Source organism: Streptomyces sp. AC558_RSS880 (assembly GCF_019049255.1).
Lineage (GTDB): Bacteria > Actinomycetota > Actinomycetes > Streptomycetales > Streptomycetaceae > Streptomyces.
The window spans coordinates 337,478-392,404 of record NZ_JAGMUJ010000150.1 but is presented as its reverse complement, the minus strand read 5'-3'; the positions used below and the strand labels follow the sequence as shown (position 1 = coordinate 392,404).

Sequence of the window (54,927 nt, the reverse complement as noted above, 5' to 3'; positions counted from 1 at the left end):
CGAACTCCCCGAGGGCCCGGGCCCAGGCCAGTACGGCACCGGCCGCGATGCCGGGGGCGATCAGCGGCAGCGTGACGCGGCGGAACGCGGTGAAGCGGGAGGCGCCCAGGGTGGCGGCCGCCTCCTCGTAGCGCGGGTCGGCGGCCCGCAGCGTGCCCTCGACGCTGATGACGAGGAACGGCATCGCCACGAACGTCTCGGCGAGGACGACGCCCGTGGTGGTGAAGGGCAGGGTGACGCCGAACCAGGCGTCCAGCCACTGGCCGACGACGCCGTTGCGGCCCAGGGCGAGCAGCAGGGCGACACCGCCCACCACCGGGGGCAGCACCAGCGGGAGCGTCACCAGGGCGCGGACCAGGCCGCGGCCGGGGAAGTCCGTACGGGCCAGCAGCCAGGCCAGCGGAACGCCGACGACCAGGCTCAGCGCGGTCGCCGTCGTGGCGCACAGCAGCGACAGCCGCAGCGCCTCCCACACCTCGGGGCTGGCCAGCTGCTCGGGGAGGTCCCGCCAGGGGGCGCGCAGGAGGAGGGCGAGGAGGGGCACCAGGAGGAACGCCAGGCCCAGGAGGGCGGGCGCGAGGAGGGCGAGGGGGACACCGCGGACGGGGGCGCGGGGGCGTGCCTTCCGAGGGGTTTCCCGGCCGGTGGTCATGGCTTCAGGAACCCCGCCCCACCCAGCACCTGCTGACCCTCCGGCGACTTGACCAGCTCCACGAACTCCTTCGCCGCCGAGGGGTTCGGGGCGTTCTCGAGCCGGGCGATCGGATAGTCGTTGACGGCCTCGGCGGACTCCGGGAATTCCACGCCCTCCACCTTGGCACCGGCCGCCTTCACATCCGTGCGGTACACGACGGCGGCGTCGGCCTCCTTCAGCTCGACCTTCGTCAGGGCGCTCTTGACGTCCTGCTCGTACGAGACCGGCTCCAGCTCTACGCCGCCGGAGGTGAGGGCGGTCCGCGCGGCGGCTCCGCAGGGCACCGTCTCGTCGCACAGCACGACCTTGAGGCCGGATGCGGTCAGATCCTCGAGGGAGTCGATCGCGTGCGGGTTGCCCGGCGCGGTGGCGATCTCCAGCCGGTTGCGGACGAACGTGCTCGGGCTGCCCGTCGTGAGCCCCTCGTCCGCCACGAGCTTCATCGTCCCGGTGCTGGCCGCCGCGAAGACGTCGGCCGGTGCGCCGTTGCTGATGCCGGCCGCCAGACCGTCGCTGCCGCCGAAGCTGAAGGCGACCTCGGTCCCCGGGTGCTCCTTCTCGAAGCGCTCGCCCAGCGTCGTGAAGCTCTCCTTCAGCGAGGCGGCCGCGAAGACGGTGACCGTGCCGGTGACGCCCTGCCCGCCGGACTCCGCGGACGAGTCCGAGCCGGACGCGGAGCAGGCGCTCAGCGCCAGTAGGGCGGCGGCTGTCCCGGCGCCGGTGATCCGACGGGTCCGATGCGGACGGGTCATCTCGGAGCACTCCCTCTGGGACCAGGGAAGAGCCCGCAGAGCCCTCCCGATGCACCGATCATACTGGCGCATCTGCCAGGTGTTCACTCCCTGCCTCCTTGCATGAGCCAGGAAAAGCTGCCGGAGGTGGCGCATGTGCGTTCGCTCGGGTGTGCCGCCGTCGTCAGGTGCGGTCGATATGGACGTTCGTCGACTTCACGCGGGCCGTGGCCTCCATGCCGACCTCCAGCCCCAGTTCCTCGACGGCCTCCCGGGTGAGCAGCGACACGAGGCGGTGCGGGCCGGCCTGGATCTCGACCTGGGCGGCGACGTCGCCGAGCTTGATCGCGGTGACGATGCCGGGGAAGGCGTTGCGGGCGGAGGTGTACGGGGTGCCCTCCTCGACGGCGCCGGCCCTGGCGAGTTCGACGGAGAACGCCGCCAGGTCCCGTCCGTCGACGAGCCGGCGTCCGCCGTCGTCGCGGTGGGTGGTGATACGCCCCGCGTCCGCCCAGCGGCGGGCGGTGTCCGGGCTCACGCCGAGCAGCCTCGCTGCCTGGCCGATCGTGTAGGACTGCATGCCGGTCACGATAGGTGGTGCCGCAGGTGCGTCAGCCCCGCTCGGCGGGAGCCGCCGTGCTCGCGCGGGCGACGAGGTCCGTACCCAGTTCCACGCGGGGGGAGTCCGGCTGTTCGCCGCGGGTGAGACGGAGCACCGTACGGACGGCGAGTTTGCCCATGTCGGCCAGGGGCTGGCGGACGGTGGTCAGCGGCGGCGCCGACCAGCGGACCTCCGGAAGGTCGTCGAAGCCGACCACGCTCATGTCCTCCGGGACCCTGAGCCCCCGGCCGCGCAGCGCCTCGATCGCCCCCAGCGCCATCTGGTCGCTGGCCGCGAACACCGCGGTCGGCGGCTCCGGCAGGTCCAGCAGGACGTTGCAGCCCGCGAAGCCGGCCTCCGGGCGGAAGTCGCCGGGGACGATCAGCGACGCGTCGAGCGCGATGCCGGAGCCCTCGAGCGCCGCCCGGTAGCCGTCGAGCCGCGCGCGTGAGCAGAGCAGGCGCGACGGCCCGGCGATCATGCCGATCCTGCGGTGCCCCAGGGCCAGCAGGTGTTCGGTCGCGGCCATGCCGCCCGACCAGTTGGCGGCGCCGATGGTCGGCACGTCCGCGGGGGGAGAGCCGGCCGGGTCCACGACCACCAGCGGGACGCCCAGTATCTGCAACTCCTCGTGCAGTGTGTTCATCGCGGAGGTCACGAGGATGACGCCGTCGGACGCGCGCGCCCGCAGGTTGCGCATCCACTCCCGGGCGTCGCCGGAACGCCCGTGGATCGCCGACACCACCGTGCCCGCCCCGGCCGCGTGGGCGGCCTCCTCGACACCGCGGATGATCTCCACCGCCCAAGGGCTGCCGAGGTCGTTGAAGACCAGGTCGAGCAGGACCGCACGCGAGGTGGAGGCGTTGGGGCGCTTGCGGTAGCCGTGGCGGCGCAGCAGGTCCTCGACCCGGGCGCGGGTCCCCGGGGAGACGTCGGAGCGGCCGTTGACCACGCGGGAGACGGTCGGCACGGAGACGCCGGCCTGCCGGGCGATCTCGGTGATCGTGACTCTGCCCCCGGTGCCGGCCCCCTGTGCTGCCACTTGCCCCACCTCCGTGACGAAACCCGCGGAACTTCCAGGAGTCTTCCGGAAAGCGGGTGCCCGTGGGAAGGCGTCGCGGGGCGGACTCTTGCCGGGGGACCGGCCGGTCACCCTTTCCACGCGCCGGACTACCGTGAGTGATCCGTCCCGGACACGCGTCGGGGCCGGCGCGCGGGAGGTTCCGCGTCCGGCCCCTGGTGTCCCCGGGCGGGCCCCGTTCCGCCCGGTCGTGCTCAGGCGGTGGTCAGGCTGGCGCCCCGGGGACGCTGCGGGGCGATGACACTGCCGTCGGGCAGGAGTTCACCGGTGTCCTCGAAGAACACGACACCGTTGCACAGCAGGCTCCAGCCCTGCTCCGGGTGGTGCGCCACGAGACGGGCGGATTCCCGGTCGGCGGAGTCGGCTGAGGGGCACGGTGGCTGGTGCTGGCACATGGATGGGATCTCTCGCTCTGTGGTGACCTGTGAGTCGGCTGTCGTTTCAGTTCCGCGGCGTGAAGCTTCGCTCATGGCCGCCCCCCCGTTGTGATAGGTCGGTCGGAAACCAGTGTTGCCCCATGGACGAGGATCCGCAGGGATTTCGCGGCACCGCTCCTCACAGGTTGATGACGCGTCACCCGTGCGGACGGTTCATCTCAACTGCACTGTCAATTCGGGTGGTTCGCCGTGGTCGGATGGGGCTAGTCCTCTGGGAACGGCACGTACCCCGCCGCGTCGGGGGTTCCGGGCGGCGGGGTACGCGGTGTCTTCTCAGGCGGGTGAGCCGAGCAGGCGGGTCGGTGCCACCCGGTGGGTCAGGACCGGGAGCAGGTCGGCGAACCGGTGCGGGCGGTGGGCCGCGATGCCGGGCGGTGCCGGGGCGAGCGGGACGAGCAGATCGCCGGCGGCCGGGTGGCCGGTGGCGCCGTCCGCCGTGGGATCGCCGTGCAGCCAGAGCGCCAGCATGTAGAGCCCCGGCACCGAGAGCAGCCGGGGCTGGTACGGCTGCGTCATGGCCTCGGCCTGGCGCAGCGCGAGCTCGGTGGAGGTGATGTAGGGGCCCTCGAAGAAGCGGGAGAACGTCCAGCCGTCGGCGGTGAGCACGGTGTCCGCGGCGGCGACCGCGCGGTCACCGGTGCGGATCAGGAAACGCCAGCCGGCCAGCCGGGTCGCGGTTCCCCCGTCGGGGGCGGTCCGGTCCAGGACGTGCACGGGGAGGGGCAGCTCGGCTGAGGTGGGTCCCTGGGCGACGAGCAGAGAGGGAGTTCGGGCTTCGCGGACCGCGGTCGGAGAGGAGAGCGCGGTCAGGACGGAACGCAGTGCGGGCGCGGGAGCCGGGGGGACATGCAGCGGCATGGTGGGTCGCCTCTCATCATTCGAAGGCACAGTGGCGCGAGGGCGGGGCGTGGCGGGGCGGACGGCGCTGTCAGCTCGCGAAGGTCAGAGAGGCAGGGGCCGGGACTCGAGTCCGGGAGACGGGGCGAGGAGTGCCGCACGCCACCTCCCGGCTGGATCACTCGAACCGTGGGCGCCAACCTTCTGCCTTGTGCGCAAAGTTTATACGACACGTGTTCAGACTGTGTTTCCACTAGCTGTTTTCGACCGGCGGAACAAGGGTACTTCTGGCCGGTGAAACGCGAAAAACATCCCGATTTCAGGCAGGGTGCACGCCGATGACCTCGGAAAATGACCGCGAAGCGGTCGGCCAATTCTCGTCGGCGTTTTTCACGAGTTCGCAACAGGCCCGCAAGTCGCCTTCTGTGCCATGCCCCGTGAATGTGCCACTGGTCACCGTCGACCAGACTAGCGGTCGACGGTGCCGTCCGGGGCGTTATCGATCGCATCGACGGGGCATCCTTGCCTGTGACCGGGACCCCGGCGGACGATCTTCGGTCCGCCCGTGCGAGAAGGGACGCTTCGATGGGGGAGAAGGTCGTGGCAGGTCAGTTCGACCTCTCCGATCGCCAGCGCTACCGCGAGAAGCTCCGCAGCTGCCTGACGGGCTTGGAGCGACTCCTGGCGGAGAAGCGGTTCGACCGCCCCAAGAACCTCATGGGGCTGGAGATCGAATTGAATCTCGCGGGCGCCGACGGCATGCCGAAAATGTTGAATGCACAAGTCCTCGAAAGGATCGCCAGCAGGGACTTCCAAACAGAACTCGCCATGTTCAATCTGGAAGTGAACATCACCCCTCACCGATTGGGCGGGCGGGTATTCGACCGGCTCGACGAGGAACTGCGCACTTCGCTCGCGTACGCCGACCGGAAAGCCGGTGAGGTGGACGCGGGGATCGTGATGATCGGCATCCTGCCGACGCTGGACCGGGACGACCTGGTCTCCTCGAATCTTTCCGACGTCGATCGCTACGCATTGCTCAACGAACAGATCGTGGCCGCGCGCGGTGAGGACTTCACACTCGACATCGACGGCGTCGAGCGCCTCAGCTGCACCTCCAAGTCCATCGCCCCCGAGGCCGCCTGTACCTCGGTGCAACTGCACCTCCAGGTCACCCCGGAGCGCTTCGCCAGTGTGTGGAACGCGGCCCAGGCCGTCGCCGCCGCCCAGGTCGCCGTCGGCGCCAACTCGCCGTTCCTGTTCGGCCGCGAACTGTGGCGCGAGTCCCGGCCCCCGCTGTTCCAGCAGTCCACCGACACGCGCCCGCCCGAGCTCCAGGCCCAGGGCGTGCGGCCGCGCACCTGGTTCGGGGAGCGGTGGGTGACGTCGGCCTTCGACCTGTTCGAGGAGAACCTGCGCTACTACCCGGCCCTGCTGCCCATCTGCGACGACGAGGACCCGCTCGAGGTGCTGGACCGGGGCGGCGTCCCCTCACTCGCGGAACTCGTCCTGCACAACGGCACCGTCTACCGCTGGAACCGCCCCGTCTACGGCATCGCCGACGGCGTCCCCCACCTGCGCGTGGAGAACCGCGTACTGCCCGCCGGCCCCACCGTCACCGACGTCATCGCCAACGCGGCCTTCTACTACGGCGTGGTCCGTGCCCTCGCCGAGGACAGCCGGCCGGTGTGGACCCGGCTGCCGTTCGAGGCGGCGGCCGCCAACTTCGACGCCGCCTGCGAGCACGGCATCGACGCCCGCCTCACCTGGCCCCGGCGCGGCCGCCTCGGTGGGCTGGGCGAGGTGGACGCGGTCACCCTCGTACGGGACGAACTGCTGCCGCTCGCCGAGGCCGGGCTGGACGCGTGGGGGATCGAGCCCGCCGACCGCGATCTGTACCTCGGGGTGATCGAGGAGCGGTGCCGGCGAAGGGTGAACGGCGCGACCTGGCAGGCCGCGACCTTCCACCGGGCCCTGGACCTGGGCCTCGGCCGGGAGGCCGCCCTGGCCGCCACCACCCTCCGCTACCGGGAGCTGACGCAGCAGGGCGATCCGGTGCACAGCTGGCCGGTGGGACTGCCGGAACCGGTGCCGACGGGCTGACCCCCCCACGGACCACCCCCGCACGGCCTCCACGAATCACCCCCGTACGACCCCCGGGCCGAGCGCACAGCCGCTGCCCTCATACTGATCGGACCCGATCGGTGATGTGGAGGCAGGTGTGCAGGCGGAGGCCGGCCCGGGGGCCGATTCGTATTCCGAGCGGAGGCCCTCGCGGACGACGCTCCGCGACGAGACGCTTCTCGTGCTCGCGCTCTCGCTCGGCGCGAGCGGAGTGTCGGCCCTGATCAGCTTCGTCGGCTCGGTCACCGAACCGGGCGGCCTGAAGGACCAGGCGGCCACCCTCAACGCCTCGGCCGCGCCGGGCCGCCCCTGGCTGGACCTCGCCTGGCAGCTCTTCGGGATCACCACGGCGCTCGTGCCGGTGGCGCTCGTCGCGCACCTCCTGCTGCGCGAGGGCGCGGGGCCGCGCACCCTCGGCTTCGACCGCACCCGCCCCTGGTCCGACCTCGGCCGCGGAGCGGCGGTCGCGGCGGGCATCGGCAGCAGCGGCATCGCCTTCTACCTGGCCATGCGCGGCCTCGGCTTCAACCTCACCGTGGTGCCGGAGGCGCTGCCCGAGGTGTGGTGGAAGTACCCCGTGCTGATCCTCTCGGCGATGCAGAACTCGATCCTCGAGGAGGTCGTCGTCGTCGGCTATCTGCTGCGCCGGCTGGACCAGCTGGGCTGGTCCCCGGGCGCCTCGCTGGCGGCCAGTTCGGTGCTGCGCGGCTCGTACCACCTCTACCAGGGCATCGGCGGCTTCATCGGGAACATGGTGATGGGCGTGGTGTTCGTGTACCTCTACCGGCGCTGGGGGCGCGTCGGTCCGCTGGTGGCCGCGCACACGCTGCTCGACGTCGGGGCGTTCGTGGGGTACGCGCTGCTGGCCGGCAAGGTGGACTGGCTGCCGACGGCGTGAGGCAGCGGCGAAGGGGCGTACGGAGCGGCCGTACGCCCCTTCGCCGTACCGGGTTCAGACCAGCAGGTCCCCCTCGATGACCGTCACGGCCCGTCCGCTCAGCAGGGTGCGCTCACCGCGCACCTCGGTGCGGACGCGGCCGGAGCGCGGCGAGGCCTGGAGGCCGGTGAGGACGGAGCGGCCGAGGCGCTCGGACCAGTAGGGGGCCAGAGCGGTGTGCGCGCTGCCGGTGACCGGGTCCTCGTCGATGCCGACGTTCGGGAAGAAGCAGCGGGAGACGAAGTCGTAGCCGAGGGCGGGGTTCTCCGCGCGGGCGGTGGCGATGACGCCGCGCTCGGAGTGGGCGGCCAGGGCCTTGAGGTCGGGCCGCAGGGCGTGGACGGTCCGCTCGTCGGAGACCTCGACGAGCAGGTCCCCGATGTCCGGGCCGGTGTCGAACGCCGTGAGCGGCCGGGCGCCCAGCGCCTCGGCGACGCCCTCGGGAACGTCGACCGCGGTGAGCGGAGCGGTGGGGAAGTCCAGGGTGACGGAGCCGTCCTCGCCGGGCGTGGCGATGAGGACGCCGCTGTGGGTGGCGAAGCGCACCGGGCCCCGGTGCACGCCGGTGGTGTGCAGGACGTGCGCGGTGGCCAGTGTCGCGTGGCCGCACATCGCGACCTCGGTGGCGGGGGTGAACCAGCGCAGCGCCCAGTCGGCCTCGCCGCCCGCGGGGAGCGGGTGGGCGAAGGCCGTCTCGGCGTGATTGACCTCCAGGGCGACGCTCTGCAGCCAGGGGTCGTCCGGGAATGCGTCAAGCAGCAGCACTCCGGCGGGGTTGCCGGCGAAGGGCCGGTCGGTGAAGGCGTCGACGATTCGAATCCGCATGCCCTGACGGTAAGGGCTGTGCGAAACCCCAGGCCAAGGCCAATCCGCGGATGCCGGCCCGATCGCCGCGGGCACCGGCCCGGCCGAGTGGTTGCCGAACGAACTGTTCCGATATATCGTTGAAGCATCGCGACAGATCAACGATGGAATGGAGTGGTGGCGATGCATGCCCATGGTTACGAGCACGGACACGGTCACGGCGGCCCACGTGGCGGCCGGGGCGACTTCGAGCGGCTGCGGGCGGCCTTCGGGCCCTTCGGTCCGGGGGGCCCGGGTGGTCCCGGCGGACCCTTCGGCCCGGGCTTCGGGCACGGCGGCCCCTGGGGCGGGCGAGGGCGCGGCGGACCGAGGGGAAGGGCGCGGCGCGGTGACGTGCGGGCCTCGATCCTGGCCCTGCTGAAGGACCGTCCGATGCACGGCTACGAGATGATCCAGGAGATCGCCGAGCGCAGCGGCGGGGCGTGGAAGCCCAGTCCCGGCTCGGTGTACCCCACCCTCCAGCTGCTGGAGGACGAGGGGCTGATCGCCAGCGAGTCCGAGGGCGGCAAGAAGCTGTTCTCGCTCACCGACGCCGGCCGCTCGGCGGCCGGGGAAGGCCCCGAGGCTCCCTGGGAGGAGGCCTCGCGCGGGGTCGACTGGGAGGCGCTGAGCGAGATCCGGCAGGCCGGCTTCGGCCTGATGGAGGCCTTCGGGCAGGTCTGGAAGACGGGCAGCAAGGAGCAGCGGGAGAAGGCTCTCGCCGTCATCAACGAGGCCCGCAAGAAGCTGTACCTCATCCTCGCCGACGAGGACTGACGGGATCGGTGGGGGCCGGCGGGGGCGTGGCGCAAACCGGCGCGCGCCCCTCGGGCGGAAACACCCTGATCTCCTTCGCAAGGAGGAGATTCCGGCCCGGGGCGTCCACTTCCCGTGGGACCCCAAGATGCTTCCCGCCGGGGATGTCCCGGGCCCGCGGGGCTGATGGGGTGGGGACGTGCAACCCCGTATCCCCCGGCAACAGGCCCAGGAGCTCCAGGAGCAGGGCATCCACCGCGCGGAGAACGATGCCAGGCTCGGCGCCGAGCTGGCAGCGGTGGTGGCCGGTGCCCGGCGCAGAGCGGTCCGGGACGGGGACCGGCAGATCGACACCGCCCACCTGCTGCATTCGCTCCTGGAGTCCGACACCGAGGTGAGAGCCGCCTTCGGTGAGGGCCCGCGGATCGCCCGGCTGCTCGGCTACCTGGTCCAGCGCAGCATCGGCTACGGCCTGCGCTGGCAGGGCGCGGTCGAGGACTCCGGCGGCGTCCCCGTGGTGACCGAGGCCGCGGGCCTCTCGCCGCTGGCCGCGAGCTGCATGGAGTACGCCCACGAGCGCGCCGCCCGCCACGGCCGCGGCCCGGCGTGCGGTACGGACCTGCTCGCGGCGATCGTCGTGGACCCGCAGGCGCGCGCCGTCGAGGTCCTCGAACGCGCCGGAATCGACCCCCGTGAACTCTTCGCCCGGCTCGAGGTGCCGTCCAGCCGGTGAGACAGGTGCCATGAAGGGTGACGCTCCTGTCGGGGCCTGTCATCATGTGCCGGTGCCTACCTCTGTCAGTACCCCGGGCGACCACCGAAAGGGCGTCGGACTCGGCCTCGCGCTGTTGTCCGCGCTGGCCTTCGGGGGTTCCGGTGTGGCGGCCAAGCCGCTGATCGAGGCGGGTCTCGACCCGCTCCACGTCGTGTGGCTGCGGGTGGCGGGCGCGGCGCTCGTCATGCTGCCGCTGGCGGTGCGCCACCGGGGACTCCTGCGCAGCAGGCCCGGACTGCTCGCCGGGTTCGGCCTGTTCGCCGTGGCCGGCGTCCAGGCCTGCTACTTCGCCGCCCTCTCCCGCATCCCCGTCGGGGTCGCGCTGCTGGTCGAGTACCTGGCGCCCGCGCTCGTGCTCGGCTGGGTGCGGTTCGTGCAGCGGCGGCCGGTGACCCGTGCCGCCGCGGTCGGCGTGGTCCTGGCGGTGGGCGGGCTCGCCTGTGTCGTGGAGGTGTGGGCGGGCCTCGGCTTCGACGCGCTCGGTCTGCTGCTCGCGCTCGGCGCGGCCTGCTGCCAGGTCGGCTACTTCGTCCTGTCCGACCGGGGCAGCGACGGCGAGGAGGCCCCCGACCCGCTCGGTGTGATCGCCTACGGGCTGCTGATCGGCGCCGCCGTCCTGACCGTAGTCGCCCGCCCCTGGTCCATGGAGTGGTCCGTGCTCACCGGCAGCGCGCAGATGGACGGCACCCCGGTCGCCGCCTTCGTGCTGCTGGCCTGGATCGTCCTCGTCGCCACGGTGGCCGCGTACGTCACCGGGGTGGTGTCGGTGCGCCGGCTCTCGCCGCAGGTCGCCGGTGTCGTGGCCTGTCTGGAGGCGGTCATCGCCACCGTCCTCGCCTGGGTCCTGCTCGGCGAGCACCTGTCGGCGCCGCAGATCGTGGGCGGCGCGGTGGTCCTGGCGGGCGCTTTCATCGCCCAGTCCTCGGCCCCGGCGAAGGGCTCCGAGAAGCCCGTGGCGGGCGGCGGGCCCGAACGGGAGTTGTCCACACCGGGAACGGCCGCTTAAGGTGCTGGTCATGCACGCACGCGCACGTGTTCTTCCGCCTCCGGTCGTCTGAGGCGGGCCCTCCGGTACATCCGCCCGGCTGGTCGCCGGGCGTGACGGTGCTGCCCGCAGACGGAGTCCGCGGATCCCGCCGCCCCGGCCCCGGCCGGGACTGATCCGGGGTCCCTTCCCGAACTTCCGCGCCCACGCCGACGCGCGTGGCGCGCGCATCCGCGGAGAGAACACGTGTCGAACGCCGTCTCCGGCCTGCCCGTAGGGCGAGGCCTCCTCTATCTGATCGTCGCCGGTGCCGCCTGGGGCACCGCGGGCGCCGCCGCGTCACTGGTCTACCGGACCAGTGACATGGGTCCCGTCGCCCTGTCCTTCTGGCGCTGCGCGGCCGGCCTGGTGCTGCTGCTCGCCGCCCGGCCGCTGTCGCGGCGCGCCCGCACCGCCGCCCCCGAACCGCTCGGCCGGCGGGTGCTGCGGGCCGGAGCCACCGGCATCGGACTCGCGGTCTTCCAGACCTCCTACTTCGCGGCCGTCTCCGCCACGGGACTCGCGGTGGCCACCGTCATCACCCTCGGCGCCGGACCCGTACTGATCGCGCTCGGCGCGCGACTGACCCTGGGGGAGCGCCTCGGGCGCGGTGGACTGGCCGCCGTCGTGGGCGCGCTCGCCGGACTCGTCGTGCTCGTCCTCGGCGGCGGGGGCGCGACCGTGGACCCGTGGGGGGTGCTGCTCGCCCTGCTGTCCGCGGCCGGGTACTCGGCGATGACGCTGCTCACCCGTTGGTGGGGACGTGACGGCGGTACGGACTCCTCCGGTACGACCGTCGGGGCGTTCGCCGTCACCAGCCTGGTGCTGCTGCCGTTCGCCGCGGCCGAGGGACTGGTGCCGCACACCGACGCCCCTGGTGCGCTGCTGTGCCTGCTGGCGTACGTCGCCTCCGTGCCGACGGCGCTCGCGTACGGCCTCTACTTCGCCGGCGCGGCCGTCGTACGGTCGGCCACCGTCTCCGTGATCATGCTGCTGGAGCCGGTGAGCGCGGCGGTGCTCGCGGTCGCCCTGCTCGGTGAGCGGCTCACGACGGCCACCCTGGCCGGCACCCTGCTGCTGCTCGGCTCGGTCGTGGGCCTCGCGGTCGGCGAGGCGCGGGGCGCGCGGGCCCGTGGGGAGGAGCCGGACACGGTGCCGGTGTGACGGCCGGGGGCCCTTCCGCGCGGGAGGGCCCCCGGCCCGGAGGTCAGGCCGGCTGCCGGCGCAGGACGTGCGCGCGTGCCTCCGCGTCACGCGCGCCGTCCCGGTCCGCCAGCCCGGCCGCGATGCGCTCCCGTACCGCCTCGGACCGCTTGCCCGCGTACTTGAACTTCGCCCGTACGCCCGTCACTTCGAGCCGGAGACCGCGGATCCCGGACAGCAGCCTGCCGTACGGGGCCTCGCCCGCCGCCGCCCGCGCGGAGCCGCCCTCCGGCTGGAAGTGGCCCACCTGGCGGTTGAGGAGCGCGGCCTTTCGCGCCGGATCGTCCACGACATGGGCGCGGCAGCGCAGTTGGACGGACGCGTAGAGGCTCGTCGGGACACCGTGCTCGGGCGGGGTACCGGGCTCGGCCTGCCAGGGGCCGGGGACGTACGCGTAGTCGTCGACCACGCTCAGCAGGACCTCCGGATTCGCCTCGACGGCGTGCCAGAGCGGGTTGGGCCGGGCCAGATGGGTGACCGCCTCGCCGCGCTCGGCGTCGTACGCGAAGTGCAGCGGCTGGACGTACGGCGGTTCGCCCGGAAGGCCGTTGACCGCGAGCTGGCCGAAGTCGTGCGTGGCCAGCCACCGCTGCCACTCGTCGTCGCCGCGGGGCGCGTCCCAGGGGTGGATCAGCATCACCGGGCCGCCAGGTAGCCGGGCAGCTCGGTGCCGGGGGCCAGGTCCGGGTCGGCGAGCGGGGTGTCGTAGCCCTTGCGCAGCGGGACGACGCCGGCCCAGTGGGGCAGGTCGAGGTCCTCGGGCTCGTCGTTGACGCCGCCGGTGCGGAGCTTGGCGGAGACCTCGTTCAGGTCGAGGCGGATCACCGCCGTGGCGGCCAGTTCCTTCTTGTTGGCCGGCCGGGAGTCGGCGGCGCGGCCCGGTACGACATGGTCGACCAGGGCGTCGAGGGCCCGCCGCTTCTCCTCGGGATCGGTCACGTCGTACGCCAGGCCGTGCACCACCACGGAGCGGTAGTTGATCGAGTGGTGGAAGGCCGAGCGGGCCAGCACCAGCCCGTCGACGTGGGTGACGGTCAGGCAGACCGGGAGCCCGTGGTCCGCCCGGCCCGCCGCGCGCAGCGGGCGCGAGCCGGTCGAACCGTGCACGTAGAGACGCTCGCCGACCCGGCCGTACAGCGTGGGCAGCACCACCGGCGCGCCGTCCCGGACGAAGCCGAGGTGGCAGACGTAGCCCTCGTCGAGTATCGCGTGCACCAGCTCCTTGTCGTACGCGGCACGGTCGGGGGAGCGGGTGGGAACGGTGCGCTCGGTGGGCGGGTAAGTGGCGGCGGGCTGCTGCTGCCGGGTCCCCTGCATGGCCTTCTCCATTGCACTAGTGCATAATTTGGTTTGTGCTAGGAGAGTATCGGATCAGTGGGCGGGGTGCGGCGGAGATTTCCGCGAGCATCGAGCGCGCGGTGGGGGACGGGGCGTTGCGGCCGGGTGAACCGCTGCCGCCCATGCGGGAGTTGGCGGAGCGGCTCGGGGTGAACCCGAACACCGTCGCCGCCGCGTACCGGACCCTGCGCGAGCGCGGGGTCATCGAGACCGCGGGCCGGCGGGGGAGCCGGGTGCGGTCCAAGCCGGCCACCACCGCGCGTGAACTCATCCGGGTGGAGGTCCCGCCGGGCGTGCGCAACCTGTCCGAGGGCAACCCGGACCCCGCGCTGCTGCCCGCGCTGGCCGGGGTGTTCGCGGCGGCGGCCGGGGAGGGCGACCGGGAGCCGGTGCTGTACGGGCACGCGCCCGTGGAGCCCGAGCTGGCGCGGCTGGCGCGGGCCGGGCTGGACGCCGACGGCGTTCCGGACGGGCCCGTCGCCGTCACCTCGGGCGCGCTGGACGCGATGGAGCGGGTGCTCGTGGCACACCTCAGACCCGGGGACGCGGTCGCGGTGGAGGATCCGGGGTGGGGGAGCCTGCTGGACCTGGTCCCGGCGCTGGGACTGCGGACCGTCCCCGTGGGGGTCGACGACGAGGGCCCTTCGCCCGATGACGTACGGAAGGCGCTGGCGGGCGGGGCACGGGCCCTGATCGTGACGGACCGGGCGCAGAACCCGACCGGCGCCGCGCTGAGCGCCGCACGCGCGCGTGCCCTGCGCCCGGTGCTCGCCGACCACCCGGAGGCGCTGCTCGTCGAGGACGACCACGGGCACCACATCGTCGACCTGCCGCTGCACGCCTTGGCGGGGACGACCCGCAGCTGGGCCTTCGTGCGCTCGGTGGCCAAGGCGTACGGCCCCGACCTGCGGCTCGCGGTGCTCACCGGGGACGCGGTCACCCTCGACCGGGTGCGCGGACGGCAGCGGCTCGGGCCGGGCTGGGTCAGCAGGATCGTCCAGCGCGCGGTGGTGCGGCTGTGGAGCGAGGGCGCGGTGGACCCGGCGGTCGTGGCCACGCGGTACGGGCGGCGCCGGGACGCGCTGATCGGGGAGCTGGCCCGGCGCGGGATCGCGGCGCACGGGCGCAGCGGCATGAACGTGTGGGTACCGGTCCCCGACGAGACCGGCGCGGTCGCCCGGCTCCTGCACGCGGGCTGGGCGGTGGCGCCCGGCGCCCGCTTCCGGATGAGCGCGGCACCGGGCGTCCGGGTCACGGTCTCGACGCTCGGCGAGGAAGAGATCGGGCCGCTGGCCGAGGCGATCGCCGAGGCGATCGGTCCGGCCGGGGGGCCGGTGCGGACGTATGTGTGAGGCGGGGGCGGGTGTCCGGGTGAGGAAGGTGCGGCGGTTCATGTGAGTGCCCGGGGTGAGGGCTGGGCGGGGGTGTTGCGCAGCCCGGCGTCTGCGGGGTGCCGCCGCGCCCACCCGTGCCGCCCTGGGGGTACCTCCCAGGCCTTTGAGGCACTGGGGGAGGCACGACTGCCCGCAGCTGTGTGGGTCGCTGTCGGGGTTACGCCGGGCGCTTGGGCCTCGCCTGGGTGAGGGCCGCGCCCGCCAGGACGATCGCCGCGCCCACCGGTGTCGACCAGGTCAGGGTCTCGCCGAGGAGGACGATGCCGGCCGCGGCGGCGATCACCGGGACGAAGTAGGTGACCATCTGGCCGGTCGTCGGGCCGACCTCGGCGACCAGGCCGTACTGGATGAGCACGGCCAGCCCCGTGCCCAGCATGCCCAGCGCGGCGATCGCCAGCAGCGGGCCGACGGCGAAGCGGGTCGGCAGTGTGGTGAACAGCGGGGTGACGACGGCCAGCTGGACCGTGGCCAGCAGCAGCTGGCCGCCGGTCAGGGACAGGTTCGAGTGGCTGCTGCCCGCCAGGGTGCGGCGGACGTAGATCCAGCCGATGGGGTAGCTCAGCGAGGCCAGCAGGGCCAGCGTCGTGCCGCGGGCGTCCAGGCCCTCGAAGCCCTGCCAGGCGCCCAGCACGGTCAGCACCCCGAGGAAGCCGAGGCCGAGCCCCGCCACCCGCACCCGGGTCGGCCGGTCCTCGGAGAGCGCTACCAGCGACAGGGCCATGCCCCACAGCGGCGAGGTCGCGTTGCAGATGCCGGCCAGCGTGGACGGGATGGTCAGCTCCGCGAAGGCGAACAGCGAGAACGGCAGGGCGTTCAGCAGGAACCCGGCGACCGCGAGATGACCCCAGGTACGCGCACCGCGCGGCAGCCCCTCCCGCCGCACCACCATCGCCACCGCCAGGACGGCGGTACCGAAGGCCAGCCGGCCGAAGGTGACCTGGAAGGGGGCGTAGCCCTGGGTGCCGACCTTGATGAGGAGGAAGCTGAACCCCCAGATCAGGGAGAGCGCACCGAAACGCAGCCGCCAGTTCAGGCGGGGGCGGGTGCGTTCCGGGGCGGGGCCGGCCGGGGCCGGCGTGGTGGTGGTCGCGGTGACGCTGCTCATGGACGCAACGATGCGGGACGTCCATCTCGTAGCACAATCGAGATTTCGCACGCGGTATCTCGTAGCATCGCTTACATGTTGAACCTGGAGCGCCTGCGCACCCTCGACGCCCTCGCCCGGCACGGCTCGGTCAGCGGCGCGGCCGAAGGGCTGCACATCACGACCTCGGCCGTCTCGCAGCAGATGTCCAAGCTGGAGCGCGAGGTCGGTCAGCGACTGCTGGCCAAGAACGGGCGCGGAGTCCGGCTCACGGACGCGGGCCGGCTGCTCGCCGAGCACGCGGCGCGCATCCTCTCCCAGGTCGAGCTCGCCCAGTCCGACCTGGAGGCACAGCGCGGACAGGTCGCCGGTGAACTACGGGTCGCGGCGTTCCCGACCGCCGCGCGGGGGCTGTTCCCGGTGGCCCTGCGGGACCTGCGCGAGCGGCATCCCGCACTGCGCGTGCGCTCCCGCGAGCAGGAGCCGGAGCAGGGCATCCGGGGAGTGGTACGCGGGGACGTCGATCTCGCGGTGGTGCTCGACTGGTACAACAAGCCGATGCCGCTGCCCGACGGCCTGGTCAAGGCGCCCCTGCTGGACGACCCGGCCGATGTGGCGCTCCCGGCCGCTCACCGGTTCGCCGACCGTGACGAGGCGGACCTCGCCGACTTCGCCGAGGACGAGTGGATCACCTGGGGCGAGGGCGAGTTCTGCCACGAGTGGCTGATGTTCACCCTGCGCTCCAAGGGCATCGAGCCGGTCATCGGCCACCGCGCCGCCGAGAGCCACACCCAGCTCGGCCTGGTCGCCGCGGGGCTCGGCGTCTGCATCGTCCCGCTGCTCGGCCGCGACCCGCTGCCCGACGGGGTGGTGACCGTCCCGCTCCGGCAGCGCGTACGACGGCACGTCTTCGTCGTCTGGCGCGCGGACGCCGACCGCCGCCCGTCGATCCGGGCGGCGGTACAGGCGTTGCGGGCGGCGGGGGAGCAGGTCGGGGAGAGCGCGGGAGCTAGGGCAGCGTCGGAAGTTTTCTGAAGTCCCAGGAAACGATCTTCTCCGGGGTCAGACGCAGCCAGGCGTGCCGGCCGTCGTGGGGCATCTCGTCCAGGCCGAAGTTCTTGCGGGCGAACAAGGTCTCCGGAACGTCGAGTTCCGCGCACAGTTCGCCGGTGCGCGGGATCTCGCCCACGAACTCCACCCGCCCGGACAGCTCCGCGCCGCGCAGCTCGTCGTACTCCTCGCCCGTGTCGACCACGACCGCCACCCGCGGATCCCGCCGCAGATCCGCCCAGCGCCTGCTGCGCACCACGGAGTACAGCCACAGCGAGGCGCCGTCCCAGGCGAACCAGAGCGTGCTGACGTGCGGTGCGCCGTCGGCGGACACCGTGGCGACCCGGCAGGTGCGCTGGACGGTGAGGAAGTCGTCCAGCTCGCCGGGCGTCATCATGATCTTCCGGCCCCGGCGCTGCGTGGCGGTCATACGGCCCCTCCGTCTCTCATGTCGTGCCCGGCGCCGACGGCTCAGGCGAGGGTGATCGAATCCCCGCTCACCGTGATCTCCACGGCGGGCAGCGGCTTGGTCGCCGGGCCGCTCCGCACACTGCCGTCGCTGATGGAGAAGTTGCTGTTGTGGCAGGGGCAGTTGATGACCCCGTCGGCGACGCTCTTCACCGCACACCCCTGGTGGGTGCAGGTCGCCGAGAACGCCTTGAACTCGCCCGCCGTCGGCTGGGTGACGACCACCTTACGGTCGGCGAAGACCTTTCCGCCGCCCTCGGGGATGTCGGCGGTCGAGGCGAGCGGGTCGGTACCGGCGCCGGCGTCCCCACCGCCGTTCGATCCCCCGCTGTCCGTGCCGCCGTCGTCCGGCGATCCGCCGGCGGAGCCGGAGTCGACGGAGGAACTCGACGCGTCGTCGTCGGAGCCCCCGCACGCGGTCAGCGCGACGGCGAGGCCCGCCGCTCCGGCCGCCGCCACGACGGTTCGACGGGCGGGTCCCGATGCGGACTTGAGCGATGCGCTGGTCATGCCGGTGTGTCCCTTCCGGGGAGGATGCGTGATCTGCGGAGAGGTACGGTCGGCGGGCCCACGCCGTTCATGCGATGCCGAGAGCTTGGCCTGTCCGCGGTCGGACGGGCGTAAACCACGGCTGTCGTTTCGCTGTCGGGCGCCGGCCTGTGGGCCGCGCCCTCTCGCACGGGTCGCCTCCGACGTGCGGCGACGCGCCAGTAGCCTGGGGCGATGCTCAAGGAAGTCATCGCGACCCGATTCATCGCGCCGCTGCGCGAGGGCGGCTCGCTGCCGGGACTGATCGAGGCGGACGATCTCGGCACCTACGTCCTCAAGTTCACCGGTGCCGGACAGGGCCGCAAGACGCTGGTCGCCGAGGTCGTCTGCGGGGAACTCGCCCGCCGGCTGGGACTGAGGGTGCCCCGCCTGGTCACCGTCGAACTCGACCCCGTGCTGGGGCTCGGTGAGCCCGAGCAGGAGGTGCAGCGGCTGCTGAAGTCCAGCGGCGGCACCAACCTCGGCATGGACTTCCTCTCCGGTGCCCTCGGCTTCGACCCGCTCGCCTTCGAGGTGAGCCCCGAGGAGGCCGGGCGGATCGTCTGGTTCGACGCGCTGGTGAACAACGTCGACCGCTCCTGGCGCAACCCCAACATGCTGTGCCGGCGCGGCGAGCTCTGGCTCATCGACCACGGCGCGACCATGATCTGGCATCACAACTGGCCCGGCGCCGCAGCCTCCGCCGCCCGCCCCTACGACGCCTCCGACCACGCCCTGAAGCCCTGCGCGCCGGACATCGCGTCCGCCGCGGCCCAGCTCGCGCCGCGGGTCACCGAGGAACTGCTAGCCGAGGTCACCGCGGAGATCCCCGACCTCTGGCTGACCGGCGAGCCCGGCTTCGACACCCCGGACGAGCTCCGGTCGGCCTACGCGCGGCCGCTGATCGCCCGCGCGGCCACCGTCCACCACCACATCCACGGCCTCGAGGGGGACCAGTGAGCGACCGGCACGTCTTCGAGTACGCGCTGCTGCGGGTCGTACCGCGCATCGAACGCGGTGAGTGCGTCAACGCCGGGGTGCTCGTGTACTGCCGCCCCAAGTCGTTCGTCGTGGCCCGCACCCACCTCGACGAGGCGCGGCTGCTGGCCCTCGACCCGAAGGCCGACCTGCCCGGCGTACGGGCCGCGCTGCGCGCCGTCGAGGGCGTCTGCGCGGGCGGGGACGCGGCCGGGCAGGCGGCCGGGGACGACGCCGGGCGGCGCTTCCGCTGGCTGATCGCGCCCCGGTCCACCATCGTCCAGCCCGGTCCCGTGCACACCGGGCTCACCGCCGATCCGGCGGCGGAAGCGGAACGGCTGCTGCAGCTTCTCGTACGTTGACCGGATCGTGGGACCCGTCAGGCCCGTCGTCGCACGACAAAACCCGTCGCAGCCACCGCACCCGTCACGAACGTCGCCCCGATCCCCAGATCCCAGCCGCTGGGGCCGGACGCCGACGAGCCGCCGAGCCCGCCCTCCACGCCGCGCGTAGGCGTGACGGAGGTGGGAGTCGCGGGCGCGGTCCGGGTCGTCGGCGCGGACGTGGGAGTCACGGTTCGCGTGGGCGTGGGTGTGGGCGTGGGCGTGGTCGTCGTCGGCGCCGGTGACCGCGTGGGTGCAGCGGTGGTCGGCACCGGCGGCCGGGTGGGTGCAGCGGTGGTCGGCACCGGCGGCCGGGTGGGTGCGGCTGTCGTCGGTGACGGCGACCGCGCAGGCGCGGAGGAGACCGGCGCCGGACGGAACGTGGACGACGTGAGGCCGCGCCGGGGCAGCGCCTCGCAGGCCACTCCGTCGTCCGGACCCGGTTCCTCGTCGAGCCGGTGCGGATCGCTCCGGTCCGTTTCGAAGAAGGTCTGTGCGTCCTCCTGATAGGTGAAATCGCTGCAGTCCAGGTCCTGGGCATGAGCGGGGTCGGCCAACGGCACGATCGCGGCGAGCGCGATCAGTGTGCCTATGGCACCGGTGCGACGGCGCATGGAACGCCTCCTTTCCGGCCGCGGGTGGCTCGCGTCTCGACGCTAGGGGCCGCCCGGCGTGAGGGCGCGCAGCGCTGGGCCGATCGGGTGCTCCGCGCGGATGCCGGGCGCGTCCCGGCCGCGGCGGGCGGAAGAGGGCCGCCGCGCGGGGAAATGGATCACACACGCGCGGTGTGCCGTTGACACCGGGTGCCAGTGCTTCTAGCGTCACGTCTGCTGAAGGTACTAAGCGGTCGCTCACCGATCCCGGCCCGGCCGCAGGAGCCGCATCCCAAGCGCGAGGAGAAGCAGCAATGTCCACCACTGAGCAGCGGGTCGCGGTCGTCACCGGCGCCGCGCGCGGCATCGGTGCCGCCACCGCCGTACGACTGGCCGCCGAGGGCCGCGCGGTCGCCGTGATCGACCTCGACGAGGCCGCCTGCAAGGACACCGTCGAGAAGATCACCGCCGCCGGCGGCAAGGCCCTCGCGGTCGGCTGCGACGTCTCCGACGAGGCGCAGGTCGAGGCCGCCGTCGCGCGCATCGCCGAGGAGCTCGGCGCGCCGACCATCCTGGTCAACAACGCGGGCGTGCTGCGCGACAACCTGCTGTTCAAGATGAGCGTCTCCGACTGGGACACCGTCATGAACGTGCACCTGCGCGGCGCGTTCCTGATGTCGAAGGCCTGTCAGAAGCACATGGTGGACGCCGGGTTCGGCCGGATCGTCAACCTGTCGTCCTCCTCCGCGCTCGGCAACCGCGGCCAGGTCAACTACTCGGCGGCCAAGGCCGGCCTGCAGGGCTTCACCAAGACCCTCGCCAAGGAGCTCGGCAAGTTCGGCGTGACCGCCAACGCCGTCGCCCCCGGCTTCATCGCCACCGAGATGACCAAGGCCACCGCCGACCGCGTCGGCATGGGCTTCGAGGACTTCAAGGCCGCCGCCGCCACCCAGATCCCGGTCGCCCGCGTCGGCGAGCCCGAGGACATCGCCAACGCCATCGCCTTCTTCACCGGCGAGGCGGCTGGCTTCGTCTCCGGCCAGGTGCTGTACGTCGCCGGCGGACCGCTCGACTAGGAAGACCGGGAACATGACTGCTGTGGAACTCTCGGGCAAGGTCGCCCTGATCACCGGCGCCAGCCGCGGCATCGGCTACGGCGTCGCCGAGGCGCTGGTCGCGCGCGGCGACCGGGTCTGCATCACCGGCCGGGGCGAGGACGCCCTCAAGGAGGCCGTCGAGAAGCTCGGCGCCGACCGTGCCGTGTACGTCGCCGGCAAGGCGCACGACGAGGCCCACCAGGCCGTCGCCGTCGAGCGCGCGATGGAGGCCTTCGGCCGCGTCGACTACCTGGTCAACAACGCCGGTACCAACCCGGTGTTCGGGCCGATCGCCGATCTCGACCTGAACGTGGCGCGCAAGGTGTTCGAGACCAATGTGATCTCGGCGCTCGGCTTCGCGCAGAAGACCTGGCACGCCTGGCAGAAGGACAACGGCGGCGCGATCGTCAACATCGCCTCCGTCGCGGGCATCGCGCCCTCGCCGTTCATCGCCGCCTACGGTGTCAGCAAGGCCGCGCTGATCAACCTGACCCAGCAGCTGGCGCACGAGTTCGCGCCCGGGGTGCGGGTCAACGCCATCGCCCCGGCCGTGGTGAAGACCAAGTTCGCGCAGGCGCTGTACGAGGGCCGGGAGGCGGAGGCCGCCGCCGGCTACCCGCTGGGCCGGCTCGGCGTGCCCTCCGACATTGGCGGCGCCGCAGCCTTCCTCACCTCGGACCAGTCGGACTGGGTCACCGGTCAGACCCTGGTCGTCGACGGCGGCATCTTCCTCAACGCCGGCGTCGCCTGAACCGGACGTCCCGCGCGGTGCGACACGTGCGCCGCGCGGGGCGGTTCCACGCCCCGCGCGGGTGACGCACGTGCCCGCGTGGGACCCCTGTTCGACGATCCGGCACGGGTGTCCGTTGACGAAAACGGCGCCCGTGTCGGCGTATCGGGGTCGCGACGGTGCGTGACAACGTAGTCATCGGAGAGTTGATCTCAAGGGCCGTACAGAGGGGGGTCAACGGGGCGAACACTGCGGTATGGTCTGCCGACTCTTGGGACGGCAGAGCGAGGAGCGTGCGCGTGTTCAACCGGAACCGATGCCTGCGGCGGGTGGCGGCCATCGCGTCCATATCGTCCTTGGTGACCGGATGCGGCGTCCTGTCGTCGGACGCCTCGGACGACGAGGGACCCATCGTCGTGGGAACCACCAGCTCGCCCAGCACGCTGGATCCCGCCGCCTCCTGGGACAGCTCCTGGGAGCTGTTCCGCAACATCTACCAGACCCTGCTGAGTTACCCGGTCGGCACCACCACCCCGCAGCCGGACGCCGCCAGGAGCTGCGAGTTCTCCGACAGCTCCAACCAGGTGTTCCGCTGCGAGCTGCGCGAGGGGCTGACGTTCTCCGACGGCAGCGCCCTCGACGCCAAGGCCGTCAAGCACTCCATCGACCGGATCCGGGAGATCAACGTCAACGGCGGTCCGGCCGGTCTGCTGGGCAGCCTCGAACGGGTGCAGGCGCCCAGCGAGCGCGAGGTCGTCTTCTACCTCAACAAGCCGGACGCCACCTTCCCGTTCGTGCTCGCCACCCCGGCGATGTCCATCGTCGACCCCGAGGCCTACCCGGCCGACGCCCTGCGCGAGGACGACGGCGTCGTCGGCTCGGGTCCCTACACCCTCCGGTCGTACGAGGAGGGCGAGGAGGCCGAACTCGCCCGCAACGACCGCTACGAGGGCTTCGCCGAACGCCGGAACGACGCGGTGACCATCCGCTACTTCCAGGACTCCGGCACCATGGTCAAGGCGCTGCGGGACGACCGGATCGACCTGACCTACCGCGGTCTGGCGGCGGGCGACATCATCGATCTCCAGGGCAAGACCTCCAAGGAGGAGGAGCTCCAGCTGATCGACGGGACCGGGACGGACATCAACTACCTGGTGTTCAACCCGAAGGACCCGTGGGCCGGCAAGAAGGAGGTGCGCCAGGCGATCGCCCAGATCGTCGACCGCGCGGCGATCGCGCACAAGGTCTACAAGGACACCGTCGACCCGCTGTACTCCATGGTCCCCAAGGGCCTGACCGGGCACACCACCGGCTTCTTCGACGACTACGGCGAGCCCAGCGTGTCCAAGGCCCGGCAGATCCTCACCGGGGCGGGCATCACCGAACCGGTCCCGCTGACCCTCTGGTACACCACGGACCGCTACGGCTCCGAGACCGCGCTGGAGTTCAAGGAGCTCGAGCGCCAGCTGGAGGCGTCGAAGCTGTTCGACGTCACGCTCAAGAGCCGCCCCTGGAAGACGTACGTCGAGGGCTACCAGAAGGGCGAGTACCCGGTGTTCGGGCGCGGCTGGTTCCCCGACTTCCCGGACGCGGACAACTTCATCGCTCCCTTCGTCGGCAAGCAGAACGCGCTCGGCACGCCCTACGAGGCGACCGAGATCACGGCCGAGCTGCTGCCCAGCTCCCGCCGGGAGAGCGACCGCGGCAACGTGGTGAAGCAGTTCGAGGAGGCCCAGCAGATCCTCGTCGACGACGCGCGGCTGCTGCCGCTGTGGCAGGGCCGGCAGCACGTGGCGGCGAGCCGGGACATCTCGGGAGCGGAGCGGGCGTTGGACCCGTCCACGATCATGATGCTGTGGGAACTCTCCCGGAAGACCAGCTGGTAGGACCGGGTACGGCCGTTCGCCGGGCCGGTTGTCAGTGGTCGCCTGTAGGTTCTGTGGTCTGGAAGCGACCGCACACGTAAGGACATTGACGTGACCGACATCGCCATGCTGCCCGAGTCCTGGCGCGGGGTTCTGGGCGACGAGCTGCAGCAGCCCTACTTCAAGGAGCTGACCGAGTTCGTCGAGGAGGAGCGGGCGAACGGTCCGGTCTACCCGCCCCGCGAGGAGGTCTTCGCGGCGCTGGAGGCCACGCCGTACGACAAGGTGAAGGTCCTGGTCCTCGGCCAGGACCCCTACCACGGCGAGGGCCAGGGACACGGCCTGTGCTTCTCCGTCCGCCCGGGTGTGAGGATCCCCCCGTCCCTGCGCAACATCTACAAGGAGATGCACGCCGAACTGGGCACGCCGATCCCGGACAACGGCTACCTGATGCCGTGGGCCGAGCAGGGCGTGCTGCTGCTCAACGCGGTGCTCACGGTCCGCGCCGGTGAGGCCAACTCCCACAAGGGCCGCGGCTGGGAGCTGTTCACCGACGCGGTGATCCGCGCGGTGGCGGACCGCCCCGACCCGGCGGTCTTCGTGCTGTGGGGCAACTACGCGCAGAAGAAGCTGCCGCTGATCGACGAGAGCCGGCACGTGGTGGTCAAGGGAGCGCACCCCTCGCCGCTGTCCGCGAAGAAGTTCTTCGGGTCCCGGCCGTTCACGCAGATCAACGAGGCGGTGGCCGCGCAGGGCCACGAGCCGATCGACTGGACCGTCCCGAATCTGGGCTGACGCCGCCCCGCCGGGTGCGGGCCGCTCCATCGGACCCGCATCCGGCTCGCTCGAGGTACTGCGGAGCGGCTTGTCCGGTATTGCCCCGGCCTGCGGTTAGCGTCGGGGGCGACAGACGGCGAGCGGTGCGGAGGGCGTGGTGGCGGAGCGACAGGAGCGGGCGACACCGGACGCCGTGCTCACACGGATCGGTCAGGTCGTGATGCTGCACCACGCGGGGGACCGCGAGGAGGCCCGGCACCGGTTGCTCGGCCTGTGGGCGGAGATCGGCGAGCACGGAGACCCGCTGCACCGCTGCACCCTGGCCCACTACCTCGCCGACACACAGGACGACCCCGAGGACGAACTGGCCTGGGACCTGCGGGCGCTGACGGCGGCCGAGGAGGTCGCGGCCGACCGCGTCGGCGCGTACGAGGGATCCCTCGCCGTGCGCGCGCTCTACCCGTCCCTGCAGCTGAACCTGGCCGCCGACTACGCCCGCCTCGGCCGCCCCGACGCCGCCCGCACCCATCTCCACCGGGCCCGGGGCGCGGCCCGCGCCCTGGCCGACGACCGCTACGGCGAGGGCGTACGGGCCGCCATCCGGCGGCTGGAGATCCGGCTGGACGAGGACGGGGCGCCCGGGGGCCGGTGGCCGCCGGGACGGCGTTCCTAGGACCGGCGTCCGTACGCGCTCCGGCCGGTTCAGCCTCCGTACGCCTCCTTGCAGATGGTCGCCTCCGGGCTGCCCGGGCGCCAGCCGCCGTACTGCCTGCCCAGCGCGCACACGTCCGGTCCGCCGGAGGCGCCACGGCGCGTCGGCTCCGCCACGTCGGGGAGGTCCGTCGCGGGAGGCCGCGGCCGGCCGTTCCCGCCGGTTCCGGGGCGAGTCGGCCGGACCTGCCCGCTCCGGTCGTCGGGCGGTGTCTCCCGCTCCGGCGTGGCCCTGGGAGCGGCACGGTGCGACGGGGGCGCGGGCGTCTTCGAGGGCCGGGACGGACCGATCATCTCCAGGGCCTCGCGCGCCGGTGCCTGCACGACCTCCGTCTCGTTCCCCCCGACCGGACGTGGCTCCGCCCCCCGCGACGGTGCCGTCGCCGGTCCGGGCGCGAGGGGACGGTGGACCGTCACACAGCCCGAGAGGGCCGAGACAGCCACGGTCACCAGAAGCGTTGCTGTGGTCGTCGTTCGATGCACCCGCGCCACTCTGCTGGCTCCGGCCGCCCGGGGGAGGCCGGACAGGCACAGCATGCCCCGCACGGGTGATCTCCCGCCCCGTACGGGGGCTCTCGGACGCGCCGCGGGTGACGTCAGTCGCCGGTGGCGCCGTCGACGCGCTCGCGGAGCAGATCGGCGTGGCCGTTGTGACGCGCGTACTCCTCGATCATGTGGGTGTAGATCCAGCGCAGGCTGTACGGATCGTCGCTGAACCTGTGGCGGCCCCGGGACGGGTCGTCCAGGGCGAAGCCGGCCGCGTTGCGCCGGGCGGCGCCTATCTCGGACTGCCAGGTCGCGTACGCCTCCTGCCAGGTGTCCGCCTCGGTCGGATGGAAATCGCCGTCCCGGTCGGCCTCGCTGTAGTACAGGGGGCCGGCGTCCTCGTCCGCGAGCACCCTGCGGAACCAGCTCCGCTCCACCTCCGACATGTGCCGTACCAGGCCCATCAGGGACAGCTCCGAGGGTGGCACCGACGCGGTGCGCAGCTGCTCGTCGGTCAGCCCTTCGCACTTCCGGGCGAGGGTGCCGCGGTGGTAGTCGAGCCACCCCTCCAGCATGGTGCGTTCGTCGGCGTCGACGGCGGGTTCACTGCGCTCGATCGTCATGCCGCCATCCTCGCCCGGCGCGGTCCCCCTTCACCAGGGCTTTTCGGCGCCGAGCATCCCCGCCAGCAGTTCCCGCAGATCCGAGCGGACCTCCGCGAGGCTCGGTACGCGCGCGCTGAAGGAACCGGCCACGCAGGAGAACATCAGGCCGTCCGCCCAGGCGATCAGGGACAGCGAGTGGCGCTCGGGGTCCGTGGAGCCGAGTCCGGTGACCAGGGCGGTCAGCTGATCGCGGAAGCGGGCGCCGGCCGCGTCGAAGTACGCCCGCAGCTCGGGCCGGCGGGTGGCCTCCAGGGCCAGTTCGTAGCGGGCGAGGGTCAGTGCCCGGTTCCCGGTGAGTGCGCGGTGCGTGGCCAGGGCCAGGGCGTCCAGCAGGGAGGCGGCGCCGGCCCGCGGGTCCGGCATCTCGTGCAGCGCGAGAACCCGCGCCTCCCGCTCGGCGAGCCGTCGTACCGCGAGCTCCAGCAGCGCCTGCCGGGTGCGCGCGAGGTTCGACGTGGACCCCTGGGGGAGTCCGGCCGTCTCGTCGACCGCCCGGTGGGTCAGTCCGCGCATCCCGCGCTCGGCGAGCAGGGCGAGGGCGGTGTCGGCGACGAGATCGGCACGGGAGGCGCCTGCGGTGCGTACGGACATGGAGGCCAAACTACCCTCCACACTACGGCTGTAGTACGGTGGAGTCGAACGCTCACTACAGATGTAGTAGCCGCAGGCGCGGTTCCGGTGTGAGGAGGGGCCATGGCACGGGTCGAACGGGCGATCGTCATCGGCGGAGGGATCGGTGGCCTGACCGCGGCGGTCGCCCTGCACCGGCGCGGTGTGCGGGTGACGGTGCTGGAGCGGGCCGGCTCACTGGAACCGGTGGGCGCGGCCATCTCCCTGGCCCCCAACGCACTGCGCGGGCTGGACGTCATCGGCCTCGGCGACGACATCCGCGCCCTGTCCGCCTGGCAGGGCGACGGAGGGCTGCGCGCGCCGGGCGGACGGTGGCTGTCCCGTACCAGCGCCGCCGCGGCGACCGAGCGCTTCGGCGGCCCCCTCGTCCTGCTCCACCGCGCCACCCTCGTCGGCCGGCTGGCCGCACTGCTCCCGTCGGACGCCGTCCGTACGGCTGCCGACGCCCGCCTCCTCGACCCCGGTGTCCCCGGCGACTCCGGCTGGCCGGCCCGCGTCGGCACCCCCGACGGCGAACTGGAGGCCGACCTCGTGGTGGCGGCCGACGGCATCCACTCCGCCGCGCGCCGCGTGCTGTTCCCCGGCCACCCCGGGCCCGTGTACGCCGGGTTCACCAGCTGGCGGGTGGTGATCCCGCTGCCCGGCGCGGAGTTCGCCTCCCACGAGACCTGGGGCCGGGGCCGCATCTGGGGCACGCATCCGCTCAAGGACGGCCGGATCTACGCCTACGCCGCCGCCAGGGCGCCCGAGGGGGAGCACGCCCCCGACGACGAGCGGGCCGAACTGCTGCGGCTCTACGGCGACTGGCACGCCCCGATCCCCGAGGTACTGGCCGCCGCCCGCCCCGAGGACGTGCTGCGCCACGACGTCCACCACATCGCCGAGCCGCTGCCCGCCCACCACCAGGGCCGGGTGGCCCTGATCGGCGACGCCGCGCACGCCATGCCGCCGACCCTGGGCCAGGGCGGCAACCAGGCCATCGAGGACGCGATCACCCTCGCCCACCACGCCGACGACCTGCCCGCCTACACCGCGGCCCGGCTGCCCCGCACCACCGGGATCGCCCGCCGGGCCGTGAAGGTGGCCCGCTTCAACCTGATGACCAACCGCGTCGGCATCGCCGTACGCGACCAGGCGGTCGCCGCGCTGTCGAAGGCCGGACCGGCCCTGTTCCTGCGCGGCTTCGACTCGATCGCCGACTGGCGGCCGCCGCAGCAGCCGTATGCTTCGCAGCACACCACGCAAAGCAATGGCTAGAGGAGAACACCCCGTGAAGGTCGGCTGCATCGGACTCGGTGACATCGCGCAGAAGGCATACCTTCCGGTGCTCGCCCACCAGCCCGGAGTGGAGCTGCACCTGCAGACCCGCACCCCCGCGACGCTCGACCGGGTCGCCGACGGCCTCCACCTCCCGCCCGCGCGGCGCCACGCGGACCTCGGCTCCCTGATCGCTCAGGACCTCGACGCGGCCTTCGTGCACGCGCCGACCGAGGTCCACCCGGAGATCGTGGCCCGGCTCCTGGAGGCGGGCGTACCGACGTACGTCGACAAGCCGCTCGCCTACGAACTCGCCGATTCCGAGCGGTTGGTGGCGCTCGCCGAGGAACGGGGCACGAGCCTCGCCGTCGGCTTCAACCGGCGCTTCGCCCCCGGCTACACCCAGTGCGCCGACCACCCGCGCGAGCTGATCCTGATGCAGAAGAACCGCGTCGGACTGCCCGAGGAACCCCGCACGATGATCCTCGACGACTTCATCCACGTCGTCGACACCCTGCGCTTCCTGGTGCCCGGCGCGGTCGACGACGTGACCGTGCGCGCCCGCACCGAGAACGGCCTGCTGCACCACGTGGTGCTCCAGCTCTCCGGGGACGGCTTCACCGCGCTCGGCGTGATGAACCGGCTCAGCGGCTCGGCCGAGGAGATCCTCGAGGTCTCCGGACAGGACACCAAGCGTCAGGTGGTCAACCTCGCCGAGGTGATCGACCACAAGGGACAGCCCACCGTGCGCCGGCGCGGCGACTGGGTCCCGGTGTCGCGGCAGCGCGGCATCGAGCAGGCGGTGCTCGCCTTCCTGGACGCGGTCCGCGCGGGCGAGGTGCTCAGTGCCCGGGACGCGCTGGCGACCCATGAGCTGTGCGAGCGGGTGGTACGAGCGGTCCACGAGCGCCCCGCCTGACCCGCAGCACCTCGGTGACGCCCCAGGCCGCGAGCATCACGGGGGCCCCGTACAGCGGCCAGTCGCCGAAGCGGACGTAGGGCGTGGTGCCGTGTGCCAGGGGAACCTCGTACACCTGCGCGGCGGCGGTGTCCGTGCCGAGCCGCGGGCCGACGCGCTCCCCGCCCGGTCCGTACACGGCGGAGACGCCCGTCAGGGTCGCGTGCACCATCGGGCGGCCGGTCTCGGCGGCGCGCAGCGCGCCGAGCGAGGCGTGCTGCGCGGGGGCCCAGCTCTGCTGGAACGTCGACGTGGAGGACTGGGCGAGCAGCACGTCGGCGCCGTCCTCGGCGAGGTGCCGGCTCATGTCGGGGAACGCGGACTCGAAGCACACCATCGGGCCGATCCGCAGCCCGTTCCCCGCGTCCATCACCACCTGCTCGGAGCCCTGCCGGCGGTCCTCGCCGGCCGCCTCGCCGACGGAGGTCGCCCAGCCCAGCAGGGAACGGGCCGGGACGTACTCGCCGAAGGGGACCAGCCGCATCTTGTCGTACCGGTCACCGGTCGGACCGTCCGGGCCGATCAGCACCGAGCTCTTGTAGATGCCGGGCTTGTCCGACCGCCGGGCGTCCACGTTGACCAGGAGTTCGGCGCCCGTCTCGCGGGACAGCGCGGCCAGCCGCCGCGCGAGGTCGGGCCGGTCCCCGAGGTCGAAGCCGACGCTGCTCTCACCCCAGACGACCAGGTCCACGTCCTGCCCGACGAGCTCACGCGTGAGCTGTTCCTCGCGGTCGAAACGCCGGTCCGCGCTGTCGGGCCCGGCGACGACACCCGGCTGCACGAGCGCGATCCGCACCCGGTCGTCGGTGCCGGGCCGGGGTGAGAACACCCAGGCGGCGGAGGCGACGGCGGCCGTGGCGACGAGCCCGGCCAGGGCGGGCACCCGGGCCCGCCGGACCGCGATCAGCACGGCCACGGCGACGTTCAGGGTCACCACCAGGAAACTGAGCAGCCACACTCCTCCGACCGACGCCAGCCGCAGCGCGCCCTCCACCTGCCACTGGCTCGCACCGAGCACGCCCCAGGGACCACCGAGCCCCTGCCAGGAGCGGACGAGTTCGATCGTCAGCCACCCCGACGGCACCACGACGAGCGCGGCCGCGACCCGCCCGCGCGACGGCACCCCGCCGAGCAGCCGCCGCACCAGCCACCCCCACGGTGCCCACAGCGCGCCCAGCAGGGCGGCGATGACGAACGTGAACACGTGCAGATTCGGCAGCAGCCAGTGGTGCATGGCCAGCATGAAGCCGAACCCGCCCCACCAGCCGTCGAGGGCCGCCCGTCTCCCCGTGGGAGCGGTACGGGCCAGCAGCACCCACGGGACCAGGGCGACGTAGGCGAACCACCACAGGGACGGGGCCGGAAAGGCCAGGACGGGCAGGGCGCCCACGACCGCGGCGACGGTCGAGCGCCGCCAGGGGGAGGTGGTCCAGTGGCCGAGCGTCTTCATAGGCGCCTCCCTACCCCGTGGTGCCTCCAGTGTGCGTCCCCTCGGTGATCCGGGACAGCGCACTCCGGGATCAGTTGATCACAGGAGCCGCCCGCCGGTCGGGCGGACGGCGCCACTTCTCCCGTACGACCACCTCGCTCAGCCGCCAGCCGTCGTCCGTGCGCAGCATCGCGAAGGCACACCGGCCGCCGCACACGAAGTCCGGAGCGGCGGACGCGCCGTTCTGCCCCGTGCGGCCCATCGGATTGACGTAGTCGGCCTGTACCCGGGCCGTGTCGCCGGTGTCCTGCTCCCAGATCCCGAACCGCACCCGTCGGTTGACGATCAGATGCTGCCGCACGGGGAAGCCCCCGAGACGGTCCGCCAGCCATCCGGCCACCGCCCGGGCGCTGCCCTCGATGCCGCCGGCCGAGCGGTAGTCCGCCCGCCCGTCCGGCGTGAACAGTCCCCGGTACGTCTCCCAGTCACCGTCGTCCACGGCCACCGCGTACTCGGTGACGAGCCCGTCCACGGCCAGCCGGTCCCTCACGGTCGCGAGCTCCACACGCTGCGTCATCGGCTCAGTGTTGGCCATGGGAAGTGCTCAGCCAAGGGGGCGTGCGCAGCCAAGGGGGTGTGCGCGGATATTCGGTGGCCTTCGACGTGCCGCGCGGTCGAGGCTGTACGCCGTGAACGATCAGCGCCCGAGGTTCGAGGTACGTGCCCACCACACCGACTCCACCGTCACCGTCTACCAGGCCTACCGTCCGGAGATCGGCCGCGCCGCGGCACGGCACGGCCGTTTCACGTCCTCCTGGAGCCGGGAGCGCATGACGTGGATCAAGCGGTGCTCATAGCCTCTATCCATGGCTGAAGACAACGACCAGCAGACGGACGCCCGGTTACGACGAGCCCTCCGGGCCAGGCAGGCGGCTGGCGGGGAAAGGGCGAAGAAGTACCGCGCCGACTGGGCAGGAGAGTCGGCTGCGATCTACTGCCGCATCTCTCACGTGAACGACGACGACCAGACGGGCGTGGAGCGCCAAGAGGGCATCTGCCGCGAGGTGGCCGACCGTCTCGGGCTAGTGGTCGACGAGGCCCAGGTGTTCGTGGACAACAACCGGTCTGCATGGCAGCGGAAGCGCAAGCGACCGGGGTGGGATGCGCTACTGGCCCAGGCCGGCGAAGGCCGTGTGCGTCACGTCCTCACCTACCACCCGGACCGCCTGATGCGGCAGCCGCGCGACCTCGAAGAGCTGTTGCAGATCGCCGACGATCACGACATCACGCTGCACGGTCAGGCGAACCGACGCAATCTCGCTGACCCCGATGACCGCTTCTTCCTGCGGATCGAGGTTGCGCACGCGTGCCGGTCGAGTGACGACACATCGCGCCGACTGATCGACTCCATGATCGACCGCGTGCAGGACGGGAGGCCGCACACCGGCCGACGACGCTACGGGTACGACAAGACCGGCACCGTGATCGTCCCTGAAGAGGCCGACATCGTACGAGAGATCTTCACCCGTTATCTCGACGGAGTGAGCCCGGTTCAACTGGCCAAAGAACTGTTCGACCGGGGTGAGAAGACCGCCGAGGGGCGTAACTGGACTGCCCCGCGAGTGCGAGACGTTCTCGACAACCGCCACGTCGCCGGGATTCGTGTGTTCCGTGGTGAGGAGGTCGGGGACGGTGAGTGGCCCGCGATCATCGACCGGGGGATGTGGCTCGAGGTTCGGGAGCGCCGGGCCTACCGGGCCGCGAAACTGGCGAATGGCAAGCGGCCGGGCCGGTTCTATCTGCTGCGTGGCTTGGTCACCTGCACGGGGTGCGGAAAGATCATGGGCGGGTCCGGAGGAAGCGGCGCGAAGTACGTGTGCCAGCACACCCAACGGCTCGACATTCCACGCTGCAACCGGGCCGTCTCCGCCCCGATCTTGGAAGAGTTCGTGAGCGAAGCCGCGATCAACCTTCTTGAGCGCCTTGATCTGTCGGAGGCGCCGACGCCCTCTGAGCTGTCGGACGAGGACCGGGCCGCTATCGAGGCGGACCGGCGTGAACTCGATGAGCTCAAGGACATGTGGCAGAAGCAGGAGCTGAAGACTCGGGAGTATCGCGAGATGCGCAGGACCGTCGAAGCGCGCATCGCGGAGATCGAGCGCAAGATGATCGTCCGGCCGACTACCGAGGTTCTGAACGGTCTTGTGGGCCCGCATGCGCGGGCGAGCTGGGAGGCGTTGAGGGAGGCGGAGGACTTCCAGCGTATGAATGCGGTGATGCGCTTCCTGTTTGCTGCGGTCAAGATCAAGGAAGCGACGAAGAAGGGCAGGTACTTCGACTACGGCAGGATCGATATCGAGCAGAATCCGATCTGGGCCTGAGTCCCAGCGCAGAGAAAGTGAAGGGGGCCTCACACGAGGTCCCCTTGCCGTCTCATTCGAGCTTTCCCCCTGGTTGACGTTCCAGGAGCCGGGCCAGTCGCTTTGCTGACTCGGGGCCGATCCTGGTGGAGAAGGTCCGGCAGACTCTTTCCAGGTGGTGGGCTCTGTCCGCGTCGCGGTTCTGTTTCGTCAATGGCTCACCGCCGCCCGGCTGATCTCTTCGCGGGCGATCTCGCGGTTGCTCGCCAGGTCGTTGGCGACTCCGGCCGCGATGAGGGCGGCACCGGGGGTGTGGCCGGAGCCGACATAGCGCCAGTGCGCATCCGTGATCGCATCGGGAATCTCGGCTTGACCGATGTGGTGGGCACGTTCGGCGCGTAATGCTGCGTAGGTGGTGGAGTAGGCCCGCGATTTGGTGAGGATGTGGCCGCGGTAGCCGAGGGTGTGGGTCCAGGTGCGCAGGTGCAGGGTCGCGTACTCGGGAAGACCGCCGAGGCGCCAGCAGGTGCGCATGAGGGTGCGGACGTGACCGCTCACGGGTGCCGTGTCGATGTCGGCCCAGGTGGTGACCTTGTGGTCGGTGCCGGCGCCTGTCTCGCTCGCTCCCTTGGTGACGTACTTGGCGACGTACGCGGCGACCGCGTCATCACCGGGCCCGTCACCGTCGGCGTACAGCGGACGGACATCGAGTTGGACGCCCCAGCGCAGGAGCAGTTCGCCCATGGCCGGGCTGTAGGGAGTGCGGACCAGGACCCGCCCGGCGGAGGCGCGCACGGCGTCGGTAAGTCGGTCGACCGTGCCCCAGGACGGGGGTTCGTCGGCCGGTCCGCCGGGACCGTCGAGGCGGACGACGGCATGCACGTGGACGGCCGCCCGCTTCTGATACTCGGCTACACGCGCAAAGGACAACCGGGCGTGGTGAGCGAAGCGGGACTGTACGAGGCCGGCGGAGGAGGCCAGGCGACGGCGGACGTCGATGACGAAGCGGTCCCACAGCTTGGAGGCGTACGCGTGCCACAGCACATGGCCGGTGTAGTCGTAGCAGTCGGGGCACAGGGGCTGACCGACAAGGAGATCGTTCGCAGTGTGCTCGGTGCCGCAGCCGAGGGGACGACCGTGTTCACACGTGCCGCCGTCACGGCGAGGACGGCAGCGTTCCCCAGTCCGGTGCACGGGCCCGAAGGACGGTGCGGTCAGGGTGACGAAGAGCCGGGGACGGTCGCGGACCGCGGTGGGGACGTTCTTGCCGCCGATCAGGCCCGCGCGGACGAGGTGGAAGGTGTCGCCCGCGTGGAGCCGGGAGCAGGGCGCGCAGACGGTTGCCCGGCGGTTGCGGCAGCGGACGAGGAGGCGTTCGCCGGGTTCGTCGCGGGTGTCGTACTGGCGGATGATCTCGCCGGTTGTCCCATCCACGGTGGTGGTGGCCCCGGAGAGGTGGACGGGGTGGGCGCAGCCGCCGGTGGCGGTGACCTGTTCCAGCCAGCGTGAGAAGTGCGGATCTTGAGCGATACGGATGGCGTCACGGTCTGCTTCGGGGAGTTGACGCAGGCGCGCCGCGCGGTCGAGGACGGCGCGCCTGTCAGCGGGGGTGAAGTCCGGGGTGATGGTGGTGACCTTCCGGGGTGGGCCGCCGCAGCGGCACGGGTGATGGTGGGTGGCGCGTGGTCGGTCATGGAGATCACCTCTCTTGCTCGACCGGTGGGCGGGTGGGATCAGCGGATGTTTCCGGTGCCCCGGCAGACGCGGCAGCGGCGCAGCCGTCCGGTCCAGGTCTTGCGGGCCCCGTCACCCTTGCAATGCGGGCACCTCACGCGAGGCATGGGCATGGTGGTGTGTCCTTTCTGCTCAGGTGTGGGAGAAGCCGCTGATCACCCAGGTCACGAGGCCGTGGATGGTGAACAGCACGGGGGTCTGGCCGAGGTACAGGCCGAAGAGGCCGACGCAGACCGCTTCCCAGGCCCGTACGTCACGGGAGCGGACGAGGAGGACGGTGATGATCCCGAAGATCACCGCGAACGTGAACGCCGTACCTTCGCTGATCACTTGCTCTCTCCTTCCAGTGCCGCCAGGGCGCGGACGATGGTGAGCAGTTCCGGGGTCATGGCGGAGTACTTCCGGGCCGTGGCAACGGCCTCATCAGTGGGGGTCAGGTGTGAGCGGGCACGGCTCCAACCGCCGTCCGGCCCGGTGCACACGGCGACCCCCCGTTCCTCGGGTGTGATCGCTTGCGCGACGGCCACGGCGTCCTTGTTGAGATCACCCAAGGTCATCTCTGCCGTGCCGGGGTCGTTGACCCGGTGGCAGATACGGCCGCCGAGCTGGGCCCGCAGCGCGGTGACGCCAGAGCCGAGGTCGGAGCCGACGCGTTGCCCGGCGACGACCAGGTGCAGGCCGAGTGCGGCTCCGAGCTGGGCAATGCGGAGCAGGAGCGTGGAGCACTGTTCGGCTTCCGCCTTGCTCTCACGGGTGCCGTCGGACAGGTACAGTTCCGCGATCTCGTCGACCAGGACGACGACCGGCACGGGCCGCAGCTTGTCGGGCAGCTCCCAGATCGAGCGCACTCCGGCCGTACGGCAGGCGTTCATCCGTTCCTGCATGTCGACGACGAGTGCGGAGAGCACGGCGACCGCTTCGCGCCGGCAGGTAGCGAGGGCGCTCAGCCGTCCGGCGAACAGGCCGAGTTCCATGCCTCCCTTGCAGTCGATGCCGACCAGGGCGACGCGTTGCGGAGCAAGCTGGGTGATCAACCGGGCCAGCAGGGTGGACTTGCCGGAGCGGGTGGCCCCGGCGATGAGCCAGTGCGGGACAAGCCTCAGGTTCATCACCCAGGCGCCGCCGCTCTCCAGTGCGCCGATGAGTGCGGAGAGGAGTTCGGCGGGAGCGGTGGCTAAGCCGGGCCGCTGGAGCGGGTCCGTGGCCATCGCGGACAGCAGGACCAGACCGCGTTCCGGCGAGGTGACCCGCACCGCGTGGACCCGCCATGCGTGCACCAGGGCATCGGACGCCTTCATGTACGTCGCCGGGGTCTGGCCCGCGTGCAACTGCACGGACACCGTCAGCCCCAGCCGGGTGGCGCGCGGGAACGATGTCCTCGGAGCGATCGGCCGGACCGGATCGCCCTTGACCACCAGGTCCCCGAGCAGACCGCGGGGCGGACGACGGGAGACGGCGAGGTCGTTGAGCATGGCGACCTTGCGCCAGGTGAGGACCACCCGGCACGCGGTGACGGGGTAACCGATCAGGTACCAGTGCCAGGTCGGACGGTGCCGGCGCACCAGGTCACCGACGACGAGCACCCAGGCCAGTACCGCGAGCGCGAAGGCGAGCAGAACCGGCCCCATCAGGCACCACCGCCCTTGCCGTGCGCGGCAGCGCCCCCGTGCACGGGGGTGATCGCATCAGCTCGGAAGCTGACACCGTGCCGGTCACCCATGGCCCACATGAACGCCGTCAGGCCGGTGACCTTGACGATCTGCCCTTCCTCGATGCCCTTGGGCTCACCGGTCACCGCGATCTCGATGACGGAGATCCGCCGCCGGTCCTGCCGCACGGTGACCGCCACGGTGAACACCGGGTTGCCGTCCCGGTCCTTCTTCACCTCCTGTGTCTCGGGGTTGCTGATCTTCGCTTCCGGCGCGATGGCGCACCGCAGTACGCCCAGCCGCGCCGTGTCCACGGGAATGGACTGCATGTTTCTTCGGCCTCCTTGGCCAGTCAGGACGTCCATCACATCAGGACGTCACTTGTCCTTACGAGTTAAGACTATGGAGTGGTGCACGGCGAGGGTGCAACTACTTATGCTGACGAGTGATGACGCGCGTGCGACGTGCCTACGACACCGAACCGGAGAAGCCGAGATGACGGAGATCCAGCGCCCCGGAGCTCTCTACCAGCAGGTGGCCGCCGCCATCCGCGAAGCGATCCTGTCCGGCGAGTTCGAACCCGACTCCCCGTTGCCGTCGGAATCCCAACTGATCACTCGTTACGGGGTATCCCGCCCTACAGTGCGCAACGCGATCGCCGCACTGCGCGCGGAAGGTCTGATCGATGTGCGGCACGGCAAGGGCAGTTTCGTACGCTCTGCCGGCCAGCCCGCGCTCACCATCGAGCGCCGTATCAGCCGCACCAGCGACGACCGGTTCACCATGCCCAACGGTGACGAGTGGCAGGAGGCCGAGGAGCCGACTACGTACCGTGCCCGCACCACCAAGGCCACGGGTCGCTTGCTCCAACTCGCCGAGGAAGAAGCGCTCTTCGGCTGTGACCGACTGCTGATCGATCCGGGAACCGGCACCCGCGCCATGCACCGCACGCTGATCCCCTTCGAGGTGGCCGAAGCCGCCCCACTGCTGGGCAAGGAGCCGTGCAAGCGCCCGGCAGCGATCTACCAGCTGCTCGCCCAGGACGGACACGCCCTGTGGTGGTCGGAGACGGTCCGCGCCCGTATGCCGCTGCCCGACGAGCGCGCCACGCTCCAGCTCCCGGACGCGACCCCGCTCCTGCACCTGGCCCGTGTCGCGCACGGCACCGACGACCGCCCGCTGGTCCTCGAAGAACTGCGTGTCGGTGCGGACCGTGCCGAGATCGCCTATCGGATCACGGCCGACAAGCAGCCCACCCGACGCCGCCAGGCATGAGGGACGAAAGGCATCGGTCGAAACCGCCTTCACTTCCTCAAGGGCGCGCCTGCGGCGCGCCGGGTCGCCCGGCCGCCTCGGCCGGGCGTGCGGCGTGGCCGCCGGTCCCGTCCGGTCGCCGGGCGCCCCACACCGCAGCCCACCCATGAAGTCGAGGCGTCGACGGGCAGTCGTAGGCCGGGGCGTGGTCGGCCGGGGGTCGCCGGCCTCCGAGACTTTAGGCAGCTCCCATGGGGCGAGCCTCGAAGAACAGGGGGCCCATCGGGCACATACGCGGGCAGGACCAGTGCCTGCCCGATTCGCCGGGCCAGCGTAGGGCCCCCCGTTCACTCGCCCCATGGCAGCTACCGCCCAAAGTCTCTCCGGCAGGCGACGTGCCCACGTGCGCCGCTCACCGGCGAGAAGGCCCTTCATGACGCACTGCCGCTGCCATCGGCGAGTTGTTCCAGGAGCCCGGCGAGCAGCTCAACCGCTTCCGGCCGGCCCGCCAGCCGCACGACCCCGCGCCCGTCCCTGTCCGTCGAGGCGACAGCCCGCACGGCGGACAGCTCGAAGCTCGCTCCGAGGAGCGCGCGGTTCAACCGGTCGGCAGCCTCACGCGCCGTGCGCCAGCCCGAAACGTAGTCGACTCCCGGCACCCACAGGCCGCAGTCGTCCCCTGCGACATCGTCAAGCCCATCGCTCAGCCAGCTCTCGCCCGAGCCAGTCACCTTGCCCACCTCTGTCCCGATCCAGGTAACGCATCATCAAATCTCTTTGGACCAGGGCAAACACGCAGCACGGCGGCCCCGGTACCATCAGGCACCGGGAACCGCCGCGTTCCCAGCCGGGCCACCCTTCGCTTTCCAGGGCTGATGGGGTGGCCCGGTCTCGGTTTGTGGTTGTCAGGCGCGGCCCTCCGGCCGGGGAGGGGAGCTCCCGGAAGTCCCGGAGGAGCCGCGCCCTGGCCGGAGGGGTCAAGCTCCGGCCGGTTACCGGGCCGCCCCCGCTCCCGATCGCGAAGGAGCAGAACAAGGGCAGCGGCCCGGAGATCATCAGTGCGGCACTGGCTCTTCTTCGCTGTTCAGGTCGAAGCGGGCCCAGATCGTCTTTCCGCCGCGTTCCTCCGGCGTCCACCAGACCGCCGCCGCCAGGCGCTGAGCGATGAGCAGCCCCCGACCGCTGTCGGGCAGCACCGCTTCAGGCAACTCTCCGAGCAGGCCCGAGGAGAACGTCTCTCCCACCGGAAGCAGCGGAGGAGTCGAATCCTCGTCGGCGACACCGATGAACAGCCACTTCGGCCACAGCTTGAAGATCAGGTCGATGCGCCGACAGCCACCGGGGGTGGACAGATGCCGGTCCGGTACGGCGTGGTTCACCACGTTGCCGACCAGCTCCGAGACGACCAGCCGAGCATCGTCCACGACCGCACAGGCGCCCGCACCCCGGAGGAACACGGCCGTCATGTAGCGCGCGACGCGCGCCGTGTCACTGAACTCGGCGAACAGCGTCAACGTCATGAAGTGCCCGTCCGAGTACGGCTCCGGCATCGCGAACCAGTGCGCGTACGCGTCCAGCTCACCCGCCAACCGTTCGGTCTTCCCCGCATCCATGACTTCCCCTTCCGAGGGTCCGCGGCCCTCATGGCACCGCTTGCTTCACGCACGCCAGTACACGGCGAAGCAGGCGTGACCGGGAGCGTTCACCAGGGGGTTCACGTGAACACCGGCAAAGGCAAAGGGGGTTCATCAATGAACCCCCAAGGCTGATACTGCTGTGACACGATGAACACTCGCCGTCATTCTCGGGTTGGCAGGGGAGCATGAGCCGAGAGCCGAACGCGCAGTTGATCGCTGTCATGGAGCAGGCCAAGGTCTCGAACAAAGGCCTTGCCAAGCGTATGAAGGACACCGCCGCCGCACGCGGCATCAACCTTGGAACGACGCACGTATCCGTGCAGCGATGGCGAGACGGCGCGGGCATCCAGCCCCAGACAGCAGCGATCATGGCGGACGTACTGAGCACCAAACTCGGCCGCCACATCAGGCCCGGCGATCTCGGCTTCTTCGACCACGCCCGGCCCACCGTCCCTCAGCCGGTCGGCTACCCGAACACCGTCCCCGAAGTGCTCGCCACACTGGGCAGCCTGGCAGACGAGACCGTCGGGGCTCCCCCCGATGATCAGCTGATCGTTACCGACGGTGACCTCAGTTCAGCCGTTCTGTCATGGATGATCGCGCGCCCCGACGGCGTCCAGGCCGACCGTCCCACTCACCAACGGGTCGGCATGCGCGACGTACGCGCGATCAGGGACGCCGCAGGCATGTTCATGCAGCTCGACTTCAAGTACGGCGGAGGCCACGGCCACAAGGCGTTACGCCACTACTTCCGCCACGAAGTGCTGCCCCTGTTGGACGTCAGTTACAGCGAGAAGGTGGGCACCGCCTTATTCGGCGCCGCCGCCGAGGTCTCCCAACTCCTTGCGTGGACCGCCTACGACACCGGGAACCACCGGCTCGCCCATCGCTACCTGTCATCCACGCTCCGTCTGACCCAGGTCATCGACGACCGCATGTTCGGCGCCCGCATCCTCGGCAACCTCAGCCACCAGGCGAACTACCTCGGCAACCACGCCCAGGCCATCCAGCTCGCCCGCGCAGCCGTCGAGGGAGCCAAGGGCCGAGCCACCCCACGCGCCATGTCCAACTATTGGGCCATGGAGGCCCGCGCCCTCTCCAACGCAGGCGAGAAGGCCGGCGCCGCCCGCGCGATGAACGAAGCGGAACGCCACTTCGAACAGGCCGACAGCGCCGACGACCCCGCATGGCTGAGCTACTTCGACGAAGCGGAACTCACGGGCGAGTTCTGTCACTGCTTCCGCGATCTGCGGATGCGCCGGGAAGCAGTTGAGCAGGCACAGCGCGCCGTCGACAGCACCGACCCGGCATACGCCCGCACCCTGGGGTTCTGCCGCATGGTGCTCGCCCAAAGCCAGCTCATAAGCGGTGACTTGGAAGCCGCGGTCACTACCGCGACTCTCGCAGTCGACGGCGGAGACTCCCTTCAGTCCTCCCGCTTCCAGCGCTACGTGACCGACTTCCAGGCGGAGGTGAGCGCACACGCGGCCCACCCTGCCGTAGTCGCGTTCAAAGAGAAGGTGAGCGAGGCACTCGCCCGTCTGGACGACGACGAGTAGCGACTACCACGGCCGCCAGTCCCGAGGCGCATCGTCGTTACGCAGGGCCGAGATGCGCCGGCGGTACTCGGCAGCCGTCCTCTCGTCCTCCCGCACGTTCTGCATGAGCCACGTCGTCATACCGAACTCTTGGAGCCGACGCAGGGTGTCGTAACCGGGCCAGTCGTAAAGGTCCCGCCCATAGGTCCGCACGAAGTCGTCGTACTGCTCGTCGGTCTGCCACCCAAGGCTGTGGTGCTCCGTGGCCGTGACCATCAGGTCCCACTCCGGGTGATCGAAGCAGAACGCCTCAAAGTCGATCAAGATGACTTGCCCTTGATCGTCCACCATGAGGTTCTGCACGTGGGCGTCGCCGTGGACAGGTCCCTTGGAAGTCTCGAAGCTCAGCTCTTCGAACTGATCACGCAGCTCACGCCAGCGCTTCCTCAGGAAGACCCGGTCGTCCTCCGGGATCGGGGCCCGACCGATCCGAAGCTCTTGCTTGCCGAAGGGATCGAACGAGGGAAACTCCACTCCAGCCGGCAACGTCATCGAGTGGAGATCTCGAAGTATGCCGCCCAACTCCCCGTACGTCGCCTTGCGGTCACCCTCACGGATGAGGTGCCAGAAGGTCACCGGGTGTCCATCGATCAAGAGCGGCTGTTCGAGGTCGTCGAGGATGCGCGCCCCGGGGAAGCCCTCACCCCCCAACCACCGAGATACAGCCACCTCGATACGTGCTTTGGGTAGCCACTCTTTCCCCCGTGCGACACGCACGACCATGGGTACCGACGCCAGACGAAATAGAGCATTCTCCCCGAACCGGATCAGCTCTGCGTCCTCGTCATCCAGCCCCGCCACCCGGCACGCGGCACTCATCACCCGCGCAGCCCTCTCCGACGTGAACCCCTCATCCGACCGAGCAGCGTCAACCGCCATGCCCGTACCAGCTCCCCTAGTCGCGCGCGATCAACTAGCGCACGCCCACGGGTGACCAACCCGACGCACGCCAGACACGACTACGACCGTACCCGGGACAACCCGCGTGCACGAGAGTGACCTGAGCTATAGGTTATTCAGACCTGAGGAAGTCCTCATGGGATTCGTATATATTGTCTTTCGAAATGCTGTTCTTGTGGCCGCAGTCTGTGCACTTCCAGGTGTATTTGCTATCGTCGAAGCCGGACTGATTATTCAGGTACTCGTGGCACCGGTCGCAGAACCAATCGACTTCCGGGAATCTTCCGCTCACTGCTGTATCTCCTTCTGGTCAACAACCTTCGCCTACCCATAGAGGACGTTCTCTTGGCTGTGTCGAGGTTAGTGCTCCCAATCGGCAACGATCGGCGGAAACAGTACATCGTGCCAGGGGCGCACCCATTCCTGTAGGTATCGCACGTCGCTTGAAGAGGGCACCGGCAGTGCTTCCTCCAAGCGTACGAGTGAAGGCATGACAGCGGCGTCTCCAATGAGTAATGCCTCACCCGAGGAAAGCATAGGAAGCGACTGCGTTAACGGCCCGAGAGAGTCAGGAATTAGTCGCTTCACATAGTTCTGATCCTCAGGGTTCGTCAACCGCATTGCAAGGAAATTGCTGCATTGGGAGAAGATTGTCTCGGAAATCTCTGATGGCCTTTGGCTGACAATTGCGGCCGTGATGCCATACTTGCGGCCCTCTTTAGCGATTCGCTCAATCGCCTTTCGGGCGGCGTTATATTTCGCCGGTCCCCCCTTCGGGACGTACTTGTGCGCCTCCTCGTACACCACCAAAAGCGGGGTATCCGTTCGCATTTCGGGATGCGTCTTCTTGTAATAATACGCATAGTCAAAGAGAAGCCGAGAAATGAGTGAAACGGTGATGCTCAAGACCTCAAACGGGACGCCGCTGAGGTCGATCACGGTGACATTGGATGTGGAGTCAGTTGTGTAACCAGTGAACTGCCTCAGAGTCTCCTCAAGAGTTGTTTCTTTCGCTCGCTGTCCCATCAAGAAGTCAAGCCGGCGGTCGTTGAAGCGATTCTCCAGACGGGTGAGGAAATTATCCAGCTTCCCGTGCAATTGCCCCTGCTTTGGGCCGCGGGCCCCATCGATCATCTCCTGGTTCTTGTCGCGGACCGCCGTCAATACATCCTCGAAATCAAACCGAAGAGGCGAATCGTAGTGGATGCGCTCCTTCAACTTCTCTTCGCCATCAAAATGCGCTCGTCGGCTATCAGTTACGGCGCGCTTCAAGATGGCGACTTGGTTATGCGACTGCTCCTCACTGCTCTCGATCAAGAGATCCTGCAGTTCTTCGGAATTCAGCAACCAGAAGGGCAGCGTGAGCTGATGAACATTTAGAAAGTTCGCATCGGGGAAAGCGGTCTGATATTCACAGTGAATGTCGAAAATTACGATATGCGTATTGTTGAGCCGGTAGTCCCCATGCTGGGAATCTCTCATACCAGTTGCAGTTTGGATGATTCTAGCCATCGCATGCGACTTTCCAGATCCAGTGGAACCAACAATCGCGAGGTGTCGGTTAAAGAACTTGTCCCCGTCAACCGGGACATCCACGTGACGTTCGTGCGCTAGCCGAGCAAACAGGAATTTCTTTTCATCCGGAACGGTGTCGTACACCTTTTGGACCTCGCTGCGCGTCGCCACTTCAACCGATTTAGGGGGGATTGCAATACTTCCTCCACCCCGCTCGAAGTTGCCGTCTGTGTCGAGGAATCCGAGAGGCAAGGCTTCCAGAATGTACACCCGTTGGTACTCCGAAGGGCCCGATCCATTCCCTGAAGCAATGGGCTTTAGTTCGATCGAAAAGTTTTCGATGATGGCAATGATGGAACAATCAGCACTATCAAACACTCGCAAATAAGAGCCGACCTTGAGAGGATCTCCCTCGGAAAGCTCCTTGATATCAGTGACAGCGATTTTGATGCGGTCGGGGTAAACCCCTACAACCTCAGCGCTTGACACCGCTACCCCCACTCTTGAAGACTTCACGCAGATCGGAAGGTGACTGAACGATCACATGCCGCACCCTGGCATCATGGAATAGATTCTCTGTTGGTTCAGTGAGGTAGAAGTCATGCACTTCGTTCATTTTCACATGGCCGACTAGTTGCGCCAAAATCAAGGAATCGACCAGCTTGATTCCATGGCCAGGAAGGCGTGGGGAAACAAGGCTTTGGGCGCTAAACTCTGCACCACCATAGTCAAACCCGTCATGGAAGTGCACTCTTTGCTGCCAAAGGGCATGCTTAATCGAGAGCAATCCAATTGGGCCGCGGAAGCATACATATGGTGCTGGCGACTCGCCGGCGAAGTATCGGCGCTGGAGACATACCGCGACGTCGACTAGGTCCAGCGGGTGAGTCTGATCGTCGCATTCAACGATGATAAGTCGTTCTCGAGGTGGCACATGTGCGGTGATGCTCTTGTACTCCTCGCGAATCAGTCTCAAATATTTTTCGTGGCCACAAACCTGAGCATAACTGGCCTCGAAGACGGCTGTGCGAGCCTGATGTACTAGATCTCTCAGGTCGTGAAGAGTGATGCTCCGCTCTCCTGGTGGCCGCTTCAGGATGACATCACGCAGGTATCCATGGATTACCGCATGCCAACAAAGGGCTTCCGCTTCACTCCGTGCCCGAAGCGTTCGCTTCAGATGATCAAGGACTGAACTAAACTGTGACACGAAGTCCGGTGCAAAAATCACCTCGAAAGATTTCGTGAACCAATCTTTGATGTCATTGCTGTAGTCGTCAGAAAGTTCCCCGAGTGCAGTTTCTAGCTCCTCCCTGCTGATTCGCAATGTCTCGCCAGGGGTCCGATCGGGGAAATGTCCATAGAGCGCGAATCTGGCTGTATTGTCAGCGGCGAACTGGCCCATCATTTGTCGCACCGCTGGCGCGATCCGTGAAAGGGCATACGAGGTACTTCTGTGTTTGACCTGGATATGGAAGGTGCGAACACCAATATCCTGTGCGCCCTCGATCTCGACGGCTACACCGGGGTTCGTCAGGACTTGCAGCAATGATGCATCGAACTGAAAAGCGAAACCTTTGATGGCGTGGTGTCCCCCATCGGAGGACCATGTCTTGCCGCCCAGCGCCGTACACCCCTCCCAGCATCCCGGCATAGTCCCGGGGCGGGTGAAGCAATGTGGGCCACCGTGACGTATGTTGCCAACCGTCCGACATGGTACGCGTAGTGGCAGATCGGTGTTGTCGTTTTGATGACTCAAGGCTTCAAGTGAGAGGAGACACGAGGCCGCATTGATCAGAGCCCACTACCACCGGAGCAAAAGGTCTGCGAACGCGCCTTGACATGGATCAAGCCGTCGTTCCTGTGGATGATGTACCGCTGCGGGTGGGGCACCAAGAAGGACCAGGAGACCGTGCTGGCCGTGGAGATCAGCCGGGAGGGGTTCGTGTGGGCGCTGCGGAACGCGTGTCTGTCGCACTACGTGCCCGCCCTGCACGGTGACGGCGGCACCTGGAAGCGGGAGCTGCGGAAGGCGCCCGCGCGGGTGCAGTGGGACCCGGAGCGGGATCTGCGCCTCGACCCGTTGCCGTACCGCTCGCTCCAGCTGGGACTCGCCGGGGAGGCGGCCGCGCGGTACGCGGACGAGTGGATCGTGGGCATCGAGGACGTGACACCGCTCGCCACGGAGATCCATGGCCTGGTGCGCGAAGGGGAGCTCGACCGTGCGGCCGGGCTGCTGCCCGAGGAGCGCCCCTACCCCCTCGACGACGACGTGCTCGCGCATCTGAGAGCCTGAGGATCTTCGTCCCGCGCTCTTCGTCCCGCGCTCTTCGTCCCGCGCTCTTCGTCCCGCGCTCTTCGTCCCGCGCTCTTCGTCCCGCGCTCTTCGTCCCGCGTTCTTCGTCCCGCGTTCTTCGTCCCGCGTTCTTCGTCCCGCGTTCTTCGTCCGGAGGTATTCATGAAGCGTCTCGTCACGGTGGTCACCGGCGGCAGCCGGGGGATCGGTGCCGCGACCTGTCTGCGGCTCGCGGCGGAGGGGCACGACGTGGCGGTGAACTACGTCCGGGACTCCGCGGCCGCCGAGGACGTGGCGGAGAGGGTGCGGGCGGCCGGGGCGCGGGCCGTGACCGTGCGCGCGGACACGGCCGTCGAGGCGGACGTCGAGCGGCTCTTCGAGGTGGCGGAGCGGGAGCTCGGACCGGTGACGGGGCTGGTGAACAACGCGGCGGTCACCGGGCCGCTGGGGCGGTTCACCGAGGTCGGGACGGACACCCTGCGACGGGTCGTCGACGTCAACCTCATGGGGACGCTGCTGTGTGCGCGGCGGGCGGCGCAGCTCATGACGCCCCGGGGTGAAGGCGTGATCGTGAACATCTCCTCGGGAGCCGCCACCCTGGGCAGCCCCGGTGAGTTCGTGCACTACGCGGCGACGAAGGCCGCCGTCGACGCCCTGACCCTCGGCCTGTCCAAGGAGCTCGGTCCGGACGGCATCCGGGTCAACGCGGTCGCGCCGGGCGCGATCGACACGGAGATGCACGCCGCCATGGGAGCCCCGGACCGTGCCCGGGAGATCGCCGGGAACGTTCCGCTGCGGCGGGTGGGACGGGCCGAGGAGATCGCGGCGGCCGTGGCGTGGCTGATGTCGCCGGACGCCTCGTACACCACGGGGGCGGTGCTGAGGGTGGCGGGCGGGCGCTGAGCCGCGCCGCGAGGGCGGTGGAGGGTCAGGCCGCCTTGACGACGCGGCCGCGGATCGCCGCCGCCCACTCGACCACCAGCAGTTCGTACTGCTCGCGCTCCTGGGCGGACAGGGACCCGCCCGCGCGCAGCCACAGCGCGCGGATCTGCTCGTTGACCTCGGCGGCGGACCGCGCGGAACCAGGGGTCACTAAATCGGGGGACATGCGGACAAGCCTAGGGCCAGGGACTGACAGCGCGCTACCGGACGGCTACGCGCACCGTATGTCTTCGGTCACGTGCCCGGGTCACGTTCCCTCCCCGGGGTCGTGCTCCCGCCCCGGGGCCGCGTTTCCGCCCGGGGGGTCAGCCCGCCGACTCCGCCGCGTGCGGGCTGAGGGCGCCCGTGGAGACCAGCACGATGATGACGATGCCGAGCGCGATGCGGTACCAGACGAACGGCATGAAGCTCTTGGTCGAGATGAACTTCATGAACCAGGCGATCACCGCGTACCCGACCGCGAAGGCGATGACCGTCGCGAAGAGCGTCGGGCCCCAGGAGACGTGCCCGCCCTCCGCCGCGTCCTTCAGCTCGAAGAGGCCGGAGGCCAGCACCGCGGGGATGGCGAGCAGGAAGGAGTAGCGGGCCGCGGCCTCGCGCCGGTAACCCATGAACAGACCGCCGCTGATGGTGGCGCCGGAGCGGGAGACACCCGGGATGAGGGCCATGGCCTGGCAGACGCCGTAGATCAGACCGTCCTTGACGGTCAGGTCCCCGAGCTCCTTGCGCCGCTTGGCCACACGGTGCCGGCCGCCGCTCTCGTCCCGCGCCGCGAGACGGTCGGCGACGCCGAGCACGATGCCCATGCCGATCAGCATCGCCGCGGTGAGCCGCAGGTCACGGAACGGACCCTCGATCTGGTCCTTGAGCGTCACCCCGAGCACACCGATCGGGATGGAGCCCACGATGACGAGCCAGCCCATGCGCGCGTCCTGGTCGCGGCGCATCTCCTTGTTCGTCAGCGAGCGGGTCCAGGCCGACAGGATCCGTCCGATGTCCTTGCGGAAGTAGATCAGGACCGCGGTCTCCGTGCCGATCTGGGTGATCGCGGTGAAGGCCGCGCCCGGGTCCTCCCAGCCGGAGAAGGCCGCGGTCAGCCGCAGGTGCGCGCTGGAGGAGACGGGCAGGAACTCGGTCAGCCCCTGGACGAGTCCGAGGATGAGTGATTCGAACCAAGACATGAGGTAGCGGAGTCCAAGTGCCGATCGTGGGACGGGCGACGGAGCGCACCGCACCGCTGTGGGCGGTGATCGATGATCAGGTGCGCCGAGGGGGAAGCGTAGCGCCCCAAGATGACAGCCCCGACACAGGGGCTTCACGGCCGCGCGCCCTCGGCGGGAAGTGGCGGCTCAGGCCGTCGTCGGGCCGCCCACCGTCCAACCCGGCGCCTGCGGATGCGAGGTCAGGTCCTCGTGCCGCGCCTCGTCGCCACAGGCCCGGCAGGTGACGACCGGGACGAACTCGTTGCCGCAGACGTGCTCGAGCACCATGGGCAGGTCGCCGTCCTGGTGCAGATGGCGGTCGCCCCACTCCTTGAGGGTCAGCAGAACGGGCTCCAGCTCCAGTCCCGCCGGGGTGGGCCGGTACTCGAAGCGCTGCGGGCGCTCGCTGTAGGGGTGCTTGGCGAGGATCCCGGCGTCGACCAGTCGCCGCAATCGGGTGGCCAGGATGTCGCGCGGAGCGCCGATGTTGCGCACCAGTTGGTCGAAGCGGCCGTTGCCGAGGCACACCTCGCGCAGGACGAGCAGCGAGTACTTCTCGCCGACCAGGGCGAGCGTGTCGGCGATCGAACAGGGGCGCGGGTCTTTGGAGGCGGCCATACGACCGAGTCTAGGGGAGGGTTTGTTTTTCCAACTCGAAGGGCTATGGTGAGTTCGGATTTCCTACTCACTGGTACGTCGTCCTGAACCGGTCCCGGCCAAGGAGGCCCGCACCATGCGTGACGCAGTAGTCGTCGAAGCCGTACGCACCCCCATCGGCAAGGGCAAGCCGCAGGGCGCCCTCGCCCACGTCCACCCCGTGGAACTCCTCGCCCACACCCTGCGCACCCTCGTCGAACGCTCCGGTGTGGACCCCGCGCTGATCGACGACGTCATCGGCGGCACCGTCGACCAGGTCGGCGAGCAGGCCATGAACACCACCCGCTACGCCGTCCTGTCCGCCGGCCTGCCCGAGTCGGTGCCGGCCACCACCGTGGACCGTCAGTGCGGCTCCTCCCAGCAGGCCGTGCACTTCGCGGCGCAGGGCGTCATCTCCGGCGCGTACGACCTCGTCGTCGCCTGCGGCGTGGAGTCCATGAGCCGGGTGCCGATGTGGTCCAACGTGCCCGCCGGCCAGGACCCCTTCGGCCCCGGAGTCGCCGGGCGCTACCCGGAGGGGCTCGTCCCGCAGGGCATCAGCGCCGAGCTGATCGCCGCCAAGTGGTCGCTCACCCGCGAGCAGATGGACGCCTTCGCCGTCTCCTCGCACCGCAAGGCCGCCGCGGCCTGGGACGCCGGACTGTTCGACGCCGAGACCGCACCCCTGGACGGCGTCACCCGCGACGAGTGCGTACGGCCGGACAGCACCACCGAGACCCTGGCCGGTCTGCGGTCCGCCTACCACGACCCGGTCTTCGCCGAGCGCTTCCCGCAGATCGAGTGGAACGTCACCGCGGGCAACGCCAGCCCGGTCAACGACGGCGCCTCCGCCGTGCTCATCACCTCGAGCGAGACCGCCGCCCGCCTCGGCCTGCGCCCCCTCGCCCGGCTGCACAGCTTCGCCGTCACCGGATCCGACCCGCTGCTGATGCTCACCGGTGTCGTCCCGGCCACCGAGAAGGTGCTGCGCCGCGCCTCCCTGTCGCTCGACGACATCGACCTGTTCGAGGTCAACGAGGCGTTCTCCAGCGTGGTCCTGGCCTGGCAGCAGGAGACCGGCGCCGACCTGTCCAGGGTCAACGTGCACGGCGGCGCCATAGCCCTCGGCCATCCGCTCGGCGCCAGCGGCACCCGGCTGACGACGACCCTGGTCCACGCGATGCGCGAACGCGGCGCCCGTTACGCCCTGCAGACCATGTGCGAGGCCGGTGGCCTCGCCAACGCCATGGTGCTCGAACGCGTCTGACGCACCGCCGGCCGGCTCACCGCCCGCGCAGCCGGTGCCGCTTGCGCCACGCCACCACCGCGCCCGCCAGGCCCGGTACGGCGATGCAGGCCAGCGCGATCAGGAAGGCCGGGGACGTCGGCGTCGACGCGCGGGCGCCGGCCACCACGTAGGCGGCGGTGTTCGGGATCGAGCCGAGCGCCGTCGCCAGCAGGAACGGCAGCAGGCCCATGCGGGAGACGGCGGCGCAGTAGTTGGAGGCGGCGAACGGGATGCCCGGGAACAGCCGGGCCGCCAGCATCGAGCGGAAGCCGTGCCGGCTCAGCTGGTCGTCCGCGGCCTTCAGCCAGCGTCCGCGCAGCAGCGGACGGAGCGCCTCCTGGCCGAGCGCCCGCCCCAGGCAGAAGGCCAGCCCGGCGCCCAGCACCGTGCCGCCCAGCGCCCCAGCCAGGCCGAGCTGGGAGCCGAACAGCGCGCCGGCGGCGAGGTTCAGCAGCGGGCGCGGCACGAACGCCACCGTGCACACCCCGTAGGTCACCGCGTACGCCACGATCGCCGCGGCCCCGCCGAGCCGGTCCGGCCAGCCGTCGGTCAGCAGCCGCTGCGGCTCGAAGGCCAGCATCAGCGACGCGGCGGTGAGGAGCAGGGCGACCAGCAGGGACAGCCGTGACCACGGCGACAGCAGGACGCTGACGCAGCGGGCGGCGAATCGTGTGGCGGGGGCCGGCGGGAGCGGTACCGCGAGGTCCGTGGCGGTGGCCCGGGGAGAGGCCGTGGCGGTGCCCCCAGAGCGGGTGGTGGCATCGAGCATCCGGTGACACTAACCGACATATGTGTGTGATCGCCGTAGTGTTCGTCTCATGCGCGTCACAGAGGACGGTACGGCGGCACCGCGTGTGCCGGACAGTCCGCTCGCCGACACGGTGCTGGAGCGGCTCACCGCCACGTACGGGCCGGCGGCCGACCCGGAACGGGCCGTGGCGATGCGCGCCTACATGAAGGACGTCGCCCCCTTCCTCGGCCTGACCACCCCGGTCCGCCGCGCCCTGTCCCGCACCGTCGTGGAGGGACTGCCCCGCCCCGGCGAGGCCGACTGCACGGCCGTCGCCCTGCGCTGCTGGGAGCTGCCCGAGCGCGAGTACCAGTACTTCGCCGTGGACTACCTGCGCCGCCACGTACGGCACTGCTCCTCCGGTTTCCTGCCCGTCGCCCGGCACCTCGTCACCACGGTCCCGTGGTGGGACACCGTCGACCTGCTCGCCGCGCACGTCGTCGGGGCGCTGGTCGCCGCCGACCGGAGCCTCACCGCCGAGATGGACGAGTGGATCGGCGACGGCGACCTGTGGCTCGCCCGCACCGCCCTGCTCCACCAGCTGCGCCACAAGGAGCGCACCGACACCGCGCGCCTCTTCGACTACTGCCTGCGCCGCTCCGGCCACCAGGACTTCTTCATCCGCAAGGCCATCGGCTGGTGCCTGCGTGAGTACGCCAAGACCGACCCCGACGCCGTACGGGCCTTCCTGGCGCGCGAACAGGGACGGTTCGCGCCGCTGTCGGTGCGGGAGGCGCTGAGGAACATCGGCGCGTAGCCGCCCGGCTCCCGCACCCTCGCGGAAAACCATTCGACGCGGGGCGGGGCGTCGGCAATGATCGACACCATGTTCCGGTACGCCTTCCACCTCGCAGCATCCGCGGTCGCGGATGCCCCGAAGGCTGCCGTTCCCGCTCTCCTCGCCGCCGTCGACGGCGCCCGAAGCTGACCCTCCCCGGATCGTCCGGCGGACCCCCCAGGGGGAGGGTCGGCCAGGTTCCTGGGGTCCCCGTCCCGGCCGCGCGCCGATCCGCCGCGCCCGGGGCCGTCACGCGTCACCACCGAGAGGCTTCGAGGTACCGCCATGTCCAAGACGGCGTACGTCCGCACCAAACCGCATCTGAACATCGGCACGATGGGCCATGTCGACCACGGCAAGACCACCCTGACCGCCGCCATCACCAAGGTCCTCGCCGAGCGCGGCTCCGGCAGTTTCGTCCCGTTCGACCGCATCGACCGGGCGCCGGAGGAGGCCGCCCGCGGCATCACCATCAACATCGCGCACGTCGAGTACGAGACCGACACCCGGCACTACGCCCACGTCGACATGCCCGGCCACGCCGACTACGTCAAGAACATGGTCACCGGTGCCGCGCAGCTCGACGGGGCGATCCTCGTCGTCTCCGCGCTCGACGGGATCATGCCGCAGACCGCCGAACACGTGCTGCTCGCCCGCCAGGTGGGCGTGGACCACATCGTCGTGGCGATCAACAAGGCCGACGCGGGGGACGAGGAGCTGACCGACCTGGTCGAGCTGGAGGTCCGCGACCTGCTCTCCGCGCACGGCTACGGCGGCGAGTCCGCGCCCGTCGTACGGGTCTCCGGGCTGAAGGCGCTGGAGGGCGACCCGCGCTGGACGGCGTCGATCGACGCGCTGCTCGACGCGGTGGACACGTACGTGCCCATGCCCGAGCGGTACCTGGACGCGCCGTTCCTGCTGCCGGTGGAGAACGTGCTCACCATCACCGGCCGGGGCACCGTCGTGACCGGCGCGGTGGAGCGCGGCACGGTTCGCGTCGGCGACCGGGTCGAGGTGCTCGGCGCCGGGGTGGAGACCGTGGTGACCGGCCTGGAGACCTTCGGCAAGCCCATGGAGGAGGCGCAGGCCGGCGACAACGTGGCGCTGCTGCTGCGCGGGGTGCCGCGCGACGCGGTGCGGCGCGGGCACGTGGTGGCCGCGCCGGGCAGCGTGGTGCCGAGCCGGCGCTTCACCGCGCAGGTGTACGTGCTGTCCGCCCGCGAGGGCGGCCGTACGACACCGGTGTCGACCGGGTACCGGCCGCAGTTCTACATCCGCACGGCGGACGTCGTGGGCGACGTCGACCTCGGCGAGGCGGCGGTGGCGCGGCCCGGGGACACGGTCACCATGACCGTGGAGCTGGGACGGGACGTGCCCCTGGAGTCCGGGCTCGGCTTCGCCATCCGCGAGGGCGGCCGCACGGTCGGCGCCGGCACGGTGACGGCGGTCGGCTGAGCGGCGGACGGCCGCCCGCTCCCGGACAGGGGGCGGGCGGCCGTCCGTACGGACGACGGCACACAATGGGACGGTGAGCGAGCCCATCCCCGTGACCCGCGTCGTCGATCACGGCACCGCCAAGCTGATGCCCGACGTGGACCGGGAGCGGGCCTGGCTGCTCACCGTCGACGGTGCGCCGCAGTCGTACGTCGACCTGGACGAGCCGGCGCATCTGGAGTTCGAGTACACCCGGCGGCTCGGGCATGTCCTCGACACCGTGGCGGAACCGGGGCGTCCGCTGGACGCGCTGCACCTCGGCGGCGGGGCGCTCACCCTGCCCCGCTACCTGGCCGCCACCCGCCCCGGTTCCCGGCAGCACGTCGTGGAGTTCGACCGGGGACTGCTGGAGCTGGTCGCCGAGCACCTGCCCCTCCCCGCCGACGCCGATGTCACGCTGCACGCGGCGGACGCCCGCGCCTGGCTGGAGACGGCCCCCGACGACAGCGCGGACGTCCTGGTCGCCGACGTCTTCGGCGGCTCGCGGGTCCCGGCACACCTGACCTCCGCCGCCTACGCACAGGAGGCCGCGCGCGTCCTGCGGCCCGGCGGGGTCTATCTCGCCAATCTCGCGGACGCGGCCCCGTTCGCCTTCCTCCGCTCCCAGATCGCCACCCTGGGCACGCGGTTCGAGGAGCTGGCGCTCATCGCCGAGCCGGGAGTGCTGCGCGGCCGCCGCTTCGGCAACGCGGTCCTGGCCGCCGCCCACCGGCCCCTGGACATCGCCACCCTGTCCCGCGCCACCGCCGCCGACGCCTTCCCGGCCCGGGTGGAACACGGGGCCGCGCTGCGGGACTTCGTCCGCGGCGCGCTCCCGGTGCGGGACGAGGACGCCGTACCGTCACCCGAGCCCCCCGCAGGGGCGTTCGGCATCGGCTGACGCACCGTCCGGGCCGGCGCCGCCGGCGTGGCGGGTCCGGCGGCGCGGACCGCGGTTCAGTCCCGCGGCGATTTCCCGAGTTCCCCGAGGGGGCGTCCGGCATCGGCCGGTGCGGTGGACGCGCCGGTGACCCGGTGGGTCCGGCGGCGGAGATTGCGGACGTCCGGAACGCACAGCACCGCCGCCGTGACGACCACGACCAGCGCCGCGCATCCCCACAACGCCTCCGGGCGGCCGAACGCCGTCTCCGCCGGGCCCGCCAGGGCCATCGCCGCCGGCACCAGCGCGACCGAGCCGAACCAGTCGTACGCCGAGACCCGGGACAGCTTCTCCTCCGGTATCTCCTGGTGCAGCGCGGTCATCCAGGAGACGCCGAACACCTCCAGCGACACACCGGTCACGAACATCACCGCGCACAGCACGGCGACCGGCACCGGCACGGCGAGCGCGGCGGACGGCAGGGCCAGCGGGAACACGCACAGGGTGCCGGCGAACAGCAGACGGCGCGGCTGCCAGCGGGTCATCAGCAGCGCGCCCACCACCGTGCCCCCGCCGAAGAACGCCAGCGCCACGCCCCACGGACCGGCGCCGCCCAGATGGTCCCGGGCGACGAGCGGCCCGTAGACCGCGTCGGCCGCGCCGACGACCGCGTTGGCGACGGAGAACTGGACGACGATGCCCCACAGCCAGGGCCGGCCGGTGAACTCCCGCCAGCCCTCCTTCAGATCGGCGAGCATGCCGCCGCCGGGGGCGCGCGGCGGTATGTGCCTCACGTCGAGGAACGCCCGCAGCGCCGCCGCGACCGCGAAGGCCGCCGCGTCCGCCGCCAGCACCCAGCCCGGCCCGATCGCGGCGACCATGGCCCCGCCCAGCGCGGCGCCGCCGAGCGTCGCTCCGTGCATCGCCATCCGGAACACCGCGAACGCCCGGCCGGCCTGCTCGCCCTCGACCGAGGACAGCAACATGCCCTCGGCGGCCGGGCTGAAGAACGCATGACCGGTACCGCCGAGCGCGCTGAGCAGCATCATCTGCCACAGCTGTGCCTCGCCCGCCAGGACGAGCGCCGCGAAAGCGGCCTGCGAGACACAGTTCAGGGCGTTGGCCGAGACCATCACCCGGTGGCGCGGCAGCCGGTCCGCGACGGCACCGCCGATCAGCAGGAACAGCACCAGCGGCAGGGTGCGGGCGGCGGCCACCAGCCCCACGTCGCCGCCGTCGCCGCCCGCCTCCAGCACGGCGAACGCGGCGGCGATCAGCGCGCCGTGACTGCCCAGGTTGGTCACCACGGCGGCGGCGGTCAGCAGGGAGTAGTTGCGGCCGGTCCAGGCGGGACGGCGGCGGGATGCGGTGGTCGGCACCCCGTGACTATCGCCGGGCCGGGGCCGACTTGCCAAACGGGATGCCGGCCCCCGGACCTGCTAGGACTCCGTCGGCGCTTCCTCGGTGAGGCGCACCGTGCTGAGGATCTTCTGCACGGTCGCCTCCGGGATCTCGTCCTTGACGCCCCTGG

The 54,927-nt window shown here is 70.7% G+C and carries 59 protein-coding genes and 1 pseudogene (2 of these 60 only partly in view); 27 read left to right on the top strand and 33 right to left on the bottom strand.

Annotated elements, in window-relative coordinates; genetic code table 11:
- From modB to KUM38_RS35005, 6 genes are all read right to left on the bottom strand, one after another.
- Positions 1-652 carry the 5' portion of a molybdate ABC transporter permease subunit gene (modB, locus tag KUM38_RS35030; RefSeq protein ID WP_217135594.1) on the bottom strand. It extends 176 nt beyond the left edge of the window, so 652 of the gene's 828 nt are visible here — the first part of the coding sequence; it begins with the start codon at positions 650-652; its stop codon lies beyond the left edge, outside the window.
- Positions 649-1,446, bottom strand: a complete 798-nt coding sequence (gene modA / locus KUM38_RS35025) for a molybdate ABC transporter substrate-binding protein (RefSeq protein ID WP_217135593.1) — start codon at positions 1,444-1,446, stop codon at positions 649-651. The genes modB and modA overlap by 4 nt, the downstream gene beginning before the upstream one ends.
- Positions 1,447-1,609: 163 nt before the next feature.
- Positions 1,610-2,005, bottom strand: a complete 396-nt coding sequence (locus tag KUM38_RS35020) for a molybdopterin-binding protein (protein WP_217135592.1) — start codon at positions 2,003-2,005, stop codon at positions 1,610-1,612.
- A gap of 31 nt (positions 2,006-2,036) precedes the next feature.
- Entirely contained in the window at positions 2,037-3,068 is a 1,032-nt protein-coding gene (locus KUM38_RS35015) for a LacI family DNA-binding transcriptional regulator (protein ID WP_308409132.1), read from the bottom strand.
- A gap of 233 nt (positions 3,069-3,301) precedes the next feature.
- Complete coding sequence (locus KUM38_RS35010; RefSeq protein ID WP_217135590.1) at positions 3,302-3,502, bottom strand: DUF5999 family protein; 201 nt, start codon at positions 3,500-3,502, stop codon at positions 3,302-3,304.
- Positions 3,503-3,817: 315 nt separating this feature from the next.
- On the bottom strand, positions 3,818-4,402 hold the full coding sequence (locus KUM38_RS35005) for a hypothetical protein (protein WP_217135589.1): 585 nt from the start codon (positions 4,400-4,402) through the stop codon (positions 3,818-3,820).
- Between the two features lie 564 nt (positions 4,403-4,966).
- Between KUM38_RS35005 and KUM38_RS35000 the strand changes: the two genes are divergently transcribed.
- Both KUM38_RS35000 and KUM38_RS34995 read left to right on the top strand, forming a co-directional pair.
- Positions 4,967-6,484: a glutamate-cysteine ligase family protein gene (locus KUM38_RS35000; protein WP_217135588.1), complete on the top strand. Its 1,518-nt coding sequence runs from the start codon at positions 4,967-4,969 to the stop codon at positions 6,482-6,484.
- Between the two features lie 118 nt (positions 6,485-6,602).
- Positions 6,603-7,403, top strand: a complete 801-nt coding sequence (locus KUM38_RS34995; RefSeq protein ID WP_217135586.1) for a CPBP family intramembrane glutamic endopeptidase — start codon at positions 6,603-6,605, stop codon at positions 7,401-7,403.
- A gap of 54 nt (positions 7,404-7,457) precedes the next feature.
- Here KUM38_RS34995 and KUM38_RS34990 read toward each other — a convergent pair whose 3' ends face one another.
- Entirely contained in the window at positions 7,458-8,267 is an 810-nt protein-coding gene (locus KUM38_RS34990; protein ID WP_217135584.1) for a PhzF family phenazine biosynthesis protein, read from the bottom strand.
- A gap of 162 nt (positions 8,268-8,429) precedes the next feature.
- Between KUM38_RS34990 and KUM38_RS34985 the strand changes: the two genes are divergently transcribed.
- The 4 genes from KUM38_RS34985 to KUM38_RS34970 all read left to right on the top strand — a co-directional run bounded on the left by KUM38_RS34985 (position 8,430) and on the right by KUM38_RS34970 (position 12,004).
- Positions 8,430-9,062 carry a PadR family transcriptional regulator gene (locus tag KUM38_RS34985; protein ID WP_217135583.1) on the top strand — a complete coding sequence of 211 codons (633 nt, stop codon included), beginning with the start codon at positions 8,430-8,432 and terminating at the stop codon, positions 9,060-9,062.
- A 178-nt stretch (positions 9,063-9,240) separates the two neighbouring features.
- Positions 9,241-9,774 (top strand): Clp protease N-terminal domain-containing protein, encoded by a 534-nt coding sequence (locus KUM38_RS34980; protein WP_217135582.1) that lies wholly within the window; start codon positions 9,241-9,243, stop codon positions 9,772-9,774.
- A gap of 46 nt (positions 9,775-9,820) precedes the next feature.
- Positions 9,821-10,822, top strand: a complete 1,002-nt coding sequence (locus KUM38_RS34975) for a DMT family transporter (protein ID WP_217135581.1) — start codon at positions 9,821-9,823, stop codon at positions 10,820-10,822.
- Between the two features lie 225 nt (positions 10,823-11,047).
- Positions 11,048-12,004 (top strand): DMT family transporter, encoded by a 957-nt coding sequence (locus KUM38_RS34970; protein WP_217135580.1) that lies wholly within the window; start codon positions 11,048-11,050, stop codon positions 12,002-12,004.
- A 43-nt stretch (positions 12,005-12,047) separates the two neighbouring features.
- Here KUM38_RS34970 and KUM38_RS34965 read toward each other — a convergent pair whose 3' ends face one another.
- Positions 12,048-12,680 (bottom strand): FMN-binding negative transcriptional regulator, encoded by a 633-nt coding sequence (locus tag KUM38_RS34965; protein WP_217135579.1) that lies wholly within the window; start codon positions 12,678-12,680, stop codon positions 12,048-12,050.
- A complete protein-coding gene (locus KUM38_RS34960; protein WP_217135578.1) occupies positions 12,680-13,360 on the bottom strand; it encodes a pyridoxamine 5'-phosphate oxidase family protein in 681 nt (226 codons plus the stop codon). The genes KUM38_RS34965 and KUM38_RS34960 overlap by 1 nt, the downstream gene beginning before the upstream one ends.
- A gap of 35 nt (positions 13,361-13,395) precedes the next feature.
- On the opposite strand from KUM38_RS34960, the gene KUM38_RS34955 reads away from it, so the two are divergent.
- Complete coding sequence (locus KUM38_RS34955; RefSeq protein ID WP_217135577.1) at positions 13,396-14,733, top strand: aminotransferase class I/II-fold pyridoxal phosphate-dependent enzyme; 1,338 nt, start codon at positions 13,396-13,398, stop codon at positions 14,731-14,733.
- Positions 14,734-14,932: 199 nt separating this feature from the next.
- Here the strand turns inward: KUM38_RS34955 and KUM38_RS34950 are convergent, their stop codons facing one another.
- Positions 14,933-15,880 (bottom strand): DMT family transporter, encoded by a 948-nt coding sequence (locus KUM38_RS34950; protein WP_217135575.1) that lies wholly within the window; start codon positions 15,878-15,880, stop codon positions 14,933-14,935.
- Between the two features lie 75 nt (positions 15,881-15,955).
- Between KUM38_RS34950 and KUM38_RS34945 the strand changes: the two genes are divergently transcribed.
- Entirely contained in the window at positions 15,956-16,894 is a 939-nt protein-coding gene (locus KUM38_RS34945; protein ID WP_217135573.1) for a LysR family transcriptional regulator, read from the top strand.
- On the opposite strand, the gene KUM38_RS34940 is transcribed toward KUM38_RS34945, so the two are convergent.
- Positions 16,869-17,339, bottom strand: coding sequence for a pyridoxamine 5'-phosphate oxidase family protein (locus KUM38_RS34940; RefSeq protein ID WP_217135571.1), 471 nt, complete (start codon positions 17,337-17,339; stop codon positions 16,869-16,871). The genes KUM38_RS34945 and KUM38_RS34940 overlap by 26 nt on opposite strands.
- A gap of 41 nt (positions 17,340-17,380) precedes the next feature.
- Positions 17,381-17,887, bottom strand: a complete 507-nt coding sequence (locus KUM38_RS34935) for a Rieske (2Fe-2S) protein (protein ID WP_217135569.1) — start codon at positions 17,885-17,887, stop codon at positions 17,381-17,383.
- A gap of 213 nt (positions 17,888-18,100) precedes the next feature.
- Here KUM38_RS34935 and KUM38_RS34930 point away from each other — a divergent pair, with 213 nt between their 5' ends.
- Positions 18,101-18,865 (top strand): HipA family kinase, encoded by a 765-nt coding sequence (locus KUM38_RS34930; protein WP_217135567.1) that lies wholly within the window; start codon positions 18,101-18,103, stop codon positions 18,863-18,865.
- Entirely contained in the window at positions 18,862-19,245 is a 384-nt protein-coding gene (locus KUM38_RS34925; protein ID WP_217135565.1) for a DUF3037 domain-containing protein, read from the top strand. Before KUM38_RS34930 ends, KUM38_RS34925 begins: the two co-directional genes overlap by 4 nt.
- Positions 19,246-19,262: 17 nt before the next feature.
- On the opposite strand, the gene KUM38_RS34920 is transcribed toward KUM38_RS34925, so the two are convergent.
- Positions 19,263-19,880: an excalibur calcium-binding protein gene (locus KUM38_RS34920; RefSeq protein ID WP_217135563.1), complete on the bottom strand. Its 618-nt coding sequence runs from the start codon at positions 19,878-19,880 to the stop codon at positions 19,263-19,265.
- 293 nt (positions 19,881-20,173) lie between these two features.
- On the opposite strand from KUM38_RS34920, the gene fabG reads away from it, so the two are divergent.
- From fabG to KUM38_RS34895, 5 genes are all read left to right on the top strand, one after another.
- The gene (gene fabG, locus KUM38_RS34915) at positions 20,174-20,935 is read left to right on the top strand and encodes a 3-oxoacyl-ACP reductase FabG (protein WP_149550533.1); all 762 of its coding nucleotides are present in this window, start codon (positions 20,174-20,176) and stop codon (positions 20,933-20,935) included.
- Positions 20,936-20,948: 13 nt separating this feature from the next.
- Positions 20,949-21,707, top strand: a complete 759-nt coding sequence (locus KUM38_RS34910) for an SDR family oxidoreductase (protein ID WP_217135561.1) — start codon at positions 20,949-20,951, stop codon at positions 21,705-21,707.
- A 278-nt stretch (positions 21,708-21,985) separates the two neighbouring features.
- The gene (locus tag KUM38_RS34905) at positions 21,986-23,572 is read left to right on the top strand and encodes an ABC transporter substrate-binding protein (RefSeq protein ID WP_217135559.1); all 1,587 of its coding nucleotides are present in this window, start codon (positions 21,986-21,988) and stop codon (positions 23,570-23,572) included.
- 90 nt (positions 23,573-23,662) lie between these two features.
- Positions 23,663-24,346 carry a uracil-DNA glycosylase gene (gene ung, locus KUM38_RS34900; protein WP_217135557.1) on the top strand — a complete coding sequence of 228 codons (684 nt, stop codon included), beginning with the start codon at positions 23,663-23,665 and terminating at the stop codon, positions 24,344-24,346.
- Between the two features lie 139 nt (positions 24,347-24,485).
- A complete protein-coding gene (locus KUM38_RS34895) occupies positions 24,486-25,001 on the top strand; it encodes a hypothetical protein (protein WP_217135555.1) in 516 nt (171 codons plus the stop codon).
- Between the two features lie 29 nt (positions 25,002-25,030).
- Here KUM38_RS34895 and KUM38_RS43435 read toward each other — a convergent pair whose 3' ends face one another.
- From KUM38_RS43435 to KUM38_RS34880, 3 genes are all read right to left on the bottom strand, one after another.
- Positions 25,031-25,363 (bottom strand): hypothetical protein, encoded by a 333-nt coding sequence (locus tag KUM38_RS43435; protein WP_308409131.1) that lies wholly within the window; start codon positions 25,361-25,363, stop codon positions 25,031-25,033.
- A gap of 272 nt (positions 25,364-25,635) precedes the next feature.
- Positions 25,636-26,148 (bottom strand): DinB family protein, encoded by a 513-nt coding sequence (locus KUM38_RS34885; RefSeq protein ID WP_217135553.1) that lies wholly within the window; start codon positions 26,146-26,148, stop codon positions 25,636-25,638.
- A gap of 30 nt (positions 26,149-26,178) precedes the next feature.
- Positions 26,179-26,781: a TetR/AcrR family transcriptional regulator gene (locus tag KUM38_RS34880; protein ID WP_217135552.1), complete on the bottom strand. Its 603-nt coding sequence runs from the start codon at positions 26,779-26,781 to the stop codon at positions 26,179-26,181.
- Between the two features lie 102 nt (positions 26,782-26,883).
- On the opposite strand from KUM38_RS34880, the gene KUM38_RS34875 reads away from it, so the two are divergent.
- Together KUM38_RS34875 and KUM38_RS34870 are read left to right on the top strand one after the other, a co-directional pair.
- The gene (locus tag KUM38_RS34875; RefSeq protein WP_217135551.1) at positions 26,884-28,077 is read left to right on the top strand and encodes an FAD-dependent monooxygenase; all 1,194 of its coding nucleotides are present in this window, start codon (positions 26,884-26,886) and stop codon (positions 28,075-28,077) included.
- Between the two features lie 13 nt (positions 28,078-28,090).
- A complete protein-coding gene (locus tag KUM38_RS34870) occupies positions 28,091-28,996 on the top strand; it encodes a Gfo/Idh/MocA family protein (RefSeq protein WP_217135550.1) in 906 nt (301 codons plus the stop codon).
- On the opposite strand, the gene lnt is transcribed toward KUM38_RS34870, so the two are convergent.
- Both lnt and KUM38_RS34860 read right to left on the bottom strand, forming a co-directional pair.
- Positions 28,920-30,485 carry an apolipoprotein N-acyltransferase gene (gene lnt, locus KUM38_RS34865; RefSeq protein ID WP_217135549.1) on the bottom strand — a complete coding sequence of 522 codons (1,566 nt, stop codon included), beginning with the start codon at positions 30,483-30,485 and terminating at the stop codon, positions 28,920-28,922. The two genes, KUM38_RS34870 and lnt, sit on opposite strands and share 77 nt — an antisense overlap.
- A 70-nt stretch (positions 30,486-30,555) precedes the next feature.
- Entirely contained in the window at positions 30,556-31,041 is a 486-nt protein-coding gene (locus KUM38_RS34860; RefSeq protein ID WP_217135548.1) for a nuclear transport factor 2 family protein, read from the bottom strand.
- Between the two features lie 112 nt (positions 31,042-31,153).
- On the opposite strand from KUM38_RS34860, the pseudogene KUM38_RS42515 reads away from it, so the two are divergent.
- Positions 31,154-31,309: pseudogene (locus KUM38_RS42515) on the top strand (DUF4291 family protein); the annotation flags it as partial.
- A gap of 21 nt (positions 31,310-31,330) precedes the next feature.
- Entirely contained in the window at positions 31,331-32,845 is a 1,515-nt protein-coding gene (locus tag KUM38_RS34850) for a recombinase family protein (protein ID WP_217135545.1), read from the top strand.
- 189 nt (positions 32,846-33,034) lie between these two features.
- Here KUM38_RS34850 and KUM38_RS34845 read toward each other — a convergent pair whose 3' ends face one another.
- The 4 genes from KUM38_RS34845 to KUM38_RS34830 all read right to left on the bottom strand — a co-directional run bounded on the left by KUM38_RS34845 (position 33,035) and on the right by KUM38_RS34830 (position 36,536).
- Complete coding sequence (locus KUM38_RS34845; protein ID WP_217135663.1) at positions 33,035-34,393, bottom strand: replication initiator; 1,359 nt, start codon at positions 34,391-34,393, stop codon at positions 33,035-33,037.
- 297 nt (positions 34,394-34,690) lie between these two features.
- On the bottom strand, positions 34,691-34,888 hold the full coding sequence (locus KUM38_RS34840; RefSeq protein WP_217135543.1) for a hypothetical protein: 198 nt from the start codon (positions 34,886-34,888) through the stop codon (positions 34,691-34,693).
- Entirely contained in the window at positions 34,885-36,186 is a 1,302-nt protein-coding gene (locus KUM38_RS34835) for an FtsK/SpoIIIE domain-containing protein (protein WP_217135541.1), read from the bottom strand. Before KUM38_RS34835 ends, KUM38_RS34840 begins: the two co-directional genes overlap by 4 nt.
- Complete coding sequence (locus tag KUM38_RS34830) at positions 36,186-36,536, bottom strand: hypothetical protein (protein WP_031062985.1); 351 nt, start codon at positions 36,534-36,536, stop codon at positions 36,186-36,188. The genes KUM38_RS34835 and KUM38_RS34830 overlap by 1 nt, the downstream gene beginning before the upstream one ends.
- A 166-nt stretch (positions 36,537-36,702) precedes the next feature.
- On the opposite strand from KUM38_RS34830, the gene KUM38_RS34825 reads away from it, so the two are divergent.
- Complete coding sequence (locus tag KUM38_RS34825) at positions 36,703-37,482, top strand: GntR family transcriptional regulator (protein WP_217135539.1); 780 nt, start codon at positions 36,703-36,705, stop codon at positions 37,480-37,482.
- Between the two features lie 410 nt (positions 37,483-37,892).
- Here KUM38_RS34825 and KUM38_RS34820 read toward each other — a convergent pair whose 3' ends face one another.
- Together KUM38_RS34820 and KUM38_RS34815 are read right to left on the bottom strand one after the other, a co-directional pair.
- Positions 37,893-38,192, bottom strand: coding sequence for a hypothetical protein (locus KUM38_RS34820; RefSeq protein ID WP_217135661.1), 300 nt, complete (start codon positions 38,190-38,192; stop codon positions 37,893-37,895).
- A gap of 324 nt (positions 38,193-38,516) precedes the next feature.
- A complete protein-coding gene (locus KUM38_RS34815) occupies positions 38,517-39,074 on the bottom strand; it encodes an ATP-binding protein (RefSeq protein ID WP_217135537.1) in 558 nt (185 codons plus the stop codon).
- A gap of 209 nt (positions 39,075-39,283) precedes the next feature.
- On the opposite strand from KUM38_RS34815, the gene KUM38_RS34810 reads away from it, so the two are divergent.
- Positions 39,284-40,657 carry a sporulation protein gene (locus KUM38_RS34810; RefSeq protein ID WP_217135535.1) on the top strand — a complete coding sequence of 458 codons (1,374 nt, stop codon included), beginning with the start codon at positions 39,284-39,286 and terminating at the stop codon, positions 40,655-40,657.
- A 3-nt stretch (positions 40,658-40,660) separates the two neighbouring features.
- Here KUM38_RS34810 and KUM38_RS34805 read toward each other — a convergent pair whose 3' ends face one another.
- The 3 genes from KUM38_RS34805 to KUM38_RS34795 all read right to left on the bottom strand — a co-directional run bounded on the left by KUM38_RS34805 (position 40,661) and on the right by KUM38_RS34795 (position 44,660).
- Complete coding sequence (locus KUM38_RS34805) at positions 40,661-41,575, bottom strand: aminoglycoside phosphotransferase family protein (RefSeq protein ID WP_217135533.1); 915 nt, start codon at positions 41,573-41,575, stop codon at positions 40,661-40,663.
- Between the two features lie 381 nt (positions 41,576-41,956).
- Entirely contained in the window at positions 41,957-43,600 is a 1,644-nt protein-coding gene (locus KUM38_RS34800; RefSeq protein WP_217135531.1) for an ATP-binding protein, read from the bottom strand.
- Positions 43,587-44,660, bottom strand: a complete 1,074-nt coding sequence (locus KUM38_RS34795; protein ID WP_217135529.1) for a hypothetical protein — start codon at positions 44,658-44,660, stop codon at positions 43,587-43,589. Before KUM38_RS34795 ends, KUM38_RS34800 begins: the two co-directional genes overlap by 14 nt.
- Positions 44,661-44,900: 240 nt before the next feature.
- Between KUM38_RS34795 and KUM38_RS34790 the strand changes: the two genes are divergently transcribed.
- Both KUM38_RS34790 and KUM38_RS34785 read left to right on the top strand, forming a co-directional pair.
- The gene (locus tag KUM38_RS34790) at positions 44,901-45,407 is read left to right on the top strand and encodes a DUF4291 domain-containing protein (RefSeq protein WP_217135659.1); all 507 of its coding nucleotides are present in this window, start codon (positions 44,901-44,903) and stop codon (positions 45,405-45,407) included.
- 162 nt (positions 45,408-45,569) lie between these two features.
- The gene (locus KUM38_RS34785; RefSeq protein WP_217135526.1) at positions 45,570-46,310 is read left to right on the top strand and encodes an SDR family NAD(P)-dependent oxidoreductase; all 741 of its coding nucleotides are present in this window, start codon (positions 45,570-45,572) and stop codon (positions 46,308-46,310) included.
- Positions 46,311-46,335: 25 nt separating this feature from the next.
- Here KUM38_RS34785 and KUM38_RS34780 read toward each other — a convergent pair whose 3' ends face one another.
- The 3 genes from KUM38_RS34780 to KUM38_RS34770 all read right to left on the bottom strand — a co-directional run bounded on the left by KUM38_RS34780 (position 46,336) and on the right by KUM38_RS34770 (position 48,169).
- Positions 46,336-46,515: a hypothetical protein gene (locus KUM38_RS34780; RefSeq protein ID WP_085570927.1), complete on the bottom strand. Its 180-nt coding sequence runs from the start codon at positions 46,513-46,515 to the stop codon at positions 46,336-46,338.
- Positions 46,516-46,654: 139 nt separating this feature from the next.
- Positions 46,655-47,530 (bottom strand): undecaprenyl-diphosphate phosphatase, encoded by an 876-nt coding sequence (locus KUM38_RS34775; protein WP_217135524.1) that lies wholly within the window; start codon positions 47,528-47,530, stop codon positions 46,655-46,657.
- Between the two features lie 168 nt (positions 47,531-47,698).
- A complete protein-coding gene (locus tag KUM38_RS34770; RefSeq protein WP_217135522.1) occupies positions 47,699-48,169 on the bottom strand; it encodes a helix-turn-helix domain-containing protein in 471 nt (156 codons plus the stop codon).
- Between the two features lie 115 nt (positions 48,170-48,284).
- On the opposite strand from KUM38_RS34770, the gene KUM38_RS34765 reads away from it, so the two are divergent.
- Complete coding sequence (locus KUM38_RS34765; RefSeq protein WP_217135520.1) at positions 48,285-49,454, top strand: thiolase family protein; 1,170 nt, start codon at positions 48,285-48,287, stop codon at positions 49,452-49,454.
- Between the two features lie 16 nt (positions 49,455-49,470).
- On the opposite strand, the gene KUM38_RS34760 is transcribed toward KUM38_RS34765, so the two are convergent.
- Positions 49,471-50,244 carry a TVP38/TMEM64 family protein gene (locus KUM38_RS34760; protein ID WP_217135518.1) on the bottom strand — a complete coding sequence of 258 codons (774 nt, stop codon included), beginning with the start codon at positions 50,242-50,244 and terminating at the stop codon, positions 49,471-49,473.
- A 49-nt stretch (positions 50,245-50,293) separates the two neighbouring features.
- Here KUM38_RS34760 and KUM38_RS34755 point away from each other — a divergent pair, with 49 nt between their 5' ends.
- The 3 genes from KUM38_RS34755 to KUM38_RS34745 all read left to right on the top strand — a co-directional run bounded on the left by KUM38_RS34755 (position 50,294) and on the right by KUM38_RS34745 (position 53,417).
- On the top strand, positions 50,294-51,022 hold the full coding sequence (locus KUM38_RS34755; protein WP_217135516.1) for a DNA alkylation repair protein: 729 nt from the start codon (positions 50,294-50,296) through the stop codon (positions 51,020-51,022).
- A 306-nt stretch (positions 51,023-51,328) separates the two neighbouring features.
- Positions 51,329-52,498, top strand: a complete 1,170-nt coding sequence (gene tuf, locus KUM38_RS34750; RefSeq protein ID WP_217135514.1) for an elongation factor Tu — start codon at positions 51,329-51,331, stop codon at positions 52,496-52,498.
- 73 nt (positions 52,499-52,571) lie between these two features.
- On the top strand, positions 52,572-53,417 hold the full coding sequence (locus KUM38_RS34745) for a spermidine synthase (RefSeq protein WP_217135512.1): 846 nt from the start codon (positions 52,572-52,574) through the stop codon (positions 53,415-53,417).
- A 56-nt stretch (positions 53,418-53,473) separates the two neighbouring features.
- Here the strand turns inward: KUM38_RS34745 and KUM38_RS34740 are convergent, their stop codons facing one another.
- Positions 53,474-54,775: an MFS transporter gene (locus KUM38_RS34740; RefSeq protein WP_217135510.1), complete on the bottom strand. Its 1,302-nt coding sequence runs from the start codon at positions 54,773-54,775 to the stop codon at positions 53,474-53,476.
- Positions 54,776-54,835: 60 nt separating this feature from the next.
- Positions 54,836-54,927, bottom strand: partial view of a hypothetical protein gene (locus tag KUM38_RS34735; RefSeq protein ID WP_217135508.1) — the end only. 922 nt of this gene lie beyond the right edge of the window; 92 of the gene's 1,014 nt are visible here — the last part of the coding sequence; its start codon lies off the right edge, out of view; the stop codon is at positions 54,836-54,838.

What these genes read in the sequence shown, in the direction of transcription:
- KUM38_RS34785 (WP_217135526.1), top strand. Translation starts at nt 45,570, where the DNA reads ATGAAGCGTCTCGTCACGGTGGTCACCGGCGGCAGCCGGGGGATCGGT.
- KUM38_RS34860 (WP_217135548.1), bottom strand. Translation starts at nt 31,041, where the DNA reads ATGACGCAGCGTGTGGAGCTCGCGACCGTGAGGGACCGGCTGGCCGTG.
- KUM38_RS35010 (WP_217135590.1), bottom strand. Translation starts at nt 3,502, where the DNA reads ATGTGCCAGCACCAGCCACCGTGCCCCTCAGCCGACTCCGCCGACCGG.
- KUM38_RS34780 (WP_085570927.1), bottom strand. Translation starts at nt 46,515, where the DNA reads ATGTCCCCCGATTTAGTGACCCCTGGTTCCGCGCGGTCCGCCGCCGAG.
- modA (WP_217135593.1), bottom strand. Translation starts at nt 1,446, where the DNA reads ATGACCCGTCCGCATCGGACCCGTCGGATCACCGGCGCCGGGACAGCC.
- KUM38_RS34875 (WP_217135551.1), top strand. Translation starts at nt 26,884, where the DNA reads ATGGCACGGGTCGAACGGGCGATCGTCATCGGCGGAGGGATCGGTGGC.
- KUM38_RS35005 (WP_217135589.1), bottom strand. Translation starts at nt 4,402, where the DNA reads ATGCCGCTGCATGTCCCCCCGGCTCCCGCGCCCGCACTGCGTTCCGTC.
- KUM38_RS34990 (WP_217135584.1), bottom strand. Translation starts at nt 8,267, where the DNA reads ATGCGGATTCGAATCGTCGACGCCTTCACCGACCGGCCCTTCGCCGGC.
- KUM38_RS34830 (WP_031062985.1), bottom strand. Translation starts at nt 36,536, where the DNA reads ATGCAGTCCATTCCCGTGGACACGGCGCGGCTGGGCGTACTGCGGTGC.
- KUM38_RS34770 (WP_217135522.1), bottom strand. Translation starts at nt 48,169, where the DNA reads ATGGCCGCCTCCAAAGACCCGCGCCCCTGTTCGATCGCCGACACGCTC.
- KUM38_RS34945 (WP_217135573.1), top strand. Translation starts at nt 15,956, where the DNA reads ATGTTGAACCTGGAGCGCCTGCGCACCCTCGACGCCCTCGCCCGGCAC.
- KUM38_RS34920 (WP_217135563.1), bottom strand. Translation starts at nt 19,880, where the DNA reads ATGCGCCGTCGCACCGGTGCCATAGGCACACTGATCGCGCTCGCCGCG.
- KUM38_RS34815 (WP_217135537.1), bottom strand. Translation starts at nt 39,074, where the DNA reads ATGGATGCGGGGAAGACCGAACGGTTGGCGGGTGAGCTGGACGCGTAC.
- KUM38_RS34775 (WP_217135524.1), bottom strand. Translation starts at nt 47,530, where the DNA reads ATGTCTTGGTTCGAATCACTCATCCTCGGACTCGTCCAGGGGCTGACC.
- KUM38_RS34810 (WP_217135535.1), top strand. Translation starts at nt 39,284, where the DNA reads ATGAGCCGAGAGCCGAACGCGCAGTTGATCGCTGTCATGGAGCAGGCC.
- KUM38_RS34805 (WP_217135533.1), bottom strand. Translation starts at nt 41,575, where the DNA reads ATGGCGGTTGACGCTGCTCGGTCGGATGAGGGGTTCACGTCGGAGAGG.
- KUM38_RS34850 (WP_217135545.1), top strand. Translation starts at nt 31,331, where the DNA reads ATGGCTGAAGACAACGACCAGCAGACGGACGCCCGGTTACGACGAGCC.
- KUM38_RS34965 (WP_217135579.1), bottom strand. Translation starts at nt 12,680, where the DNA reads ATGCTGATCCACCCCTGGGACGCGCCCCGCGGCGACGACGAGTGGCAG.
- KUM38_RS34940 (WP_217135571.1), bottom strand. Translation starts at nt 17,339, where the DNA reads ATGACCGCCACGCAGCGCCGGGGCCGGAAGATCATGATGACGCCCGGC.
- KUM38_RS35000 (WP_217135588.1), top strand. Translation starts at nt 4,967, where the DNA reads ATGGGGGAGAAGGTCGTGGCAGGTCAGTTCGACCTCTCCGATCGCCAG.
- tuf (WP_217135514.1), top strand. Translation starts at nt 51,329, where the DNA reads ATGTCCAAGACGGCGTACGTCCGCACCAAACCGCATCTGAACATCGGC.
- KUM38_RS34950 (WP_217135575.1), bottom strand. Translation starts at nt 15,880, where the DNA reads ATGAGCAGCGTCACCGCGACCACCACCACGCCGGCCCCGGCCGGCCCC.
- KUM38_RS35020 (WP_217135592.1), bottom strand. Translation starts at nt 2,005, where the DNA reads ATGCAGTCCTACACGATCGGCCAGGCAGCGAGGCTGCTCGGCGTGAGC.
- KUM38_RS34880 (WP_217135552.1), bottom strand. Translation starts at nt 26,781, where the DNA reads ATGTCCGTACGCACCGCAGGCGCCTCCCGTGCCGATCTCGTCGCCGAC.
- lnt (WP_217135549.1), bottom strand. Translation starts at nt 30,485, where the DNA reads ATGAAGACGCTCGGCCACTGGACCACCTCCCCCTGGCGGCGCTCGACC.
- KUM38_RS34755 (WP_217135516.1), top strand. Translation starts at nt 50,294, where the DNA reads ATGCGCGTCACAGAGGACGGTACGGCGGCACCGCGTGTGCCGGACAGT.
- KUM38_RS34930 (WP_217135567.1), top strand. Translation starts at nt 18,101, where the DNA reads ATGCTCAAGGAAGTCATCGCGACCCGATTCATCGCGCCGCTGCGCGAG.
- KUM38_RS34765 (WP_217135520.1), top strand. Translation starts at nt 48,285, where the DNA reads ATGCGTGACGCAGTAGTCGTCGAAGCCGTACGCACCCCCATCGGCAAG.
- KUM38_RS34910 (WP_217135561.1), top strand. Translation starts at nt 20,949, where the DNA reads ATGACTGCTGTGGAACTCTCGGGCAAGGTCGCCCTGATCACCGGCGCC.
- KUM38_RS34835 (WP_217135541.1), bottom strand. Translation starts at nt 36,186, where the DNA reads ATGGGGCCGGTTCTGCTCGCCTTCGCGCTCGCGGTACTGGCCTGGGTG.
- KUM38_RS34885 (WP_217135553.1), bottom strand. Translation starts at nt 26,148, where the DNA reads ATGACGATCGAGCGCAGTGAACCCGCCGTCGACGCCGACGAACGCACC.
- KUM38_RS34760 (WP_217135518.1), bottom strand. Translation starts at nt 50,244, where the DNA reads ATGCTCGATGCCACCACCCGCTCTGGGGGCACCGCCACGGCCTCTCCC.
- fabG (WP_149550533.1), top strand. Translation starts at nt 20,174, where the DNA reads ATGTCCACCACTGAGCAGCGGGTCGCGGTCGTCACCGGCGCCGCGCGC.
- KUM38_RS34985 (WP_217135583.1), top strand. Translation starts at nt 8,430, where the DNA reads ATGCATGCCCATGGTTACGAGCACGGACACGGTCACGGCGGCCCACGT.
- KUM38_RS34825 (WP_217135539.1), top strand. Translation starts at nt 36,703, where the DNA reads ATGACGGAGATCCAGCGCCCCGGAGCTCTCTACCAGCAGGTGGCCGCC.
- KUM38_RS34935 (WP_217135569.1), bottom strand. Translation starts at nt 17,887, where the DNA reads ATGACCAGCGCATCGCTCAAGTCCGCATCGGGACCCGCCCGTCGAACC.
- KUM38_RS34960 (WP_217135578.1), bottom strand. Translation starts at nt 13,360, where the DNA reads ATGCAGGGGACCCGGCAGCAGCAGCCCGCCGCCACTTACCCGCCCACC.